Annotated in this window: 50 protein-coding genes (2 of these 50 cut by a window edge); 13 read left to right on the top strand and 37 right to left on the bottom strand. The window is 47.3% G+C overall.

Features of this window, described 5'->3' with window-relative positions:
• The 3 genes in view from F4V51_RS12325 to mnhG are tightly spaced (each overlapping or abutting the next) and all read left to right on the top strand, a layout consistent with a single transcriptional unit that may run on beyond the window.
• Window positions 1-110 carry the end of a Na+/H+ antiporter subunit E gene (locus tag F4V51_RS12325; protein ID WP_095287536.1) on the top strand. The gene continues 367 nt to the left of window position 1, outside the view, so 110 of the gene's 477 nt are visible here — the last part of the coding sequence; its start codon lies off the left edge, out of view; it ends in the stop codon at window positions 108-110.
• Complete coding sequence (locus F4V51_RS12320) at window positions 110-394, top strand: Na(+)/H(+) antiporter subunit F1 (RefSeq protein WP_095287537.1); 285 nt, start codon at window positions 110-112, stop codon at window positions 392-394. The genes F4V51_RS12325 and F4V51_RS12320 overlap by 1 nt, the downstream gene beginning before the upstream one ends.
• The gene (gene mnhG / locus F4V51_RS12315; RefSeq protein ID WP_110822468.1) at window positions 378-770 is read left to right on the top strand and encodes a monovalent cation/H(+) antiporter subunit G; all 393 of its coding nucleotides are present in this window, start codon (window positions 378-380) and stop codon (window positions 768-770) included. Before F4V51_RS12320 ends, mnhG begins: the two co-directional genes overlap by 17 nt.
• 114 nt (window positions 771-884) lie before the next feature.
• On the opposite strand, the gene F4V51_RS12310 is transcribed toward mnhG, so the two are convergent.
• The 4 genes from F4V51_RS12310 to F4V51_RS12295 all read right to left on the bottom strand — a co-directional run bounded on the left by F4V51_RS12310 (window position 885) and on the right by F4V51_RS12295 (window position 6,445).
• Complete coding sequence (locus F4V51_RS12310) at window positions 885-1,904, bottom strand: alpha/beta hydrolase family protein (RefSeq protein ID WP_153978173.1); 1,020 nt, start codon at window positions 1,902-1,904, stop codon at window positions 885-887.
• 297 nt (window positions 1,905-2,201) lie between these two features.
• Window positions 2,202-4,400: an MMPL family transporter gene (locus tag F4V51_RS12305; protein ID WP_153978172.1), complete on the bottom strand. Its 2,199-nt coding sequence runs from the start codon at window positions 4,398-4,400 to the stop codon at window positions 2,202-2,204.
• 256 nt (window positions 4,401-4,656) lie between these two features.
• Window positions 4,657-5,277, bottom strand: a complete 621-nt coding sequence (locus F4V51_RS12300; RefSeq protein ID WP_153980674.1) for a flavin reductase family protein — start codon at window positions 5,275-5,277, stop codon at window positions 4,657-4,659.
• A 166-nt stretch (window positions 5,278-5,443) separates the two neighbouring features.
• A complete protein-coding gene (locus tag F4V51_RS12295; RefSeq protein ID WP_236146752.1) occupies window positions 5,444-6,445 on the bottom strand; it encodes an iron-hydroxamate ABC transporter substrate-binding protein in 1,002 nt (333 codons plus the stop codon).
• A gap of 249 nt (window positions 6,446-6,694) precedes the next feature.
• Here F4V51_RS12295 and F4V51_RS12290 point away from each other — a divergent pair, with 249 nt between their 5' ends.
• Complete coding sequence (locus F4V51_RS12290; protein WP_153978170.1) at window positions 6,695-7,288, top strand: hypothetical protein; 594 nt, start codon at window positions 6,695-6,697, stop codon at window positions 7,286-7,288.
• Window positions 7,289-7,354: 66 nt separating this feature from the next.
• Here the strand turns inward: F4V51_RS12290 and F4V51_RS12285 are convergent, their stop codons facing one another.
• Entirely contained in the window at window positions 7,355-8,581 is a 1,227-nt protein-coding gene (locus tag F4V51_RS12285) for a multidrug effflux MFS transporter (RefSeq protein WP_153978169.1), read from the bottom strand.
• Between the two features lie 42 nt (window positions 8,582-8,623).
• Window positions 8,624-9,370: a GTP pyrophosphokinase gene (locus F4V51_RS12280; RefSeq protein ID WP_095287774.1), complete on the bottom strand. Its 747-nt coding sequence runs from the start codon at window positions 9,368-9,370 to the stop codon at window positions 8,624-8,626.
• Between the two features lie 243 nt (window positions 9,371-9,613).
• Here F4V51_RS12280 and F4V51_RS12275 point away from each other — a divergent pair, with 243 nt between their 5' ends.
• Window positions 9,614-10,486 carry an alpha/beta hydrolase family protein gene (locus tag F4V51_RS12275; protein WP_236146751.1) on the top strand — a complete coding sequence of 291 codons (873 nt, stop codon included), beginning with the start codon at window positions 9,614-9,616 and terminating at the stop codon, window positions 10,484-10,486.
• Between the two features lie 92 nt (window positions 10,487-10,578).
• The gene (locus F4V51_RS12270; RefSeq protein ID WP_153978168.1) at window positions 10,579-11,295 is read left to right on the top strand and encodes a YoaK family protein; all 717 of its coding nucleotides are present in this window, start codon (window positions 10,579-10,581) and stop codon (window positions 11,293-11,295) included.
• A gap of 91 nt (window positions 11,296-11,386) precedes the next feature.
• On the opposite strand, the gene F4V51_RS12265 is transcribed toward F4V51_RS12270, so the two are convergent.
• On the bottom strand, window positions 11,387-12,298 hold the full coding sequence (locus F4V51_RS12265) for a LysR family transcriptional regulator (protein ID WP_153978167.1): 912 nt from the start codon (window positions 12,296-12,298) through the stop codon (window positions 11,387-11,389).
• 138 nt (window positions 12,299-12,436) lie between these two features.
• On the opposite strand from F4V51_RS12265, the gene F4V51_RS12260 reads away from it, so the two are divergent.
• The 3 genes from F4V51_RS12260 to F4V51_RS12250 all read left to right on the top strand — a co-directional run bounded on the left by F4V51_RS12260 (window position 12,437) and on the right by F4V51_RS12250 (window position 15,816).
• Window positions 12,437-13,126: an O-methyltransferase gene (locus tag F4V51_RS12260; RefSeq protein WP_153978166.1), complete on the top strand. Its 690-nt coding sequence runs from the start codon at window positions 12,437-12,439 to the stop codon at window positions 13,124-13,126.
• A gap of 76 nt (window positions 13,127-13,202) precedes the next feature.
• Window positions 13,203-14,531, top strand: coding sequence for an MFS transporter (locus F4V51_RS12255; RefSeq protein ID WP_153978165.1), 1,329 nt, complete (start codon window positions 13,203-13,205; stop codon window positions 14,529-14,531).
• A 163-nt stretch (window positions 14,532-14,694) separates the two neighbouring features.
• Window positions 14,695-15,816: an AbrB family transcriptional regulator gene (locus F4V51_RS12250; RefSeq protein ID WP_236146749.1), complete on the top strand. Its 1,122-nt coding sequence runs from the start codon at window positions 14,695-14,697 to the stop codon at window positions 15,814-15,816.
• Window positions 15,817-15,927: 111 nt separating this feature from the next.
• Here F4V51_RS12250 and F4V51_RS12245 read toward each other — a convergent pair whose 3' ends face one another.
• The 15 genes from F4V51_RS12245 to F4V51_RS12175 form a co-directional block, all read right to left on the bottom strand.
• Window positions 15,928-16,131, bottom strand: coding sequence for a hypothetical protein (locus tag F4V51_RS12245; protein ID WP_153978164.1), 204 nt, complete (start codon window positions 16,129-16,131; stop codon window positions 15,928-15,930).
• A 76-nt stretch (window positions 16,132-16,207) separates the two neighbouring features.
• The gene (locus F4V51_RS12240) at window positions 16,208-16,468 is read right to left on the bottom strand and encodes a YkgJ family cysteine cluster protein (RefSeq protein WP_095287548.1); all 261 of its coding nucleotides are present in this window, start codon (window positions 16,466-16,468) and stop codon (window positions 16,208-16,210) included.
• Between the two features lie 42 nt (window positions 16,469-16,510).
• On the bottom strand, window positions 16,511-17,362 hold the full coding sequence (locus tag F4V51_RS12235) for a chemotaxis protein (protein WP_153978163.1): 852 nt from the start codon (window positions 17,360-17,362) through the stop codon (window positions 16,511-16,513).
• 227 nt (window positions 17,363-17,589) lie between these two features.
• Window positions 17,590-19,605, bottom strand: a complete 2,016-nt coding sequence (gene treP, locus F4V51_RS12230) for a PTS system trehalose-specific EIIBC component (RefSeq protein ID WP_153978162.1) — start codon at window positions 19,603-19,605, stop codon at window positions 17,590-17,592.
• Between the two features lie 29 nt (window positions 19,606-19,634).
• Complete coding sequence (treC, locus tag F4V51_RS12225) at window positions 19,635-21,356, bottom strand: alpha,alpha-phosphotrehalase (protein WP_153978161.1); 1,722 nt, start codon at window positions 21,354-21,356, stop codon at window positions 19,635-19,637.
• A gap of 316 nt (window positions 21,357-21,672) precedes the next feature.
• Complete coding sequence (gene dctA / locus F4V51_RS12220) at window positions 21,673-23,025, bottom strand: C4-dicarboxylate transporter DctA (RefSeq protein WP_153978160.1); 1,353 nt, start codon at window positions 23,023-23,025, stop codon at window positions 21,673-21,675.
• Window positions 23,026-23,313: 288 nt separating this feature from the next.
• A complete protein-coding gene (locus F4V51_RS12215) occupies window positions 23,314-24,006 on the bottom strand; it encodes a metal-dependent hydrolase (protein WP_153978159.1) in 693 nt (230 codons plus the stop codon).
• Window positions 24,007-24,135: 129 nt separating this feature from the next.
• On the bottom strand, window positions 24,136-25,863 hold the full coding sequence (locus F4V51_RS12210) for a glycoside hydrolase family 13 protein (protein ID WP_323131809.1): 1,728 nt from the start codon (window positions 25,861-25,863) through the stop codon (window positions 24,136-24,138).
• Between the two features lie 154 nt (window positions 25,864-26,017).
• The gene (locus tag F4V51_RS12205) at window positions 26,018-26,479 is read right to left on the bottom strand and encodes a VanZ family protein (protein ID WP_153978158.1); all 462 of its coding nucleotides are present in this window, start codon (window positions 26,477-26,479) and stop codon (window positions 26,018-26,020) included.
• Between the two features lie 41 nt (window positions 26,480-26,520).
• Window positions 26,521-27,387: an AraC family transcriptional regulator gene (locus tag F4V51_RS12200; RefSeq protein WP_153978157.1), complete on the bottom strand. Its 867-nt coding sequence runs from the start codon at window positions 27,385-27,387 to the stop codon at window positions 26,521-26,523.
• 178 nt (window positions 27,388-27,565) lie between these two features.
• Complete coding sequence (locus F4V51_RS12195) at window positions 27,566-29,998, bottom strand: glycogen/starch/alpha-glucan phosphorylase (RefSeq protein WP_153978156.1); 2,433 nt, start codon at window positions 29,996-29,998, stop codon at window positions 27,566-27,568.
• 263 nt (window positions 29,999-30,261) lie between these two features.
• Window positions 30,262-31,365: a glucose-1-phosphate adenylyltransferase subunit GlgD gene (gene glgD, locus F4V51_RS12190; protein WP_153978155.1), complete on the bottom strand. Its 1,104-nt coding sequence runs from the start codon at window positions 31,363-31,365 to the stop codon at window positions 30,262-30,264.
• A gap of 26 nt (window positions 31,366-31,391) precedes the next feature.
• Complete coding sequence (locus F4V51_RS12185; protein ID WP_153980670.1) at window positions 31,392-32,561, bottom strand: glucose-1-phosphate adenylyltransferase; 1,170 nt, start codon at window positions 32,559-32,561, stop codon at window positions 31,392-31,394.
• A 556-nt stretch (window positions 32,562-33,117) separates the two neighbouring features.
• A complete protein-coding gene (locus tag F4V51_RS12180) occupies window positions 33,118-34,269 on the bottom strand; it encodes an iron-containing alcohol dehydrogenase (RefSeq protein ID WP_153978154.1) in 1,152 nt (383 codons plus the stop codon).
• A 284-nt stretch (window positions 34,270-34,553) separates the two neighbouring features.
• Window positions 34,554-36,248 (bottom strand): M3 family oligoendopeptidase, encoded by a 1,695-nt coding sequence (locus F4V51_RS12175; protein ID WP_127536110.1) that lies wholly within the window; start codon window positions 36,246-36,248, stop codon window positions 34,554-34,556.
• 705 nt (window positions 36,249-36,953) lie between these two features.
• Here F4V51_RS12175 and F4V51_RS12170 point away from each other — a divergent pair.
• Complete coding sequence (locus F4V51_RS12170) at window positions 36,954-37,694, top strand: hypothetical protein (protein WP_153978153.1); 741 nt, start codon at window positions 36,954-36,956, stop codon at window positions 37,692-37,694.
• Window positions 37,695-37,830: 136 nt separating this feature from the next.
• Entirely contained in the window at window positions 37,831-38,043 is a 213-nt protein-coding gene (locus F4V51_RS12165; RefSeq protein ID WP_095358458.1) for a cation:proton antiporter regulatory subunit, read from the top strand.
• Window positions 38,044-38,147: 104 nt separating this feature from the next.
• Here F4V51_RS12165 and F4V51_RS12160 read toward each other — a convergent pair whose 3' ends face one another.
• Window positions 38,148-40,889 (bottom strand): PAS domain-containing hybrid sensor histidine kinase/response regulator, encoded by a 2,742-nt coding sequence (locus F4V51_RS12160; protein WP_153978152.1) that lies wholly within the window; start codon window positions 40,887-40,889, stop codon window positions 38,148-38,150.
• 284 nt (window positions 40,890-41,173) lie between these two features.
• Between F4V51_RS12160 and F4V51_RS12155 the strand changes: the two genes are divergently transcribed.
• Window positions 41,174-42,004, top strand: a complete 831-nt coding sequence (locus F4V51_RS12155) for a protein-glutamine gamma-glutamyltransferase (RefSeq protein WP_153978151.1) — start codon at window positions 41,174-41,176, stop codon at window positions 42,002-42,004.
• A gap of 171 nt (window positions 42,005-42,175) precedes the next feature.
• Here the strand turns inward: F4V51_RS12155 and infC are convergent, their stop codons facing one another.
• From infC to F4V51_RS12120, 7 genes are all read right to left on the bottom strand, one after another.
• Window positions 42,176-42,667: a translation initiation factor IF-3 gene (gene infC / locus F4V51_RS12150; protein ID WP_153978150.1), complete on the bottom strand. Its 492-nt coding sequence runs from the start codon at window positions 42,665-42,667 to the stop codon at window positions 42,176-42,178.
• A gap of 97 nt (window positions 42,668-42,764) precedes the next feature.
• Window positions 42,765-43,697 carry a manganese-dependent inorganic pyrophosphatase gene (locus F4V51_RS12145; RefSeq protein ID WP_153978149.1) on the bottom strand — a complete coding sequence of 311 codons (933 nt, stop codon included), beginning with the start codon at window positions 43,695-43,697 and terminating at the stop codon, window positions 42,765-42,767.
• A 169-nt stretch (window positions 43,698-43,866) separates the two neighbouring features.
• Window positions 43,867-44,190, bottom strand: coding sequence for a (2Fe-2S) ferredoxin domain-containing protein (locus F4V51_RS12140; RefSeq protein ID WP_153980669.1), 324 nt, complete (start codon window positions 44,188-44,190; stop codon window positions 43,867-43,869).
• Between the two features lie 108 nt (window positions 44,191-44,298).
• The gene (locus F4V51_RS12135; RefSeq protein WP_236146747.1) at window positions 44,299-45,072 is read right to left on the bottom strand and encodes a metallophosphoesterase family protein; all 774 of its coding nucleotides are present in this window, start codon (window positions 45,070-45,072) and stop codon (window positions 44,299-44,301) included.
• A 68-nt stretch (window positions 45,073-45,140) separates the two neighbouring features.
• On the bottom strand, window positions 45,141-46,148 hold the full coding sequence (locus tag F4V51_RS12130; RefSeq protein ID WP_095287568.1) for an LLM class flavin-dependent oxidoreductase: 1,008 nt from the start codon (window positions 46,146-46,148) through the stop codon (window positions 45,141-45,143).
• A gap of 255 nt (window positions 46,149-46,403) precedes the next feature.
• Complete coding sequence (locus tag F4V51_RS12125) at window positions 46,404-48,341, bottom strand: LTA synthase family protein (protein ID WP_153978148.1); 1,938 nt, start codon at window positions 48,339-48,341, stop codon at window positions 46,404-46,406.
• A gap of 219 nt (window positions 48,342-48,560) precedes the next feature.
• Entirely contained in the window at window positions 48,561-50,675 is a 2,115-nt protein-coding gene (locus tag F4V51_RS12120; RefSeq protein ID WP_162009928.1) for a putative PEP-binding protein, read from the bottom strand.
• A 251-nt stretch (window positions 50,676-50,926) separates the two neighbouring features.
• Between F4V51_RS12120 and F4V51_RS12115 the strand changes: the two genes are divergently transcribed.
• Window positions 50,927-51,304 (top strand): VOC family protein, encoded by a 378-nt coding sequence (locus F4V51_RS12115; protein ID WP_153978146.1) that lies wholly within the window; start codon window positions 50,927-50,929, stop codon window positions 51,302-51,304.
• Between the two features lie 108 nt (window positions 51,305-51,412).
• On the opposite strand, the gene F4V51_RS12110 is transcribed toward F4V51_RS12115, so the two are convergent.
• From F4V51_RS12110 to F4V51_RS12080, 7 genes are all read right to left on the bottom strand, one after another.
• Window positions 51,413-52,324 (bottom strand): GNAT family N-acetyltransferase, encoded by a 912-nt coding sequence (locus F4V51_RS12110; protein ID WP_153978145.1) that lies wholly within the window; start codon window positions 52,322-52,324, stop codon window positions 51,413-51,415.
• Window positions 52,325-52,351: 27 nt separating this feature from the next.
• Window positions 52,352-54,007, bottom strand: coding sequence for an AraC family transcriptional regulator (locus tag F4V51_RS12105; RefSeq protein ID WP_236146746.1), 1,656 nt, complete (start codon window positions 54,005-54,007; stop codon window positions 52,352-52,354).
• Between the two features lie 118 nt (window positions 54,008-54,125).
• A complete protein-coding gene (locus tag F4V51_RS12100; RefSeq protein WP_153978144.1) occupies window positions 54,126-55,133 on the bottom strand; it encodes an ABC transporter substrate-binding protein in 1,008 nt (335 codons plus the stop codon).
• Window positions 55,134-55,307: 174 nt separating this feature from the next.
• Window positions 55,308-55,685: a hypothetical protein gene (locus F4V51_RS12095; RefSeq protein ID WP_153978143.1), complete on the bottom strand. Its 378-nt coding sequence runs from the start codon at window positions 55,683-55,685 to the stop codon at window positions 55,308-55,310.
• Window positions 55,685-56,371 (bottom strand): 3'-5' exonuclease, encoded by a 687-nt coding sequence (locus tag F4V51_RS12090; RefSeq protein WP_153978142.1) that lies wholly within the window; start codon window positions 56,369-56,371, stop codon window positions 55,685-55,687. The genes F4V51_RS12095 and F4V51_RS12090 overlap by 1 nt, the downstream gene beginning before the upstream one ends.
• On the bottom strand, window positions 56,368-56,961 hold the full coding sequence (locus F4V51_RS12085) for a histidine phosphatase family protein (protein ID WP_153978141.1): 594 nt from the start codon (window positions 56,959-56,961) through the stop codon (window positions 56,368-56,370). The genes F4V51_RS12090 and F4V51_RS12085 overlap by 4 nt, the downstream gene beginning before the upstream one ends.
• Window positions 56,958-57,671, bottom strand: partial view of a class I SAM-dependent methyltransferase gene (locus tag F4V51_RS12080; RefSeq protein WP_153978140.1) — the 3' portion only. Its footprint extends 1,467 nt past the window's final position; the window shows 714 of its 2,181 coding nt (coding positions 1,468-2,181); the start codon falls outside the window, past its right edge — the gene reads right to left on this strand; it ends in the stop codon at window positions 56,958-56,960. Before F4V51_RS12080 ends, F4V51_RS12085 begins: the two co-directional genes overlap by 4 nt.

Below are 57,671 nucleotides of genomic sequence, written 5' to 3'. Positions count from 1 at the left end.
GGAACCAACGGAAGCTGTTCATTCATGCACTGGATATCAAGGATGAACAAAAAATGAGGGATGATATCAAAAATACGTTTGAAAAAGCCATTATGGAGGTGACGCGATAATGCTATCCTCAATGTTATTTATATCCCTGCTTGTACTGTCCTTGGCCATCCTGGGTTGCTTGTACCGTGTGCTGCGCGGTCCTTCCATGGCTGACCGGATTACGGCCCTGGATACCATCGGCATTAACGTCATCGCCATTGTAGCTGTGCTGTCCATGATGCTTCACACGCAAGCCTATCTGGATATCATTCTGCTGATTGGTATTCTTGCTTTTCTCAGTACAGTCGCATTCGCACGTTACATTGAACGGGGGGCGGTATTCAAAAATGAAGGAGATCGTTAATGGAACCGCCGAAATTGCTATCGGTCTGATTGTTCTGTGCGGAGCTTTACTGAGTGCACTTAGCGCCTTTGGACTCATACGATTACCAGACGTTTACCTGCGTGCGCATGCTGCGACTAAAAGTACAACACTCGGTGTGTTTTGCGTACTCATCGGAACATTTTTCTTCTTCTGGTACTTCGACAACTACATTAGTGCGCGCGTACTTCTTGGCATTGTGTTTGTCTTTATTACCGCTCCGGTTGCCGGGCATCTAAATGCACGCGCAGCCTATCGGACAGACGTTCCACTCTGGGAACAGAGCGTACAGGATGAGCTTGAACCGCTGCTCAAAGGTAAAAAAGTCAACCATGAAGCCAAGGATATGATGGAATAATGAAATGATGAAGACCACTTCAATTCCTATTAAAAAAATCAAAAACAACCCCGCAGCAACCGCACAAGGTCGTGTTGTTACGGGGTTGTTTTCGGCTTCAGTGACGCGGCTAAATTATAAAAACCTGTCCAGCCAATCATACGCCTTGGCACCGCTGATTTCGTGCCCGCCTGAAAAGAAGTCGGCACCCAGGACATCCAGCGCACCCTCTTGCGCATAGATCTTCTCCAATCTGGTGAATGCTTCTCTGGCCGCGGCCTGCGGAAATACCCGGTCGTCTGTTCCTGCTTCAATGAATAATGGTCTTGGCACGATCAGACCGATGATATCCGGCAGCTCCGCTTCCCGCAAGATACCTGGAATGTAATTATCAAGACAGTGATTTCGGTCCAAAATACTTGCTTGAAAGGTACTGGCATATCCGCTGATTATCGCCGCCCGGAATCTTACATCCAGCGCAGCCGTAAAGGCAGCAACGAGCCCTCCACCCGAAATGCCCATGATTCCAATCCTATCTGCATCAACTTCGGGGCGGGTAGACAAATAATCGAGTACCCTCATCGTCTCGTAGACACGATGTCCGGCCAGTGTCTGTCCGGCCATGAGCAGATGAGCTGCAATCTTCGTGCAGGAGCTGATTCCTGGCGCTTCATCCTTGTCCTCATCTAGTCTTCGATCACCGAATCCGAGCAATTCTGGTGCGGCAACCATGTACCCTCGCTGGACCAGGGATACGGCAAAATCCTTATGCAATCCCGGCGCGGCGGCTCGCGGTGAGCCGTCAGGCTCCATGCCGCATATCTCCCGGCTCCCATAACCATGTCCATGACAGGCAATCATGGCAGGCACAGGTGTATTTGTGTTACTTACCTCATTAGGAATCAATACGTATATTGGCATGCGCAAGCCTGCATAGGTCGTAATTTCCACGCGTTCCCTCACGTAACCCTCGCAGGCAATACGCTCCAGCACGACAGCATTCAACTCTGCATCATCAGCCGGGAAACCACCAAGTCGTGCACGTATTGCCGAACGCAGCTGTCCACTCCATTGTTCCAAAGGCTTTCCTGCCTGATATGCATAACGTCCGCGCTCAGTCGTTTGTTGTACCAGATAAGATTCAATCGCAGTCATGAATGGTATACCTCCTGGTTCATTCGCTGCACCAATCCATATGAATTAGAACATACTAGATGAACTAATGGATCAACATCCGTACTATTTTCCAGTACATTATAGTTCAAGCCCATGGCCCATGAATTGAATATTCATGCCGCATTACCCCGAAACCCTGCTATTCTTATAAAAAAAGAGACATTCCCCTAGCCTGCAATGCAGACTTCAGGAATCTCCCTTTATCATAAAGTAGCTACCTTATAGAAACTAGGAACATTTTGCATGCCGGGGAATCAGATCCATGTTGACCAAGCGTTATGTTTTTTGTCCTGGGAGCCACCAATTCCATCTTCCCATCAGCTTCATTAGTGCTGGCACGAGCAGCAAACGAATAACTGTGACATCAATGAACACCGCAGCAGTAATGCCAACGCCAAGCTGCTTCACTCCTTCCACATCTCCAAAGGCAAAAGGTATTGTCACAGCAAGCAGAATAGCAGCAGCCGATGTAATCAGACGACCTGTTGAAGCAAGTCCCTGCATGACCGCCTGGTCACTATCTCCTGTCAGACGATACAGCTCCTGTATCCGGCTGAGCATAAATACGCCATAGTCCATCGAAATACCGAAGACAAGTCCAGCGATAAACACTGGAATCATGATAGCAATCGCCGAGGGCTCCATTCCCAGATGACCCTGATTGAAGACCAGCACCAACACTCCAAAAGAAGCTGTCAGGCTGAGTATATTCATCAGTATTGCTTTGATTGGAATCAGCAGCGAACGAAATGCCATCAGCAGTACCATGTAATTAGATACAATTACGAAAACCAGCACCTTGGGCAGCTGTCCCAAAATTTCCTGCATAATCTCAACTTGGGAAGCAGCTTCTCCGCCATAACGAATAGGTATCCCCTGAGCACCTTGTTGCGCGTCCCGTTCCTTCATCATGTTCAGCCAGTCTGCAGCCTGTTCCGATCCGGCTGCTCCCTTAATGGTCACCACCAATCGAATAGCATCCTCCGATACATATGAGGAGAGAAGCGAATCGTGCAAGATCAGCTCGCTACTCGCTCCTCCAATCGGCGAGGTTCTGTTTTGTCCTGACCTGTACTTCTGATCCGTTCCCCAGACGGATTCAATCTGAAGAACATTCTCATCCTTTTGCAATTCCCTTACCTTTCGAAGTGCCATGTTCCAGTGTGATGCGGTTAACCTCTCTCCCGTTCCTCCGATGAGGATGTCAACCGAAGCGATGTCCTTTTGAGCGAAAACCTGCTGCATCCTCTCAGCAGCTTGTCTGGATTCTATGGTTGCTGGTAGTGAGGTTGCGTCCGGAATCGCCATCTCCAACTGCCTAACCGGAAGCACACAGAACAGCAGAATACCTGTACCCAACAAGGTCATCCGTATCGGTCGTTTCATCACTGTGCCAAACCATCGAAACCATATGGAGGGCTTACGCAGCGGCGTACGGTTTGAAAATTGCTTTTTTCGTTTAAAGATCCGCTGGGCATAGAGGGTAAGAATGGCTGGCAGCAAGGTCACATTGATTAACACGGATATCATCAGCACCGTCATGGCACCAAGCGAGACACTCAAAAACATGGGAAGTCTGATCCAGACGAGGGACAACAGACCAAGCAGCACACAAGCAGCAGAAAATAAAACAGCCCTTCCGGCTGTACGCAGTGTCCTCTGGATAATCTCATACGAACCATGTCCATGATCATGCGGAGACAACTGCATCTCATCCCTGAATCTGCTTAGAATGATCAGTGCAAAATCGATGCTTAACGCCATTCCCACCATCGGTATGACATTAATAACGAAATTCGAAAGTTCCACGTAATGCCCCATGAGAGAGGTCATACCCATGGCTGTGACCACACCGACGATACCCATAAATACAGCAGCAAGGGCTGCATATAAACCTCGAAAAGCAAAAAACAGAATAACCAGGGCAATGGGTAAGCCAACGATTTCCGCACGCTCCAGATCCCAAAAGCTCAATTGATTCACATCCTGCTGAACGACAGGTTTGCCGGTTAAACGAATCTTTCCTTGGTCACCTGCTGTATTCAGGGAACGAAGCTGCTGGGTGGGAGCATTCATCCGGTGCGCCGGTACATCAAAATCCAGGAGTGCATATGCCGTGCCATCCCGCATCATTGCGCTTCTTCCAGCCTCAAGCGGAGAGATTATGGTTGTAATATGGGGCAGCGTGGCTACCTCCTGTAAATGTCGGTTGACCCAATTCCGAAATTCTGCTGGAGAAGTGCCTGTCTGTTTTTCATAAACGACAATAATCGGATCATCCGGAATTCCGAAGTCTTCCTTGAGAATACGTTCAATATGCTGTGCATCTCCATGAATCCGTTTCAACCCATGATCCTGAAGAACACCGGGCAGATTCCATGCCCATACGGCGGATACCCCGATAATAAAAACCCAGCTGATCATGATGAACCGTGGATATCGGCCTATGAGGTAAGCAAGGCTGCGATAAACCATATCCAAGCTCCTCTTCTATCAGATTGGCATTTCATTCTTCATTTATGATGGCTAGCAGGGCCTAGAATACAATCAAGTAACACACTAGAATAGTACAAGTCTATTCAACCAAGAAGGAGTTTATGTTCAGCAAACAAGGAAAGACGGACAAGACCTGCACGTTCGCACAGGTTGTCCGTCTTGATTAATCGATTTAGGTAATTAACATGAGAATCTCATATGAAAAGATGAAAAGTAAATGACCAATCGGATGACCTTATACAGGCCGAACTATCGTAAATCGCTCACCAAGTTTAGCGTAATCATTGCCCGCAAGCCGGCTTACAGGCTTAAGATGATCCATCAAAATGTAATGATGCTCGGGGTCATACACTTTTTCATTAAAGTGATACTGTACGATGCGAACGAGAAGCAGATCCGTTACAGGTTTTCCTTCGTCATTAGACACCGGAATATGCTGATACAGACGGCATTCCATGCGGATCAGTGCTTCCTGTATTCCGGGAACCGCCACAACTGAACTGGGTACCGTCGTCAGGCTGGTTCGCTCCAGCTCGCTCTCATGCGGCTCAAGCAGTGCTGCTGTCTCGTTCATATCGTTAACAATCGATTCGTCGCAGATATGTACAACCAGCTCTTGCCCTGTAATCGCATTGCGGGCGGTATCTTTCATCACTCCATCCTTACGGTTAATGGAAATGGACAACAACGGCGGATCGGAGCTAACGACATTAAAGAAACTGAACGGAGCTGCATTCACGACGCTGCCGTCCTCTGAAATGGTTGTGACAAAAGCAATCGGTCGCGGAACTACCGAACCACTCATCAATTTATAGTTATCCCTGCTCGTCAGATCATTTGGATTCAATGTATACATCATCGACCTATCCCCTTTCTTAATCGGGAACGAATGGTTCCCATACGGACACTGTTACTTCGTAAGTATATATCGGGTCATACTAAAAAAACAAAAAACTCCCTGATGCCCATGGACACCAGAGAGTTGTAAGCTGATATGCAGCACATATCATGTGCCATTTCATTTATTTAACAATGCTCTTCTGAATATCTTCCAGAATTTGCGTGTTGGCTTGCACTCCGCTATACAACCAGCTGCTTGTGCTCTCAAACTCGTATACTTCTCCGTTTTTCACAGCAGGAATACTTTGCCAGACTGCATCTTTCAATGCTTCTGCCCCTGTCCCCTTATCACTGTTAACCAGGAAGAGATAGTCAGCATTCATATCTGCGATTCTTTCCAAGGAAACCTCGGACCAGTTCCCTGTTGCTTTTGCCGATATTTCCTTCACAACTTCAGGCTGCTGCAGTCCGAGTTCATTGTACATGACTTCACCACTGGAGACATTGTTACTAACCACATAAAACTTGTTGTTGAAGAGCCAGAGTGCCGCTGCAGTTTTCGTACCACCTGTTGCAGCAGTCACCTTTTCCTTAATTTCTTTTGCTTTTGCATCATAATCGTCAAGCGCTTTTTGAGCTTCATCTGATTTGTTCAACAGCTCGCCTATTTTCAATAGGGCCTGACGCCAATCCTTGTTCACATCATCACCAAGTACATAAGTTGGGGCAATTTTGTTGTATTGTTCGTACTTCTCCCCTTCTACTGTACTCTCGGAACCCATAATGATCAGATCCGGTGAGAAGCTGGCAACAGCTTCAAAAGGAAGTTCACTTGCAATAGTAGGGACTCCATTCAGAGTTCCTTGAAGATAATCCTGCACACTACTGCCATCACGTGCTGACCACTGAGCAGCTGGCTTAACGCCAAGTGTTACCAGATGATCTTCCAGATAGGAAGCGATAATGCGCTGTGGATTAGCTGGAATCGTCACATCATGACCCTGTGCATCTTTTACTGTGCGTTCTGTTGGAGCTTCTGTCTGTGTCTCCGTCTCCGATGTTGTATTCGTCTCTCCTGCTGCAGTTCCATTATCTGCAGATTTCGTTCCGCATGCAGCCAGCCACAATGACATGACCATAATCGTGATTAGCAGCATAAGTCCTTTTTTATTCCTCTTCAACACGTGATTATCCCCTTTCATGATGAACATCTCCACATGAGCTGGTATGGCAATTTTAAAAGAACTCTATACCCTTCGGTATATAATCCCTGTATGTACTTGTCCATTTCCATTGACAATGATAATTGTTATCAACTGAGTTGTCAATCCGGTTTTACCTTACCACGTTCATTATCTCGTGCTCCATTCACCTTTGGGCGAATGCCGCCATATGATGTTTTCAGAATACGACGACAGGAAGGATGTTCTTAGATGGATTACATCAATCATACTTATACAGGTTACGGAGAAGACCGCTCTGTACAGTTTCCTCCATTATTCCCGGGTGGCAGCCAGGGAGGGCAGCCTATCCAAGGAATTCCCGGAGGACAGGGATCATTTCCCCCATACTTTCCAGGTGGAACCACCGGGGGACAGCCGCCGTTCTTTCCAGGAGGAGGCCAAGGTACGGTTCCAGGCGTTCCCGCGCAGTTATCGCAAAGCAATCTGCCCAACCTGTTAAGCGCCTATCCGCGTCCGGTTGGGCAGCCACCAGCTGAGATGGTATTTCTATATAATCTGATCAAAAGCAGCCCCGGTCTTCTGCCATTGTTTATCCAGCAGCAACCACAGAATTTGACCCAGGCTGTGCAATTCGCCCAAACAGGCGTAACTGCGCCAAGGGATCAGAATCAGCGTGTACTGCCGAATTTCTGTTACAACCGGTGGTCCCTTGTATTCACAACCAATGACGTCTTTCTTATGTGGCCTGTCACTAATATCTTTGGTTTTGTCGTCGGTTACTTCTATCCGTTCCTGACCCCTGGCATTCTGCTTAATACACAAATCTTGTTCGCTCTTTGCTAGTACACAAAGCGCCCCACCCGAAGTATTGAGCTTCGAATGGGGCGCTTAAATTTTTTAATATAGATTTTATCGGGTCTGCTGACGGTGCCCACGCTTACCGACCATAACCAGATAGAGCAGTAAAGCCCCAAGGTCGGCACATGCGATAACGATCCCCATTGGTACTGCGGTTCCCTCTCCTCCCAATCCGACGAGCGGAGCTACGATCCCGCCAAACAGGAATGTCATGACCCCTATAAGTGCAGAGGCACTGCCAGCTGACTTCTCCTGGTTAGCCATGGCCAGCGCGAAGGAAGCTGTATTGACAAGACCCACACTGGAAACGACAAGAAATAACGTAACCAGGATGGAGATCAGATTCCCTCCCATTAGGATCGCAATGAGCAGAGATGTGCCTCCCACAGCAGCGGCAACGAGGCCCGCTATGAGCAAACGCGTTTCGGACACTTTCCCCGCCAATCTCCCGGCAATCTGGCTTGCCAAAATGATTCCGAGACCATTAACAGCGAAGCAGATACTGAACATTTGCGGAGAGACGCCGTAAATCTTTTGCAGTACAAATGGTGAACCCGATATGTACGCAAACATTCCCGCTGCTACAAATCCTTGAGTCAATGCATATCCCATGAACATTCGGTCCGATGCGATCTGCCGGAATGTGACCAGAGTCTGCTTCAACCCTCCGCTGGATCTTCGTTCGGACGGCAGGGTCTCTCCAAGTCCAAAAATCACGGCCAGTAACGTAAGCACCCCAATGAGACTCAATAAGATAAAAACACCACGCCATGAAGTATAAGCAAGCAGCTGTCCACCGATAATCGGTGCTGCGATAGGCGCTACCCCGTTAATAAGCATCAGCAGGGAGAAGAACCGGGTTAACTCCGGACCCGAATACACATCTCTTACCACTGCCCGGGATATAACAATTCCGGCTGCGCCTGCAGCCCCCTGAATAAAACGAAGCACAACAAAAGAACCCATTGTCGGACTCACCAGACATAGTATAGAAGCAATCGTATATAGCACAAGTCCTGCAATGAGCGGCGTACGACGTCCTCGTACATCACTAAGGGGACCTGCCAGCAGCTGCCCTGCAGCAAGCCCGACCATACAGGCTGTTAAGCTGAGCTGTGCATACGAAGGAGAGGAATTGAAATCCTCAGCCAGTGTAGGCAGTGCGGGCAGATACATATCCAAGGACAACGGACCGAAGGCCGACAGTGTCCCCAATATTAATGCCATACGCACACGTGATGATGATTGGTTATTTAAGGATGCTGAAGAACTATTCATAGGGATTAAACTGTTCCTTTCCTTACGATGTTTCCTGTTTACTTAGTGTTCTCCATCTCCAAGCAGCCGAAGCAGGTTGGATGGTAGTGTAAACTGCTGATTGTTAATGATAATGCGGCGCAGCTCCTCCTCATCCCGTTCATTCTCTGCATCCTTGATCTCTTGAATCTCCCGATGAAGCCTCTCCATCTGTTGATCAAGCGCATTGGCGGAATCTGCTGCACTTTTTAATTCCTTGGTCAGACGTTCAGGAACGTCCTTATTGTATTTATAAAAGATTTTATGTTCAAGGCTCGCCCAGAAATCCATGGCAATGGTACGGATCTGAATCTCAACGCAGGCACGTTCTTCACCATTGGACATATAAACAGGCACATCCACCAAAAGGTGCAAGCTTTGATAGCCATTGGGCTTCGGATTCTGGATATAGTCCTTGACCTCTAGCACACGCAGATCACTCTGATTGCACAGCATATCCTTGATCCGATAGATGTCTGAGATAAAGGAGCATGTGATACGAACGCCGGCAATGTCCTTGATGTTTTTCTTGATGCTTTCGAAGGTCAGCTCGTGATTTTTGCGAAACATCTTGTTCATGATACTTTCGGGAGACTTCAATCTGGATTTCGTATGCTCAATCGGGCTGTAATCATGCAAGGACTGAAACTCTTCCTTTAAAACTTCAATTTTGGTTTCCATCTGATCGAGAGCAAATTTATAAATCATCATGAATCTGGTAATTTCGTATTTGAATTTCTTGAATTGGTCAATCGGATGTGGAGCGTTCATCATGGTTTTCTTCCTTTCTTTTATGCACACTTGAGTAATTTACAGATATAAGAATTCAGGCGGCCTGCACCTGTCTCTGATTCATTATAAAACATATGGAGCCAATAAACGAATTTGTGTCACGTGGGCAGTTAGCATGAACGAGAGGTATGGGATCAGATTTTTGACACATGCTACATGGTATTCCATGCTCTATACCTTGTCCTATCTACATCTATTGACCATGAAAGAGGCTGATTTTTCTTGCTGTATCAAGTGACCTATTCCTCTAATGAATTCCGGGTTAAAGCGTATATGTATCTGCCCGAAGGCTGTATAATCTCTTCTTCTTGCCACAAGCATGAGACGAAGGAACATATTGAAGCATGCAGCACAGACTTATTACATGATGTGAAATTCCGGCTGCTGGCAAGTCGTTATCCTCCAACGCAAATCAATAACCATAAGCAAGAAAGGTGGCCTGTTCTTATCTATTGTCGCGGAGGCCTTGGCAACTATGGCGGCGTAAAAACGGCCTGGGTGGAGCAGTTTGCGCACAAAGGGTACATCGTGTTCGCTCCCTCCTATCGCGGGAATGAGGGCAGCGAAGGGCGAGACGAGTATGGTGGACATGATATTGAAGACGTGCGAGCCGCATACCGGCTAGTACAAGCACTTCCATATGCCGATTCCTCGCGTATTTCACTAATGGGATTCTCCCGCGGAGCCATCAACGCTGTGCATACAGCTACCTTTTTCAACGAAGGCCCCCACCATGTACATAAACTTGTGTTGTGGAGCGGAGTTGCCGATGTCGAACGGACATATCAGGAACGAACCGACCTAAGACGCACATTGAAACGGATTCTGGGCGGATCGCCCCGTGCTGTTCCCGAAGCCTATCTTGCCCGTTCTCCGCTGGCTGCCGCCTCCAAGCTTCGCTGTCCCGTATTGATCATGCACGGTACAGAAGATACTCAAGTCAACTATAGTCATGGAACCCGGATGTACCATTGGTTGAAGCGAAGAGGAATCGAAGTGACCTTTCATGCCTATGCGGGACAGAATCACTTGTTCCATGACCGTATCCATGCAGCCGCGGTAAACAACATGTTTGATTGGCTTGCTTCACCCTAGTTTTACATCATAAGTGAACGTACCGTCTTTATTTTATGAGATGATGCTGTATACTTGAAGGGTTGAGCATTTCTTGAAAGGACGGATTCACCATGCAGCAACCTCTGCAAAAGTATTCACTTCTGCTTCTATGTCTAGCGGCCGGAATGGTCGATGTCATTGGATATCTGGGACTGGGGCATGTACTTACCGCGAATATGACCGGCAATATCGTACTGCTTGGAATCGCGATAGCCCGTGCGCAGGAGTTTATCGTGCTGCGTTCCCTTATTGCTCTGGCGGGCTTCATTGCCGGCAATGCCATTGCCGCACGCATGATCGGTACCAACCATACCAAAAACGGATGGTCACCCCGTGTAACCCGTGTTTTTGTTGTCGAAAGCATCCTGCTTCTGATATTCGCGATCGTTATGGTCAGCCCTTATTCAGAACAGCTTGCCTATCTGTTAATCGCCATACTCGCTGCTGCTATGGGAATGCAGACTACAGCTGCACGGCGGATCGGTATCGCCGGGATCTCCACCACTGTGCTGACAAACAATCTTGCCGCAGTCGTCGAAGATGCCGTAAGCATTATGCAGCGTCTCCGGCACACGAGTATAGGTTCACTGATGAAGGCTTTATCCAATGACTCGTACTTGCGGGTGTTTGCCGTAATCATTTATCTGATTGGTGTCATTGTCGCGGCGCTTATGTTTCATAACATTCCTATAATTGCGGTCTGGATACCTGTTGTCGTGGTTGGAGGCGTGACTTTGCTTGCCCTATACCGGTTTAACGATCAGCAAGATGGTACAGCAGAACGTTAACATTCGAGTTTGATCTGACATGTCAATCTTCATACGAAACATTCTGGGAGGCATGGAGTATTAGTATTCATTTCAGATATTCTCCATTTGTTTATCGGTTACCATCTCCGGTTATTCGGGATGCCTCCTTCCGAATTAGCTGTACCATATGCTGCGCTGCAGGTGATAACACCTCACCAGCTCGGGTACACACGGCAATCTTATTTTTCAGATGAATTCCTCGGACATATACACGTGAAAGACGGCCCTCACGCACATCTTCCTTTACGACCAATGAGGATATAAAATTGGCTCCGTAACCGGCCTTTACCGCACTGATCGTTTCATTCAACCCGTTGAACTGCAGCGCAATCCGAGGAGCAGCCACGTTGTTCATACTGCATAGTGAGATTAGCCGCTCACGCGTTGCACTGCCTTCTTCACGCATGATGAAGGGTTCTGCTACCATCTGGGCCAAGTCCACTTCCCGATCCGCATACGGATGCGCTGGATGTACGACAAACCACATGTCATCCTCAAACAATTCATCCCAATGTACGCCTTGATGTGTTACTCCGCTCCCACCGTATACGGCAATCTCAGCCTCATATCGCAGCAGTTGATCAAAGGCCATGCGGGTGTTGGTCGTACTGACCACAAGTTCCACATCTTCGTGCGTTTGCTTGAACTTCGCAATCCACCCAGGCAGCAAAAAATTAGAAGGCAAGTACGTTGCCGTTAATCGAATGATGCCTTTTTTCCCTTCCCGCATGTCCTGCACAAAGTTCTCCACGTCCTGTTCAAGCAAAAACAGACGTTCTGCGTATTCTTTTAACTGCACACCCACATCGGTAAGCACCAGTCGTCTACCCTCTGAAACAAATAAACGAATGCCCAGCTCATGTTCAAATTTCTTCACCTGTGACGAGACCGCAGGCTGGCTAATATTCAGTTCTTCTGCGGCGCGGGTAACGCCGCCATATCTTACGATGGCATGGAACAATCGTAGTCCGTGCAAATTCATTTCCGTCACTCCTATATCTGCAATACATAATTTTAATTTATGTTTTCATAAATAATATATATTTTATTTATATATTTGTAATCATTATAGTTGAAATATGAAATTCAAACTATCGTTTTTGGAAAGGAAGAAGCCATTATGAAAAACACTGAACATTCTTCTCTTGAGCATACTTGGAGTCAGGTCGACGACTATTTGAATCAGTTGCTGATTCCCTCGGACCCTCTACTGGAACAAACGCTTCGCAGGAACACGGAAGCCGGATTGCCAGCCCATGATGTTGCTCCTAACCAAGGTAAATTCCTTCAACTGCTGCTTCAAATCCATGGATCAGCACGTGTGCTTGAAATAGGTACGCTGGGTGCCTACAGCACGATCTGGATGGCAAAAGCACTGCCTGAGCACGGAAAAGTCGTTACGCTAGAAGCTGATCCGCATCATGCGGAAATCGCACGCACCAATCTGGTGCAGGCCGGGCTGATCGACAAGGTTGATCTGAGAATTGGACCTGCATTAACAACCCTTCCTGACGTTCAAGAAGACTACAGAGAGCCTTTTGATCTGATCTTCATTGATGCAGACAAACCGAGCAATCCCGATTACCTCCGGTGGGCGCTCCGTCTGTCCCGGCCGGGAAGTCTGATTATCGGGGATAACATCGTCAGAGATGGTGAAGTGATCCATGCAGAGAGTGCAGACCCCAGAGTTCAGGGCGTACGTCAGTTCCTGAAGCTGATCGCCGATCACCCTCGTCTTGAAGCAACTGCACTGCAAACGGTAGGCAGCAAAGGGTATGATGGATTGGTCATCGCTCGTGTCATTGCGTAATTCTGTCTTATGACAAAATAAACAGTGGTCAATTCTTCCGCAAATCCCCCTTTCCTGTTACACTGGAATCACTGCAATGGTAACGACTGGGGGATTACAATTGAGAGTTTTACGACAGATTCATGCTGAGATTCGGGGTTGGTCCCGAAATATTCAACTCTTTTTTCTGGCAAGCATCCTGTATCAGATCGGAAATGGCATGTTCTCGGTTTTGTACAATCTGTACATTCAGGGTCTAGGCTACAATGATACAATGAACGGCCAGATCGTAAGTATTCAATCGTTAGCCACAGCGATCATGTTTGTACCTATCGGACTTGGTGGTGATCGTTTCAGCCGAAAAAGACTGCTAATCGCAGGGGCTTTATTCAGCGGAATCTTTCTTATCGGCCGGTCGTTTTATTATTCGGCGAGCGGCCTGATCTGGTTCGCTGTATTTTCAGGACTATTCGCAGGCGTATTTCAGGTCCTAGCCATTCCTTTTCTCGCCGAAAATGTGAAGAAGAGTCAGCGGTTGAAGATGTTCAGCTACTACTCCTCCCTTGTGCTTGCCTCGCAGGTGCTTGGAAGTCTAGGCGGCGGGGTGTTTGCCGACCTTCTGCACACACTGGGAATCGCCAAGGTTACTGGACTGCAAACCGTATTGTTCATTGGGGGAGCAGCAACTTTGGCCGCATTTATTCCGATGCTGTTTGTATCCGATGATAAAACTCCCGCACAGACTGTCACTACTAATGCTGTTCCTGCGGTGGTTGCCTCTGAGGATAAAAATCTGTCTGCTACCGAACAGCCTGGGAAATTACCGGACAAAAAGAATGACTCCCGACTGATTGGTCAGTTTGTTATTACTCAATTACTGATTGGGTTCGGCTCCGGGCTGGTTGTGCCTTACCTGAATTTGTATTTTACCAACCGCTTTTCCGTTTCGCTAAGTGCGATGAGCTTACTTATTTCGCTTGGACAAATTATGACGATCGTCTCCATGCTCATCGGGCCGACGCTTGCCGCCAAAGTCGGAAGTGTCCGAGCTGTAGTCCTATTTCAGGTGTTTTCCCTTCCATTTTTGTTGTTGACCGGTTTCACTAACGTACTTTTCATTGCTTCGGTCAGCTTTTTGTTCAGACAAGCTTTGATGAATGCAGCGAATCCGATTCAATCTGCCATTCTGGTAGACAGAGTTTCCGACAAGCGTCGCGGAATTGCCAATTCCCTGATGCAAACTGCATTTATGATTGGGTGGGCAACGATGGGGCCTGTCCAATCCTACCTCGTAACCACATACGGCACGTACTGGGGATACGCCATTACGTTTAGTATTACGGGCGGTTTATACGTGATTTCCTCGCTGATGTACTATATGATGTTTAAAGAACCCAAACCTTCAGCACGTGTTCGGTTAAACTAATCAAGCTGTAGCAAGTTCGCTTAACATGTCGTAGTCCGTCCATAAATAGTGAACTTTCAGAGGACGTATTTTATCATCAGGAGTGATCACACATGGTTCATACTCTTAATTCAGACTCATACTTACTATCGATACAACCTGATCCAGCAGAAAGACCAAGCGGATGGAACTGATGCTTAAGCTCAGTCCCTCCGCCTTTTTCCGGTTCATTCTTAGTCTCTGCGTCTTGGTACTCGGCGGACTTCTGTTCACAGCCATCCACACCCCGATTCCCTGGCTGCTCGGCCCCATGGTATTTATGCTGCTTGGGTCACAGGTCGTTAAACTGCCGCTCCTGTGGCCTACGTCCATCCGGGATTATGGGATTCTGATTGTCGGTTATTCTATCGGGTTGTCTCTGACAGCAGATGCATTGCAGGGCATTCTCCACCAGCTTCCCATGATGCTGCTCATGACCCTGCTGTTGATTGGATTATGTACGCTAACCGCGTACATCGCATCCAAGCTGACTGATTTTGATTTCCCTTCTCTCCTGGTAGGGAGCATACCCGGCGGGTTGTCCCAAATGGTATCGCTTGCGGAAGAAATGAAGTCCATTAATCTGACGCTGGTCACCTTCCTGCAAGTGACTCGGTTGATCTTGATTGTATTCTGTGTGCCTTTCCTGGTGTTCAGTCCATGGATTGGCGGTGCAGCGGGCGCTGCAGCTGATCCTCAAGCGGCTCAGGCTGCGTCATGGATGAATCTTTTTCCAGAGATCCTTCTCTATGGTCCGCTCTGTGTAGCTGGTGCCTGGGCTGCTCGTAAGCTTCGTTTTCCTACAGCGTTTATGCTTGGGCCAATGATTGTTATGTGTGTCATTCATCTGACTACAACCATGCAAACATCACCCTTGCCTTCCTCCTTGCTGAATATTTCGCAGCTGATGATTGGCAGTCATGTGGGTCTCATGCTCAGGCCTCAGCATCTGCAGCGCAAAACACAAACCATTACCCTCGCTGTGCTCAGCAGTTTTCTCCTCATTGCGGGCTCGCTGGGGTTAAGTTATGTACTCATGCAGCTGTTCTCTCTTTCAGCCGCTACCTCCCTGCTCAGCATGGCGCCAGGTGGAATGGATCAGATGAGTATCATGGCTCATGAAGTCAATGCCAACCTGTCCGTGGTGTCTGGATATCAGCTGTTCCGGATCCTTTTTATTTTCTTCATTGTATCCTCCGTGTTAAAGCTGCTTCTCACACACATGCTGAAGAAAAAAGAAGAGCGTGCTCATTCCTCCAGATCCTGAGGGACAAGCACACCAAAAAAAGAGTATCCCTTGGTTGTTATCCATGGATACTCTTTGGTTTGATTTTACACGTTGAACTTGTTTCGTACAGGGTTCATTCTTCTTAGACACTTATGAGTACATACGATTATACATCCAGCTGACCACACCTACTGCAACCACTGCAGAAGTAATAACAAAAACATAATATCCCGTTTTACTTTTCGATCCAGAAGTTTGCTTATCATAGAAGTCCGAGTTTCGTCGATAGAATCCCATCCACAGTTCAGCGATCATATTCGCTGTCATGACCAGAAATTGTTTGACCAGATGCATTAATCCCATGCTCCTCTCTACTCATATAACTTCCATAATAAGTATAATTACCCTTTTTCAATAAAACAACTTCACGTTAGAATCCGGGTTTCGTTTCTTCTTCCAATCGTTTCAAAATATGAAAAGCCTCCTGATCCGAATCTCCACACATATCGACCGAAGCCTGTAATCCACTGCAAACAGCCGGACGATCCGGATGACCAAAGATGCTGCATCGATTATCGGCTGTCAGTTGTACGCACCGTACACCTGCCGGTTTACCATCTTCCATGCCTGGTATCGGTGAAGAGATGGATATGGCGATACAACATGCGGCACAGCCTGTCCTGCATTCCAAAGTAACTCCCCCTTCCAACAGTTGTATCCTAATACATAGATATCATTCACGATTCACCCAAGTCCAGGTACGTGCCAGTCCTTGGGCAATCCTGCGGTTCATGGCACGATTGACGAAGTATCCCCCATGACTGAGCGGATTCCAGCTCCCAATCAAACCACCTGAGTTAATTTCTATATCTTCCTTGACCGCGGCTTCATAAGCCGGATCGATAGGTCGTAATGGATATCCAAGAATATCGTCCCGATCATAAAAATTAACCCATTCCCCCTCCAGCCCGGGAAAGTACTGCTGTGCAGCCATGGAGGATGGTACCTGAATCGGACTGCTAAAGTCATGATAACGTAGACTCCAGAGTGGCAGCGTCGTTCCAAACGAATAGAAATTGGTTAATGTATCTCCCCGCTCCAATGCAGAGGTTACATCCACGATCGATGGAACGCGGCTCGATGGAAACTGGAGATCATAAAAAAAATTACTGGCAATGACAGCACCCAGGCTATGAGCAATCACGCAGAGCGGAGTTTCGGGACCGTTGCGCTGTGCGAGTACATTCATGGCTCGGTTGAGGGTCCTGTGTACAGCGTCATAATTATGGCCTTGATGCTCAACTGGCTGATAGGCGACAGCATCCGCCAGATAGTGGATCACAAATCTGCGCAGCACCTGATAATTCAACTGCTGAGAGCTTACCAGCTGTTGGAACAGCGCCTCTTCCCTCTCTTCAAAGACATCCGCCCAGAAGACCGGCTCAATGTCCAAATATTTCTCCGCTGCTCCACGCATGACCATCACTTGGTCAAATTCCTTATGCAAACGTGAAATCAATTTATCCGCATAATCATCCTTTTGCATACCCAGTCCATGTATAACCATCACTGCTACACGCGTCATGGCTCTCCTCCTATCGTTCTTCGCACTAGGAACTCTCCTCAGAACCATATGAATAATTCATCCGTAACATGCATACACGCGGTGATCAACGATAGTCTATTTTAAATTTTAGTTATACATAGTGTATCATGACCCCAAAGAAAAACGAACCAGTTCCAGGCTCGCAGACCTGTACTGGTTCGTTTTGAATAGAAGAAAGCAAATATTTTAAAAGCTCAGGTGGGTAATTATCCCTTCAAATGAACGGTTAGTATACCATTGCGATTCGATGAAACGTCACCAGTAGTGACTTCTACCCGATCAACCATATCCTGACCATCCGGAATAATGATTGGTGTAATGAGCGGATGTCCAGCAGCTTCAATGACATTACGATCAAATTCGAGCAGCGTCTGTCCGGCTCTAACATGTTCACCAGCTTCGACGTGCATGTTGAAGCCCTCGCCTTTCAGTGATACCGTGTTGATCCCAACATGGATCAAAATTTGCAAGCCGCTTGCATGTTCCAGAATGACCGCATGTTTGCTCTTGATAACATGTGCAACCTGGGCATCAAACGGGGCAACCACTCGATTGCCTGAAGGTTCAATGGCTACCCCTTCACCCATCTGTTTCTCGGCAAAAGCCGGATCCGGTACCTGGTCCAGCGGAACCGCTGTTCCTGTTAATGGGGCCATGACTTCCAGCGTGTTCACCGGTTCGTCTCCCACTTGTGCATTTGTGCGTGTCCGTTCGGCTGCGGCTGCTTCCTCACCCGAAACCGCTGTATTGCTCGCAGAGACTGCGGTTGTTTTGCTTCCGGTTACTGCTTCAGCGTTAGTGCTGCGATCTTGCTTTCTCAACTTCGCTCTGCCGAAAATCACCGTCAGAACGAATGGAACGATGAGCACAATCGCCATGCCAATGAAGAACACTCCCCATTTGTTCGGGAAGATGGACAGGAATCCGGGAACTCCACCTACACCGATGGAGGTCGCCTGGACATTATTCATGGTCAACAGAACGCCACCAATGGCTGAACCTACCATACCGAAGATAAACGGATAACGATAACGGATGTTTACCCCGAAGATGGCAGGCTCCGTAACACCGAGGAAAGCTGATACGGATGAAGTAGCCGCAAGCCCGCGCATCTTCTGTTCGCGTAGAACCAGCATCATCGCAAGTGCTGCAGAGCCTTGGGCGATATTGGACAGCGCCAGCATCGGCCACAAGAATGTACCTCCCTGACTACCAATCAATTGTACATCGACCGCCAGGAACGTATGGTGCATACCGGTAATAACCAGCAATGCATACAGACCACCATAGATTAGACCTCCAAGGGCCGCATAGGATTCATAAATATAAATCAGGCCAGATGTAATCGCATTCGCAATGGCGAATGTAACGGGACCAATGATGGTAAATGCAAGGAATCCGGTAACAAGTAACGTTATAGGGGCAACGACTAGCAGCTTGACGGAGTCATGCACCCTTTTGTTCAGGAAAATCTCAATTTTGGCCAGCAGGTAAGCTGAAACCAATACCGGCAGAACCTGGCCTTGATAACCAATCTTCTCAATGTGCCAGCCGAAGAGATTCCAGGTCGGCACGGTACCTTCATTTACTGCATTCGCATAGCTGTAAGCACTCAGCAGATCAGGGTGCACCAGGATCAGCCCAAGCACAATCCCCAGCAGCGGGCTTCCGCCGAATCTTTTTACTGCTGCCCATCCAATTAAGGCAGGAAGGAAGGTAAAGGCAGTGCTTGCAATGGTATTAATGATGGACGCCAGGTCCTTCCATGCCGGGTAGACATCAACCAGCGATTGTTCATCAAAAAATATGCCCGGTCCTGTCAAAATATTGTTGATTCCGAGCAGGAGACCTGCCGTAATAATGGCAGGCAGGATCGGAATAAAAATGTCTGACAGCGTTTTGATTGCGCGTTGGATCGGATTTTGCTTTTTGCCGGCAGCTGCCTTCACATCGTCCTTGGACGCACGGTCACCGCCGGTAATCTGGATCATCTCATCGTATACCTTATCGACAAGTCCAGGTCCGATAACAACCTGGAATTGTCCTTGCGATGAAAATTGCCCTTTGACCAGGTCATTCTGATCCAGACCTTCAGTATCCACTTTACTCTCATCATACAAGGCGAACCGGAGTCGTGTGACACAGTGCGTCGCAGCTTCGATGTTTTCTTTTCCACCGACTGCCCGTACGATCTCCTCAACCTGTTTTCTATCGATTGCCATGTTGTCACTTCCTATTTAGATAATGTAATTTAGTCCTGTTGTGGTACAAGCCACATATAAGAAGCGTACGGACTAAGTGAGATCACTTGATCCAGAGCAGGTGCCACGTCTGTGTTGCCAATAAGCAGTTCAGCCATTTTACCGGATACATGATCATTCCAGACCGCTGCTGGGAGTGAGAAGGATACTTCTCTCTCGCTGAAGTTGGACACAACGATCAATGTTGCATTGCCATTTGTCCGGGCATAAGCGAATACTTCGGGATGTGCATCATCCAGGCGCTCATACAGACCGTCTGTCAGTACGGGGATCTGTTTGCGCAGCGCAATGAGCTTGCGATAGTGATAGTAGATCGAATTCGGATCAGCCAATTGTTCAGCTACATTTGTCGAAGGGTAACGTTCATCTACTTTGATCCAAGGTGTACCTGTTGTGAATCCGGCGTTCTTGCTGTCATCCCATTGCATCGGCGTTCGGGAGTTGTCTCGGGAGCGCTCTTTCACGATGGCAAAGGCTTCTTCCGCTGACTTTCCGCGTTCTTCCTGAAGCAAACGATACATATTCGTGGATTCAATGTCACGGAATTCGCTTACGTCATTCCAGACGGGATTCGGCATTCCGATCTCTTCACCTTGATAGACATAAGGCGTACCCTGCATGCCGTGGATGGTTGTTGCCAGCATTTTGGCACTCTCGGCACGGTAGTCCCCATCATCCGCGAAACGGGACAACGCTCTCGGCTGATCATGGTTGTTAAGGAAGAGTGCATTCCAGCCGCCACCTGCCTGCATTCCTGTCTGCCACTCACTGAACAAACGTTTCATCGCTTCAAAATCATAAGGCATCAATTCCCACTTCTGCCCATTCGGGTAATCCACCTTCAGGTGATGGAAATTGAACGTCATTGAAAATTCACGGGAAGCCGGATTCGAGTAGCGGATGCAATGTTCCAGTGTTGTGGAAGACATCTCTCCAACCGTTACCATGTTGTAAGGACCAAATACTTCTTCATACATCTCGGTGATATATTCATGAACACGTGGTCCGTCCGTATAGAACTTACGTCCATCGCCTGGGCCTTCGCTGCCGTCATCATTCGGAAAACGCTGATCCTTGGAGATTAGGTTAATGACGTCCATCCGGAAACCATCTACACCCTTTTCTGCCCAAAACTTGATCATGTCCCTTACCGCCTTGCGAACCTGTTCGTTTTCCCAGTTCAGATCGGCCTGGGTTTTGTCAAACAAAGTCAGGAAGTACTGCCCTGTCTGCTCGTCGTACTGCCAAGCCGGTCCACCGAATTTGGACTGCCAGTTGTTCGGTACGCCGCCGTCCGGAGCCGGATCTTTCCAAATGTAATAATTCCGGTACGGATTATCCTTGGATGAACGCGCTTGCTTGAACCATTCATGTTCCGTGGACGAATGGTTCACCACAATATCAATCATCAGTTTCATATCACGAGCCTTCAGGCCCTTCAATAATTCATCAAAATCTTCCATCGTACCAAAGTCCGGATTAATCTCGTAATAGTCCGCTACGTCGTAACCATTATCATTCTGCGGAGATACATATACCGGCTGCAGCCACACAATATCAATTCCGAGGTGCTGCAAATAATCGAGCTTCTCGGTCAGCCCCCGAATATCCCCGGTACCTGAACCCGTGGTGTCGTTGAAGCTCTTGGGATATACCTGATACACCGTGGAGGTTCTCCACCACGATGAGGAAGTTGTATCGTTTGAACTCATGTTAACGCCTCCAATAAGTTGTATTGCACATGATCAAGATCTCAGTTAACTACATTTCTATATTACATAAGTAAACATGTATATACAAGTTGAAACTGCATTATACCTAGAATATTCCTCTTCTACACATTCCCCATTAATAATCGCTCTGTAACATAAAATTGCAGGTTTGCGTTTGGCAACTCCCTGATACATGTATTGGTGAACGCAAATAAACGTCTGCTTCCACAGTGACTGCACTGCAAAAACAGACGCCTTTATGGTTGGTAGGTTCCCCTTGTAAGGTAGATACGCGTGATTCAAGACTCTGGCCTTTCTAAAGCATTTCGGGCGATACAGCTCTTTTCCCTTGTTCAGACCTACTTACTGACATGGATGATAGCGAGGCCAGTTCTTCACGTTCCAGTTCGGCGGCGCTGATCTCACCCGAAAGAACGGCGCGCATGCGCTTCTGATCCAGCAGGCCTTCCCATTTCGCTACGACGAATGCGGCCACGCAATTGCCCATCAGATTTGTGAAGACACGCATCGTATCCATGAAACGATCTGCTCCGAGCAGCAGCGCTACTGCTGCAACCGGGAACGCATTGAGAGCAGCGGCAGTGGCCGATAATGCAAGAAAGGCAGAACCGGGAACACCAGCCATCCCCTTAGAGCTTAGCATCAGCACAAGAAGAATCGTGATCTCTTGTCCAAGCGTCAGGTCGATGCCTACAGCTTGAGCCAGAAATACAGTTGCAAGGGATAGATAGATTGAAGCACCATCCAGATTGAACGAGTACCCTGTTGGAACAACGAGACCAACAACGGCTCGGTCACAACCGGCTTTCGTCAGCTTATCCATCATACGCGGCATTACCACTTCGGATGAACCTGTTCCAATCGCCAGCATGACTTCAGAACGGGTATATTTTACAAATTGTAAAAAGTTAAGACCGGTGATCCACCAAGCCGCAAGTGCAAGCATCACCAGGAACAACAAGGCCGCTCCATAGCAGGCAATAATAAGCATCCCGAATGAGGAGAGCGTCGAGGCTCCATACGCTCCAACCGTGTAGGCCATGGCACCAAACGCTCCTATTGGAGCAAGTTTCATAATGTATCCAATAATCCGGAACAGAATTCCCAGTATATTCTCAATCAATGTGAGCACATTTTCCTTTGCTTTGTTCTCGGTTGCCGCCAGTGCCACTCCAAACAGACAGGCTACAAGCAGTACTTGCAACAATGCATTTTGTGCGAAAGCATCCACAACACTGGTCGGAATGATGTTCATGATAAAATCAACCACATGCGGCAGCTCGGATCCGTTCGTTTTGGCTTCAATGCCGCTCGCATCAAGTGTTGAAGGATCAACATTCATGCTTGCTCCGGGACGGAGCAGGTTGGCTGTACCGAGACCAAGGACGAGAGCAATGGTCGTTGCAATTTCAAACCATATAATCGCTTTGAGTCCAATTCGCCCGACCGACTTCAAATCACCAATTTTAGCAATACCTGTAACGATCACCATGAAAATAAGAGGTGCAATAATCATTTTAATTAATTTGATGAAGCCTGTTCCAAGCGGTTGCAGTAAACTGCCCAAATCAGGCCACAAAATACCTACACCTATCCCGATGATCACCGCCACAATAATTTGGAAAAACAATGATTTCATAAATGACATGAACGTTCCCCCTATTTTCCGTTCCATTCAGAACGTTGTTTACGTGTAGTTTTTTATAACATCCCCAACCAGCCTGCAACAATGAAAATTCAATATTTTTGTGATATGTACCAACTTCAAGCCCACTTTTTGAACCTGAAACCGAAAAAAAGCGAATATCACGTCAGTTATCATAACGTGATATTCGCCTTTGGCCGTATATTTAAATTTCATAAAATAGTGTTCATGTACAAAAAACAATTACGGAATGGGACAATACGTGCTAACCATAATAATCATTCCATTCAATTAAAGCGTGATGGATTCGCCTGGTGCAAGGACCTGACCTTTCAGTCCTTTGGCAGCAAGTTGCTGTACAAAGTTCTCAGAATCCTGACGGATCAACGGGAATGTATCATAGTGCACAGGAATGGTCAGTTCTGCATTAAACCACTCCGCAGCTTGCAGTGCGTCTTCTGGGCCCATTGTGAAATGCCCGCCAATCGGCAGAAAAGCGACGTCGATCTGATGACGGTCACCAATCATTTTCATATCGCTGAACAAGCTTGTATCTCCGGCATGCAGAATGGTTTTACCACCTATTTTAATGATGAATCCTGCAGGCATTCCTGCATACATGATTCGCTGTTCCTCTTCAAGCACAATCCCCGAAGAATGGAACGCCTGAATCATTTTGGCCTGAGCAAAATCCAGATCTACTGTTCCGCCCATATTCATGCCAATGGTGTCCAGCCCTTTCCAGGACATGTATGTAGCCAGCTCCACGATGGCGACGACCTTGGCATTATTTGCCTTGGCAATCGGTTCGGCGTCGAGAATATGATCCATATGTGCATGCGTCAGCAAAACGGCATCGGTTTTGATGTCTTCCGGCTTCGTCACGGCCAGTTCATTGCCACGCAGGAACGGATCGATAATTAAAGACTTCTCCTCCGTACCCAATTGTACGCTGGAGTGTCCATGGTACGTTATTTTCAACATCTTAAGTCCTCCTGACGATTGGATGTGAGCAGCCTCATTTCTCAAGTTCCGCTGCGTTCACATCCATCTTAATTGCATTTACCTACTTTATTATAAATCATACCGTTTGCGGGAAGCAAAATGTCGCCTTCAGGATTGCAAACGGTAGACTCTGGCTTCATACGGTTGCAGCAGAATGGTACCTTCATCCGTTGAATACCGTCTTTTCACATTGCTGATGACCAGCTTCGCACGTTCCTCTGTCCAGCCTTCTGGCCATTGCATCTCCGGTTCATGCCCTCGAAAATTAAGAATGATAAGCATCTTCTCGTCATCCAGCGTACGTGTGTAGGCATAGATGTCCGGATCATCTGGCAAGAGCAGTTCATACTCACCGTAGATCAGCACTTTGCTCTTCTTCCGGAGGGCAATCAGCTTGCGATAATAATGCAATACGGATCCCGGATCGTTTTCAGCAGAAGCCACATTGATCTCTGTGTAGTTATCGTTGACCTGAATCCATGGCTCGCCTTCCGTAAACCCTGCATGCTTCGTGTCATCCCATTGCATGGGTGTACGTGCGTTATCCCTGCTTTTCAGCCAGATCGCCTTCATAATGTCATTTTTGTCCCGCCCTTGGGCGATATAATGCCTGTAATAATTCATCGTTTCAATGTCTCGATACTGCTCGATATTCGGAAATGCAACATTCGTCATGCCGATCTCCTCACCCTGATAGATGTAAGGCGTTCCTTCAAGGGTAAGCATCCAGGTAGCCAGCATCTGAGCAGACCGAACCCTGTAACGGCCATCGTCGCCGAAACGGGAAACCGGACGCGGCTGATCATGATTGCCCATATAGTTGGCATTCCAGCCTCTACCGTGCAGGACTGTCTGCCAGCGGCTCATGATTTCTTTCAGTTCGGTCAGCTTCCACTCCTTGTAATTCCACTTCCCTATCCCGGAAGATTTGGCGTCTACAAACATATGCTCAAACTGAAACACCATGTTCAGCTCGTTGCGATCTGTTCCCACGTAAGCAAGGGCCTGCTCCGGGCCAAGACCTGATGTTTCTCCGACGGTCATGGGACCATACGGCTTCAGAATCATGTCGTTTAGCTTGTTCAATATGGAATGGACTTGTTCCAGGTTGGAGAACAGCTGGTATGCTGGGACAACCGGCAGATTGTCAGGATTGTGTGCACTGGGCAGTCCTTCAGCCTTGGCAATATGGGCTACCGCATCAAAACGGAACCCGTCCACCCCTTTTTGCAGCCACCAATGCACCATTTCGTACATCTCCTCGGCCATTTGTGCATTGTTCCAATTTAGGTCAGGCTGATGCTCAGAGTACAAATGCAGATAGTATTCGTTCGTTTCGGGATCATGCTTCCACACCGACCCGCCGAAATAGGATTCCCAGTTATTCGGTACTTGACCGTTCTTACCTGATCGCCATATGTAATAATCCCGTTTGGGATTGATCTTGGAGGAGCGGGATTCAGCAAACCAAGCATGCTCATCCGATGTGTGATTCAGTACCAGATCCATCATGATTTTAAGTCCTCTGCTGTGAGCCGCTGCAAGCAACCGGTCAAAATCCTCCATCGTACCGAATTTGCGCATAATGGCATAGTAATCACTGATATCATAACCGTTATCATGTCCGGGAGATTCATAAATGGGACAGATCCAGATGACGTCGATCCCCAGATCCGTCAAATAATCAAGCTTTTCATAAATGCCCCGCAAGTCACCGTGACCATCACCATCCGAATCCTTGAAACTGATGGGATAGATCTGATATACAACACTCTCTTTCCACCACACGATGTGGATCACCCCGTTTCCGCTCTTCACTAATTTTTGTCCGCACATTCGCATTATTCCGATATCTGTCATGAACATAGGTCATTTAGGTACAGAACAACCCGTTAATATGTTTTATCCGAAATGCCGACTGTATAAACACAAACGTGTCCCGAAGCACACAAAAAAAGACCAAAATGAATCCCGCCTGAGTGGCAGATTTCTATTCCGATCTCCTTGTCGATATGAATTGTATGAACAGACGAAATGCAATATAACCGATCCAGGCACCAAGGGTATTGAGGATGATGTCATCTACGTCAAACGAACCCACACTCAAAACCAGCTGCGCCAATTCAACGGCAAGCAGCAGCCAAATAACGGTCCATGTAAATTTCAACCCCGTTCGGCATGAACGGAACAACCAGGGAATCCATATGCCCAGTGGAATAAACAATACAATATTACCGAACAGATTTTTCACCCAAGCCTCCGTACTGTATCTTTCCCTCTCTAGTAACAAGGGTCCGATTGTCTCGAGCGGAACAAGATTGTATTGATAACGCTCCCCTGTGACCCTTCCATGGATAAATAACAAATTCCCCATAATCCATAGGTAGGCTATTGCAAAAACGGCAACCAGGAGCACGACCCAGGGCTTGTATATTCCCCTACCTTTTTGCATGACTGTATTCCTCCGGGAATGATAACCGCAGCGCGGCTCCCTTATTTTACCGGAATATAGATCTTCATGTCCAACTGCTCAGGGGTCGATTTCCACACATCGGTTATCTCAAAATCAGGACCTTCCCTGCGTTCATAATTGGATTGGGGCAGCCAGCTGCCATAAATCATCTTGCGGATATCCTGTCCGGAACCATCCACGGTGAATTCGGCGTACAATCCACCCGGGATCTCAAATGCTGTATAGCCTGGTTGAAGCAGTGCCTTGTCAGATGAAGTTTCCTCACCAACAAGAAATGTGAATGCACCATCATCCTCAAATTGACAGGCAACGCCATAGGCCAAATCAGGACGTGCTCGTTCAGGGATATTCATAAATTTCTGTTCTGCACCAAAATCATGATAGAATCCCGGAATTTCGTTATAGTGCTGGTCGTTATTCAAATTCGTGTGGTACGCGTAACCTATGATTTGGATGGCCTGCATGGTTACAAGGCGTGGTTTGTTCATGATAAACTCTCCTCCCAGCCGGGTACGATAGTCATTAAAGTCAATACTCTGCTGAATCTTGGCAGAAGCGGGCAGCTCATTCAGCTTGCGAAAGCGGGCTGGTGTCGTCCCCCAATGGGCAGTGAATGCCCTGGTGAAAGCTTCCTGCGAATGATATCCCCACTTCAAGGCTACATGGAGGATGCCCTCTGCCGAGTCCAGCAATTGCCGAGCTGCTTCTGTCAGTCTGCGCTTGCGCACATATTCAAGTACGGTAAACCCGGTGATCGCCTGGAATAAACGCTGAAAATGAAACGCGGAAAAACCCGCTGCTGCCGCTGCCTCCCTCATGTTAAATTCATCTTGCAAATGCTCTTCAAGATATCCGATAGCCCGTTGTATTTGCGAGTAATGATCCATAACGAGTAATTTCCCTTTCTTCATAGAAATGGAGATGATTTCCGTCTCCTTGAGTTGATTATCACTTAACGGAGGTTTATTTTTTTGATATTGCGTGCGGTATTAACTCTTTTCCAATAAAAATAACACAACAAAGTCCCCTTTCATCAAGGGGACTTCATCTTCTAACTTATTTACCTCAGCCTTTCCAGTGTCCCGAAACCGGATGAATGCCCCAGATATCGGTAGCATATTCGCTAATGGTACGGTCACTGGAGAAGATACCGGATTGAGCCGTATTCAGAATCGCTTTATGTGACCAGCCGGGCACATCACGATAAGCCTTATCAATGGCCGCGTGGGCATCGGCATAGGCAGCAAAGTCACGCAGTACAAAATACTCATCTCCATGTGCCAGCAATGAATCATAGATATCCCAGAATTCGCCTTCCCGACAACAGAACGGTCCTGGATGAACCAGCTGTTCCACCACTTCGCGAATGCGCTCATCCTGCTGCACAATTTCGTTAGGACGATAGTTGCCTGAACGATAATAATCCATCACTTCATCCGCTCGCAGACCGAAGATAAACATATTCTCTTCTCCAACCTGCTCTGCCATCTCCACATTAGCCCCATCCATCGTACCAATGGTTAATGCGCCGTTCATCATAAACTTCATATTGCCCGTACCCGAAGCTTCCTTCCCTGCAGTGGAGATCTGTTCACTGACGTCTGCGGCCGGGATGATTTTTTCTGCCAGAGAGACGGAATAATTTTCGAGGAAAAATACCTTCAGCCGGTCATTTACCGCCTTATCCTTGTTCACGGTATCCGCAACGGTGTTGATCAGCTTGATGATTTTTTTCGCAAAATAATAACTCGGTGCAGCCTTCGCTCCAAAGATGAAGGTACGTGGAACGATATCGAATGACGAGTCATTTTTAAGACGGTTATACAGGTGCATGACGTGTAAAATGTTGAGAAGCTGGCGCTTGTAGCCATGCAGCCTTTTCACCTGTACATCAAAAATGGAATCCGGATTAACTGCCGTTCCGGTATGATCCAGAATGTATGCCGCGAGCCGTTCCTTATTTTCGTGTTTGATGGACCTGAACTGCTGCTGGAATGAAGCGTCGCCAGCAAATTCGGCGAGTTCATTCAATCTGCCTGGCTCTGTGATCCATTCACTACCGATCGTATCGGTAATCAGACTGGACAGTTTGGGATTTGCATGCATTAACCAGCGACGATGCGTTATCCCGTTCGTTTTGTTGTTAAAACGCTCCGGATACAAGGCATAGAACGGCGCCATCTCCCGCTCCTTCAGGATTTCGGTATGCAATGCAGCGACACCATTAATGCTGTGACTGCCGACAATCGCCAGATGTGCCATGCGAACCTGATCGTTCGCAATGATAGCCAAATGCTGAATCCGCTCCTGTTCTCCTGGATAACGATCCAGAAGCATGCCGCAGAATCGCTTGTTAATCTCTTCAATGATCATATAAATACGTGGCAGCAGCTTGCTGATCATGGACACCGGCCATTTCTCCAGCGCCTCACTAAGCGTTGTATGATTGGTATACGAGACGGTGCGCGTTGTAATATCCCATGCTTCATCCCAACCATAACCTTTCACATCAATGAGAATCCGCATCAGTTCCGGAATGACCAGCGTTGGGTGGGTATCATTGATGTGGAATGCCACCTTGTCTGGTAACCGGTCATATGATAGTTCCAGCTTGTTAAATGTACGCAATGCACTCTGCACGCCAGCAGAGCACATGAAGTATTGCTGTTTCAAACGAAGCAGCTTGCCCTCGTACTGGGAATCGTCGGGGTATAGAAACTCGGAGATCGATTCCACGGACCGGCTGTAATCCAGGTAACCGTAATAGTTCGAAGGGGTATCCATCGAGGTTTCCCTCTTCGGCTCTGCACTCCACAGGCGAAGTGTGTTCACATGCGGCTGACCGTATCCAAGAACCGGAGTATCGTAGGGTACCGCAACGACGGATTCCGCATCCTTGGTGACAAAATGATAATGTCCGTCCTGCTCATAGGCCTCTACCCGGCCCCAGAACTGAACCTCGACCTTTTTGTCCGGGCGTCTAACTTCCCATTCATTGCCCTTATCGAGCCAGTTGTCCGGAAGTTCGACCTGATTGCCACCGATGATTTTTTGCTCAAACAATCCGTATTTATACCGGATACCACAGCCATGGCCAGCATAGCCGAGGGATGCGAGCGAGTCCAGAAAGCACGCCGCCAAACGGCCCAATCCGCCATTCCCCAGCCCGGCATCCGATTCCTGTTCCTCAATGTCCTCCAACGAGAAGCCCAGCTCGGCGAGACTGTCGCGTACGAGTTCCAGTTCGTTCACGTTCAACAAATTGTTGCCCAGCAGACGTCCAATCAGGAATTCCAGCGAGAAGTAATATACCTGTTTATCCTGGCGCTGCTTGAATCCCTGATTCGACGCTGCCCAGTCCTGACCCGCATACTCGCGAATCATGCTGCCCAGTACGTGATAGACGTCTTCGTTCGTGGCTTCTTCAAGTGGTTTGCCCAATTTGCTGACCAGATTCCGTCCAAAAATACTCTTGAATGTTTCTTTGTTGTCAAACAAAAGCAGGTTCCTCCCGGTGAAATTCTGTATATTGTGAAAAAATAATGATTACACTGGCCACTACGCTGGCAGAACAACCTTCCGATCACTGTTACCCCCGGATTTCTATGATCTAGTTTCTCAAGTGTAGAAATCCGGGGATAAAGGTGAACGCTACGCTTCTCCAGGTTTTTTCTGCCCTCTTCGTTCACGTGCAATTTTCATTTCACCAAATATACAGAATTTATATTTTATTTATAGATGATATCGGTTAACAGCACGTATTAGATAATAGTACTCTTCGCCAAGATATACGGGTTCGACGGGTCCCCGATGAGCGTCTGTCCACCAGTCAGTTTCACGTCTTTGTCCAGAATGACATTCTCCAGTACCGCATCTTCACCGATGTAACATTTCTGCATGATAATTGAGCCTTTAATTCTGGCTCCCTTCGCTACCTGCACACCCCTGAACAAAATGCTGTTCTCCACTTCTCCGCCGACAATACATCCATTGGCAAGCAGGGAATGTTTGACCTCGGCCGAGTCGAGGTATTTCGCAGGTGCCTCGTATTTAATCTTGGTCTGCACGGGTTCTTCTCTGAAAAGTTGTTCATAAAGCCCCGTATTCAGCAGCTCCATACTGTTGCGATAATAACTGTCAATGGAATTAATCACGGCATGGTAGCCTTCATAAGCATATGCGGCAATATTTAAACCATCCGGATTTTTCTGAATAACATCACGGAAGAAATGGCTCTCGCCATGATCAATGCAGCGCTGAACCTGACGCAGGAACAACTCCTTTTTCATGATGAAAATTTCTGTATATATATTCGGGTGATCGGCGCTTTGGTGAATGTCCACCACATTACCGTTCCCGTCATGTTCAACTTTGACACAGGCATCGTGCTCAGGCAGCAGTTGGTCTACTCTTTTGCAAATCAGCGTCACGTCTGCTCCCTTATTCACATGATATTGATAGGCATCCTGCAGATCTACTTTGGTCACATGCCGACTGCCGGCATGAACCACATATTCACCCGAACCGCGGTGAAAGAAATCTAGATTGTTGTGAAAATGCTGCAAATCCCCCTGTGACGTGTCCGTTGGATCATTCCAGTCCGGCGGCAAGATGAACATGCCCCCATGCTTGCGATCCAGATCCCAGGGTTTGCCGTCACTCAGGTGATCCATTAACGAACGGTACTTGCGGCGGACAAATACCCCAATACTCTCTATGCCCGCATTCATCATATTGGATAATACAAAGTCGATTAGACGGTAACGCCCGGCGTAAGGAACCGCGGCTCCGCAGCGAAAGTACGTCAATTCCTTCAATTCCTCAAGTTCATGATCAAGGTTAATAACACCGATTAATGGTTTCATCGCATGCACCGTCCTTTGAGCTCAGATTAGACTTTAGTTGTCATTCCCTGTTGAAGCTGACGTTCCAATTCTTCATGGTCCACAAGCAATACGTCACTTTCATCCTCAGGCGCAGGGGATAGGTAGGTTCCATCCGGAATGACCAGGCCTTCCGCAATGATCACTCTGTGAATGTGCACATTCTTCCCGATCTTCACCCGTGGCATGACCACAGAATCTATGACGGAACTGTGCTCTCCAACCTCAACCCCGTAGAACAGTATGGAGTGGTTAACCTCTCCATGTACGATGCTGCCTTCACTTATAATGCAATTTCGCACCTTCGCCGCAGGTGAAATATACTGTGCAGGCTGATTCGGATTACGGGTGTAAATGCGCCAATTGGGATCATTCAGGTTGAGCGGTGTTTCCTCATCCAGCAGATCCATGTTGGACTCCCACAGACTGCGGATGGTTCCTACGTCTTTCCAATAGCCTTCAAACGGATACGCGTATAAGGATTTTTCATTTTCAAGCAATAAGGGAATGATGTCTTTGCCAAAGTCGTATGAGGTGGATGCCTCTTGTTCGTCCTGAATCAGGAAACGCTTCAGTACATCCCACTTGAAGAGATAAATACCCATGGAAGCAAGTGTGCTTTTGGGTTCTGGAGGCTTTTCTTCGAATTCGTAGATGCGGTAATCATCGTGGGTGTTAAGCAGCCCGAATCGGCTGGCTTCTTCGAGCGGAACGTCAATGACCGATATGGTGCAATCCGCGTCCTTTTCCTTGTGATACCTGAGCATTTTTTCATAATCCATTTTGTAAATGTGGTCCCCTGAAAGAATGAGTACATGCTCTGGATCGAATTGTTCAATGAAATTCAGGTTCCGGTAAATCGCATCGGCTGTGCCTCGGTACCAGTTACTCCCGTCTTCACGCTCATGCGGTGGAAGAACGTATACCCCGCCATTTTTGCGGTCCAGATCCCAATCGCTGCCGATGCCGATGTATGAGTGCAGTACGAGAGGTTCGTATTGTGTCAGTACACCAACGGTGTCGATGCCTGAATTGGAGCAGTTGCTTAGAGGAAAATCAATAATCCGGTATGTCCCGCCAAAATATACAGCAGGCTTCGCCAGTGATTTGGTCAACCCTTTTAACCTTTTGCCTTGCCCACCTGCGAGCAGCATCGCTACAACTTCTTTTTTTGCCATCATTACAGCCTCCTCCACGCGCATTCTTTCTGGTACATTTCAGAGCCCATAATCCAATATTCTGTTTGTTTGGACGCCGTTGTCATGATTAGGAGCACGCTGTACAGACAAACCATATCCTTTGATATCGCAATCTCGCCCGAGACTGTAGCGGAACGTCATTCATTGTGATGTCTGAGTAGGATGATCATTACAGAGTAGCCTTGACTTGCCGTGCAGAGGTGATTGGTGGAATTGAAATTAAGATGTACCCCGTGAGAAATGCAATCCATTATCCCTAATTAACATTAAACACGAAACCGGCTGAGGAATCTTGCTGGGAAACGTAAGACAAAAGTTCAGGCTGTCATCACTCCTTTTTGATGCTGCAGTGATTAGATTATTGTATTCGCTGTAGGGATTCAAAATCCTTTTGCTTTTGTACGATTGATTAAAATGGAAAAATAAGTAACTTTCCACCTTGGGGCATGACAAAAAGCCAGGACTGTACCCGGCTCTTCGCCTGCTCATTTATCGTTTGTGAAAAAAATACTGTTCCTCGTGTTGATACTCGTATCTATATAATTTTGCGGAAAAGCTCCATCACTTCTTCTCTCGAAGGCTGATATGGATTGCCGGGGGCACAGGCATCTTTCATCGCATTATCTGCAAGCAGCTCAAGATCGGGATCCGTTACGCCCAGTTCGGACAATTTCTCGGGAATACCCACTTCCCTGGAGAGCTGGCGAATAGCGTCAATGACATACATGGAGCACTCTTCATCACTCTTATCCTTCACATTCATGCCGATGGCTTTGGCGATATGCCGGAATTTGCCGGGAACATGCTTCGCATTCATCTCCTCCACATAAGGGAGCAGCATGGCGTTACATACGCCGTGCGGCAGATCGTACACCCCTCCAAGTTGATGTGCCATGGCATGCACATAACCGAGACCCGCATTATTAAAAGCCATTCCTCCCAGGAAGCAGGCATAGGTCATGTGCTCCCTGGCTTCAAGGTCGCTCCCGTCTCTGACCGCTCGCGGCAAATATTCAAAGATCAGTTCAACCGCTGCTGCAGCGGTCGCACTGGTCACTGTGAATCCGCCAGGCGTCACCATCGCTTCCACTGCATGGGTCAGAGCATCCATGCCTGTTGCGGCTGTCAGACTGGCTGGTTTGCTGAGCATCAATTCCGGATCGTTCACTGACAGAGAGACCAGACTGTTTCGATCCACCATTACCATTTTTACCTTGCGTTCCTCATCCGTAATCACGTAATTAATGGTCACCTCACTCGATGTACCGGCAGTTGTATTGATCGCTACAAGCGGTACAGACTTATGATGCGATTGATGCAATCCTTCGTAGTCCCGAATATGTCCACCATTGGTAGCGACAATGCCGATGGCTTTCGCTGCGTCCTGAGGCGAACCTCCGCCGATCGATATAATGGCATCACAGTCATGTTCCTGATACACTTGGAGACCTTTATGCACATTTTGACACGTAGGATTGGGCTGTACGTCATCATATACCACGTAGTCTAGCCCTGATTTTCTTAATATAGACAGTACTTGCTCAGCTACACCGGAAGAGATCAGCTGCCGATCGCTGACAACCAGTGCTTTACGAATATCCATGTCCTGAATCATCTTGCCTGCTTCCTGTAAACATCCTCTGCCCATCAAGTTCACGGGCGGAACATAATAAGCATGTGTTGCCATCTGAACCAGCCTCCTGTAACCCCTGATTTACTGTCTTCATTGTACCTGAATCCGTTTTCAGATATAGTGAAATAAATCACATTCAGTGCAGAAATGTTACACTTCCCTTTTCTACAGATGCCGAGTCTCCTCTCCATCTTTATTTTACAAGGTTAGCTGCGTACAAAAAAAGGCCTGAAACCAGAGGTTTCAAAGCCGCTTTTTATGAATGTTGTCATCCTGTCATTTACCATCAACATGGTGTGAAACGATTAGTATCTGTTATCTTTTCGCAGAAAACCTGCTTACAGCGCTTTATCGTCTACCCCATCCAGCCATGCTTCAATATCACCGATTACAGAAGAGACACAGCCATCCTCAAACGGAGAATTCAGACCAGCCAGTTCAACCAATCCTGTGAAGGAGAGGCTTCCTCCCGCTTTGCACAGGGTCAGATAGTCGGCCCATGCAGACTTCATATCCTCGTTACTGCGTTTCCAGAACTGGAAGGCACAGATCTGAGCCAGCGTGTAGTCGATATAATAGAACGGCGAGGAGAAAATGTGCCCCTGCTTGTGCCAGAATCCACCTTGCTCCAGATAGGCATTATCCTTGTAGTTGATGTGTGGCAGGTACGTTTTCTCAATGTTGCGCCATGCCTGTTTGCGCTCAGTCGGTGTTGCATCCGGGTTGGCATAGACGAAGTGCTGGAATTCATCCACGGCAACGCCGTAAGGAATAAAGAGCAAACCGGAGGACAGGTGATCAAACTTGTATTTGTCCGTATCTTCCTTGAAGAACAATTCCATCCACGGCCATGTGAAAAATTCCATGCTCATGGAATGAATCTCTGCCGACTCGTACGTCGGCCAGTTGTATTCCGGCACCTCAAAGTGACGGCTCTCATACACCTGGAACGCGTGTCCGGCTTCGTGTGTCAGGACATCGATATCTCCGGAAGTACCGTTAAAGTTCGAGAAAATAAACGGTACTTTATAATCATTCAGGAAGGTGCAGTAACCACCGCCCTGCTTGCCTTTTTTACTAACCAAATCCATCAGTTCGTTCTCCGTCATCATCTGGAAGAACGTATCCGTCTCAGGGGACAGCTCAGCGTACATTTTTTTACCATTCTCAATAATCCAGTCCGGATCCCCTTTAGGAGTCGGGTTACCTGTCTTGAAGCTGAAGCCCTGGTCATAAAAATAGAGCGTATCTACATCGATCCGGCTGCGCTGACGCTCTCTGAGCTTCGTAGCCACAGGCACAATATAATCACGAACCTGCGCTCTGAAATTGGCAACCATCTCCGCGTTATAATCAGTACGATTCATGCGATCATAACCAAGTTCCACATAGGATGGATATCCTAATTTTTTGGCAATTTGCGTGCGTACTTTTACAAGCTCATCGTAAATGCGGTCAAATTCCGCTTCGTGCTCAGCCATGAATGTATATCTTGCTTCGGAAGCGCGTTCCCGCATGGAACGATCTGTAGAGAGTTCAAACGGATGCAGCTGTGGCAGGGTACGTTCTTCGCCTTCAAACGGAATTTTTGCAGAAGCAATCAATTGATTATATTCTGTGGACAGCTTGTTCTCTTTTTGAAGATCCTCGATAATTTCCGGGCTGAAGGTTTTCAGGGACTGTTCTGCCAGCTGGAACAGCTGAGTTCCCCATTTTTGCTCCAGTTCCGCACGGAATTTCGAATTCACCAGTGCCCGGTAATAATCGGTGATGTACTCTTGAATGATCGGGGAGCTTTCATCCAGAAATTCGTTTTCTGCTTTGTAGAACGTATCATTCGTGTCAATCGAATGACGGATATAGACCAGCTGCGCCATAGTCTCAAAATCACTGCGCAATGCGTTAATCTGATCCATAAATCCGCTCTGCTCATCCACCGTAGCCGCAGCTTCGAAACCTTTCAACAGCTCACGGAAAGAAGTTTTGATTTTTTCCAGATCGGGACGTGTATACGTATATTCACTAAATTTCATTTATGTACACCCTTTCCTGTTAGGCATTTCGGGAAATATCCCGAGTTGGACTAATCCCTATTATACAAAAGAGCAGCCTAAAAATCCCATCTTTACGAAAAATATTTGTCCATCGGTCAAATTGTGCGACACCTTTCGTTATATAGATTACGCGCTTATGTAAGGTACAAACTGATATGTAAGTGATGTATTGTACAGAACATCAGGATAACATCTTGCCAAAACAAATAAACCTGCCTCGCAAACGCGCGAAGCAAGCTTATGGCTTGTCTCATGTCCATGTCATCCATGTCTTTTATGGTTTAGCTATTGTCTTTGTCAAGAATCTGAAAGAACCAGCCCATTCCGATCATTCCCACAACCATTACTGCAATTAGAATAATGATGTATGTCATGAATGTACCCCTCCCTGCATCCGATTGATCAACATACTACTTACAGTTTACACGGTGAAACGCCTTTTGAATTGTCCCAACATTGACAAAAATACGACATCTTTAATTTTAACATAAACTAGTATTGCACAACGATTCGATCTGCATCCCATTCGTCATATCGAAATGGTGATCAAGTCAGGATGACTTACCAGAAGTTTCATCTGACATATTTCCGGTGTATACTATAAATCTATTAATTAAGTAATGGTTTGAATGCAGCTTATTGCATGGACTTATGCAAATCGCTTACGTAGAAAGGTTGAAATCAATGTCGTCGACTCGTATTCCCTTACGCCATCTATTTCTTACATTTATGCTTGGCCTCATGCTGATCATTCTATCCGCTTGTGCCGATGGAGAAGCCCATCTGACCGTCAATATGGATGGTTCAACCGACCTGGATATCCATCTCGGTGTAACCGAATCCGCGCTCGGTAAGATTGGACAGGACAATCTGATGCCCCTGCTCGAAGAAGCCCTGAAGAAAAACAACTTTCAGGCCGAGGTCGTAGACGAAGGAGAACGGAAGCAGCTCTCGGCAACAACCCACTATGAGAAAAGCAATACCGCCGCTAGTTTCGATCTGTCCAAGCTTCCAAAAGGCATCCAGGTCGAGCAGTCCACGGAGCCAGGCTTCTTCACTTCCAGATTCCATGTTACTGCCACCGCTGACCTGATGGAATCCATGCCGGATGGAGAGATTAAGGATCAGATCAACAAGGTGCCAAGCTTTCTTAAGAACCTGCTGCTCAAAGATGTGAACTTCGACTTTAAACTGAGTTTGCCAATCAAAGCGCAAGATTCCAACGCGGACCTGGTTGAAGATCAGGGGAAGACACTGACCTGGCACATTTCTCCCCTCAATTCGAATACACTGGACTTGACGGTACAGGTACCAAACATTCGTAACATTATTATTACCGCAGTCATCGCTTTAATTGCCGTCGCTGCACTGCTTATCTGGTTTTTTGTTCGTCGCAGACGGACAAGACGCCGCCGCAAGGGATAACTTCACCCGTTTAATGTGAATACTGGAGTATAATTGGATGTTTGACTTGCCAAACCGTGTTATGGATAGTAGAATACATCCGTACTGTGTGAACGGTTAAATTCATTATGGCATAGCTAAAGAGGTGACAGGTTTCATGAATATCCGGGAATGCCCACTGCCTGGTATCGGAGTTAAGTACCAGTTTGATACAAAAAGCGGCAACCAACTGGTTATTATTAAACACGAAGATGGACGCCGCGAATTGTTCTCTGTTGATCCAAGTGATCACGAAGAACTTACATTGATTGCGGAACTGGAAGATGATGAATGCGTAACCCTCTCCGGGTTGATCGGAGGATGGTCCTGATCCTGTTTGGTCATGGACTTTGGTTGTAGACCTCAAAAAACCTGCCCCTTTAATTGGGAGCAGGTTTTTTGAGGTTTCATCTTACTCTTTCATGTATCCAGCATTTACCGATGAGCCCGGATATAAGGTACCCAGGTGCGCAGAACACGGGTAATTTCGGATGAGCTGAACGGCTTGCTAATAAAATCCTGCATTCCGCAATCCAGGCATGCTTCACGATCACTCTCACCCGCAAATGCCGTTATTGCAGCGATGACCGGAATCTCGGGATGGCTTTGTCTTATTTTGCAGGTGGCTTCAATCCCGTCCATGATGGGCATTTTGATATCCATGAAGACGATATCGTAAGATTCCCTTTCGAGTGCGCGTACCGCTTCCTCTCCGTTCTCAACGATATCACAGACGCCGCCCAGCTTACGCAGCAGCTCCTCCATAAGATGGCTGTTCACCGCCTGATCCTCCGCAATCAGGATGCGAATATTTGCTGCGAGCAGGGATTGATCATCTTCAACCCAAGTATGGTCTGAAGCTTCCATTCCCTCACCAGACTCGTCCTGCCATTTCTCAAGCAGCAGGGTAAAATGAAACTCGGCTCCCTTGCCCATTTCACTATGCACCCCAATCGCACCATCCATTAATTCAACCAGCTTCTTGCTGATCGCAAGTCCAAGACCGGTACCACCATATTTGCGGTTAATGGCCGGGTCAAGCTGGGAGAAGGACTGGAACAATTGATGCTGTTTGTCCATGGCGATGCCGATTCCCGTATCCTTTACGACAAAAGAGAGCTGGAGTTTGTTCGGATCACCATCTTCGGGGACATTCACACTCACACGAATTTGAATGCTGCCTTTCTCCGTAAATTTAACCGCGTTGCCCACAAGATTGATTAGAATCTGACGAATTCGGGTTTCGTCCCCTCTGACACGCTCAGGGACCTGGTCAGACATCTCACAATACAATTCTATATTTTTCTCCGCTGCTTTCAGGGCAAACAGTTCAACCACACTCGCCAGCATGTCCTGGATATCCACCGCGTCGCGTGACAGATCCATCTTACCAGCCTCAATTTTACTGAAATCAAGTATCTCGTTGAGAATGTGAAGCAGTGACTCCCCACTATCGATGATGATCTCAGCGAATCCGGATTGCTCTTCATCAAGCTCTGTTTCTTTTAAAAGATGGGCCATGCCCATAATCCCATTCAGCGGAGTGCGCAGCTCATGGCTCATAATCGCGAGAAATTCGGATTTGGCACGGTCCGCCTGTTCAGCCAGCTCCTTGGCACGAATGATATCATTCACCGAAGTCATATCCCGGAACACCAGCACTCCTCCGCGGGTATTTCCTTGATCCATAATCGGTTTGAGCTGAAATTCCGCGAGGAAGCTTGAACCATCCTGCCTCCAGAAAACAGATTCCGATCTAGGCAGACTGCGACCTTCCCGTACTGCCTTTACAATCGGTGATTCATTGACCGGGTAAGGGATTGCTTCGTTTTGCATCTGCAGAATAATCTGCTCGAAATGTACCCCATTCATCTCGGTTGGACAGAAACCCATCATCTCAGCTGCAGCCGGGTTGGCAAATATCAATGTTCCGTTTGGATCAAGTCCAATCACACCTTCAGACATCGCATTCAGAATCAGGGCACGTTCGTAGCTTAGATTCTCGATTTCTTCTACATATCTCTTGGACTCCGTGATATCACTTGTAATGCCGTACACACCGACAACTCGATCCTCAAGAATAATAGGAACGTTGATCACTCTGGTTTCAATTCGGCGTCCGTCCTGGTGAATGAGCCCGATCTCATAACTCTGAGCTTCACCTTTGACGGATTCTTCAAAATGGTATCGGGTCTTGGCCAGATCCACGGGATCTATGAGATGATCAAAAGATTGGCTGAGCAGCTCAGCCTTGGAATGTCCCGTCAGGTGCTCTTGACTGACATTCGCCTTCAGCAAATTCCCATCCAAATCAAGCGAAGCCACGCCTAACGGGTTACAGTCAAAGAGTGATTGATACTCCTGTAGACTCTGCTCCTGCTTTTTGCTCGCCGTAATATCCCGGGTCACTGCAATCATCTCCTGCAGATTTCCTTGCTTGTCATAGATGTAGTGAGTGATCGTATCAGCCCACACTACAGAACCATCCTTATGCAGCAGACGGTAGTTAATACGGTCTGGTGCCAGACCCTGCATCTGTCCTGCAACATAGGCTTCCACGAATGGAATATCGTTCGGGTGAATGCAGAACAGTCCGGATTGACCCACGATTTCTTCAGGCTTGTACCCCAGCATCCCGAGACTGGCGGGTGACACATACTTGAAGGTACGTTCCTGATCAGCGTGATGTATGGCAATAAGATCGAGAGAAGATTCCGTAAGGATACGAGAGATTCGGGTACTTTCTTCCAACTGTCTGCGCTGTTCAATCAAGTGCTGCTCCGCATCCTTTTGTCTCGTTATATCGGCTGCCTGTACAAGCAAATAAAGAGGGTTGTTGTTCTCCTCATCCCTAACAATGCAGGCCCGTATGCTCGACCACAGAAGAGAACCGTCCTTACGCTTTAACCGGACTTCCGTCTCATACATCTGGCTTACCCCATTCGTCATATCCCAGAAGTTGGACCTGAATCTCTCCATCTCCTGATCTATATCATGGATCAAATGTTCAATCGGTGAGTCGATTAGCTCATCTTCACTGAATCCCAGCATTTCACAAAACGCAGGATTTAGCTGAAGCCAACGTCCGTTCACATGCGAAGCAACAGCAATGCCGATTGGTGCATATTTGTATAGTTGCTCAAACAGAGAGCGGCTCTCTGTAATTGGATTCGACACCGCTTATCCTCCTTTTTTCAAATTATTCTCTAATCCATTTTATTCGTAATTAACAGCCTGTGCTGTACATAACTTCATCTATAGAGTAGTACCCCAAATAGGATGTTGATTAAACGATATCGACTGAAATCTTTTGCATGAATCGACATTTTATGTGTGCTTTCACACAAGGATTGTTCAAACCGAGAACAATTCTGGGTACCAATCGTCATATAGATGAAAAGATACACGTAAGGTTCCGTTCACACAAGCCCGAACACCCAACGAAACGGAGGTTGTCATCTATGATCATCGTTGCGAATCAACCGCTTGATTTGGTACCATCTCAGTGGTCTGCTTTTGAATGGCATTGGTTGCAGCTGCTTCAGAACAGACCGACCCTATATTCGTATCAGACCCTGGATCATCTGCAATTTGAATGGAAGCTTCGCGCCTCTCTGGTTCATGCAGCTGAGGGATTGAATGCCAGCGGAGTCAGCTTTGCTTCATTTGAGAAATCAAGATGTAATCCCGCCTACTGGAATCTCAACGATGAGGGAGGATTTGAACTCAAACCGAATGTAACTCCGGCTGAAGGCATTCGGGATATTTGGAGGAATGGCTCCCTGTATGCATTTGAATGCGCAACTGCAACAGTCATTGTGCTGTATGGAGGAGTACTCGAAAGTATTCGCGAGGAGGCCTTCAATTCACTCTTTCGCGACTTACTGCTCTTCGATTGGCACTATGACAGCGATCTTCGCTTAACCGAGAAAAACGGCAGCCATAACGCACTTCCCGGCGATGTACTTTATTTCAAAAACCCGGATGTCTCTTCCGAAACGCCAGAGTGGCAAGGGGAAAATACGATTATGCTCCGTGAAGATCTGTATTATGGTCATGGTATCGGTATAGCCTCCGGGGGACAGATTATTCGCACTTTGAATCAATTCCGCACTCCCGGAAGCCAAGTTTCAGCGTACTTGATGGATAATGTAATTTATCCCGATTTTTATTATCTGTCCCGATTTGCCGAAAATAGTGATCTGAATGCACCTGCAGGAACGACGCCTGTATTGCCTGGACAATTATATGTACGGATTGGCGGCAGTCGGTATCTCCGAACAGGAAGCTGAACGTTTGGTTAACGAGGATTCTCAGAATAGAAAAACGTCTGACCACAACATAAATAAAGCCCAATGGAAAAGGAGATTCACTGCCTTTTCATTGGGCTTCTTCGCGTAAACTTATTGGGAAACCTCACGGCTTTCCATTTTTACGCATGCCAGGCATAAATCAACCTGTTATTATGTGTTTGGGTCCAACTGCACAACAACCTGCTTACCACTTACCTGAATACCTGTTGTTTTCGTTCCATATTCAGCCAGCGACTTGCTTAGCTGCTCTGCCCACTCCTTACCTGCGGCGCCTTCTTTGCTTCCGTGTACCTGTATGACCAGCTTAACCGAGTCACCTTTTTTCAAGATACGCTCCGCCTGAGCTTGTTTCGTATCCCGGTCATGGTCTTCCATCTGCAAATTGAGACGAATCTCCTTAACCTTGCGTTTGTCCGGCGATTTACCGGATTTTTTCTTCTCCTGCTGAGCTTCCTCTTTGGCTGCTCCGGCACGGATGAGTTTGCAGGGTGGCGGGCTTGTCATCAGGGACAGGCATACCAGATCCACTTTATGCTGCTTGGCAAGTGTCAAAGCTTCTTTTGTGGACATAATGCCGAGATCTTCACCGTTCAGTCCGGTCAGTTCAATCTCGGATGCTTTGATCTTTTCGTTCTTGATCATGATGTATCCTCCTTTACGGCAAAAGCCTGTCCTGACCTATGACAGATCAGAGCAGGCTTGGATCAGACTAATGCTATGTTCGTGCCGGATGGTTCAATTACAGGTTATTGAATGCTTCGGTCAGAACAGGGACGATTTGCGATTTGCGAGACACGACGCCTTTCAGCAATGCCTTACTATCGGAAAGTGTCACATTGTATGCTTGTTCAACTGCTTTGGTAGACTTACCATAAGCCAGTGCAACGGAATCATTATTTAGAATGTCCGTTACGACGAATAGGAACAGATCCAGCCCTTTACTTGAAATAATCGCTTCAATCGCTGCTTCAAGTTCCGGTTGTTTTACAAGCACATCGTTAACGTCAACGGCGTTTACTTGTGCAATTTCCACTTTGGCTTGTCCCATGGCAAACTCTTTGGCATCCAGGGAGATCAGTTCTGCAATGGTTTTCTGGCTCAGATCGGCACCGGCTTTCAACATATCCAAACCATAGCTGTCAGCATCCACACCTGCAATGGCAGCCAGCTCACGTGCTGCTGCTACATCCTGCTCTGTGCAAGTTGGGGATTTGAACAACAGGGAATCCGAAATGATCGCGGACAACATCAGTCCTGCAATCGGTGCGCTAATTTCAACGCCGTTTTCTTTGTACAATTTATTCAAAATGGTTGCTGTGCAGCCTACTGGTTCTGCACGGAAATACAGAGGCTGGCTTGTTTCGAAGTTAGCAATGCGGTGATGGTCAATAACCTCTGCTACAGTCACTTCTTCAATATCGCTTACACTTTGCTGACGCTCATTGTGATCGACCAGAATAACCTTGTTTACTTCGTTCGCAGCCGTTTTGATCAGGCGAGGAGCTTCTACCTTGAAATGATCCAGTGCAAACTGAGTTTCACCGTTCACTTCACCAAGACGCACAGCTTCAACGTCCTGTCCCAGTTTAGTTTTGAGATCCGCATACGCAATTGCAGAACAGATCGTATCCGTGTCTGGATTTTTGTGACCAAAGATTAACGCTTTTTCCATATTTATAGCCCTCCGTCAATTGTGATTAGAATAATCATGTCATAATTCAAATCATACCTTACTGATTATAGCGTCAATAAGACTTAATTCCAAACCCTTAACAGCGAATTGATTGAAATTCGTTCTCAAGGTCTGCTTCATCACTGTAAAAGGAAGAAAGCCTGCAGTACTATTTGGAGGACGGTTGAGCCACGTTCGCAATCAGGTGACTCTCCAGCTTCTCCCCTTCACAGAGTGCCTGTACCAATGCACGGCCGGATTCCGGGGTCATTTTGCCATACCAGTCTCCCTGCGGATACACGATCGTCACGCAAGCATCGTCACACTGCCCGTTACAGCGTGTTCGTGTTGTATGAATAAATCCACCGGCCTGCTGCTTCTGAATTTCATCCCGTACAGCCTGAGTGACTTCCTCTCCTTCGTTCCGCATGCAAGTACCACCGTTGCAGAGCAGGATGTGGTGCTGAAGTTGATCCAGATTATAAATAGCCAAAACTCGGTTCATTCCCCTCGACTTCTATGATATGTATTGATTGATAATCAGGTATCTTTCATTAAAAATATAAAGTAGCACACGGAACCTGGATACGCAATGCAAATATTAATCTGCCAAGCCTTCTCCAGTCTCTCCCCTTTTCACATGAAACGTCTGTAAACGGCCATCCTCACCGATCTCAAGCAGGTTCAATTGCTCACCGTACGCGCATCCGCCATCTATGCCGATCTTGTCACCACTAGGGTCAAACCAGATATCTGCACGATCATGCAGGTGCTTCACTGGTGTGTGTCCAAATACCACCGTATCCGGGATGGATGTGGGCCTGGAGTAAAAGTCCTCCCGAATCCAAATAAAGTCCCGTTCAGGCTGGCTGCGCCAATCCTCTACATCCGGATTGATTCCTGCATGCACAAAGATATAACCGGGTACTTCATGAACAAGGGGGAGTTCACTCAGAAAACGGAGATGATGTTCGTATTGGCTGCGAATCCATTGCTTGGCTTCCGTGTAGGCAGTCCAATCGATCTCTTGCTCATCAAAATCAATCTCCACATAACTGCCCAGTGTCTGCAATCCGCCATTGCGAATCCAGTGCAGATCATACTCCTCCACGTCATTCATCAGAGCTTTGACCATCATCGCATCATGATTTCCCTTGATCACCACTACACCATGCTTCTCCCTAAGTTCCATGATCTGCTCAACCACCTGCCGGCTTTTCGGTCCCCGGTCCACATAATCTCCAAGGAGAATCAGTTCATCCTGATTGAGGTCAACATGTACTTGACGAAGCAGCGCATTGAATTCATCATAACAGCCATGAATATCACTTATGATACATCTGCGAATGTGAATTCCTCCTCTCTGCTTACACAAGAATACAATTGAAGCCCCGCATAGCGGGACTCCAACCCCTTAGAATATAAATTCCAGTTCAACCGGCTCTAATCCTTCTTGAGACCAAAAGCTTCAGCAATCAGGCCAAAAGAGCGTAGGCGTGCATCAAACGAATGAATGGCTGATGCAATAATGACCTCGTCTGCTTCATGACGTTCTGCCATGGCCGTAATTTTGTCCTTCACTTGATCCGGTGTACCAATAATGGAGAAGGAGCGGCGCTGGCGAATCTGTTCCATTTCCATCGCAGTATAAGGATAATTATGAACTGTTTCCAGCGAAGGAAATGAACTCTGCTCTAATCCTCTGCCCAGACGCAAAAAGAACAGCTCATTACTACGGGCCAGCTCTGCTGCTTCCTCCTCCGTCTCTGCACAGAAGGCCGCTACGGCAATCATGGAATGAGGTTTGTCATTCAGAATCGATGGTTTGAAATGTCTACGATAGTATTTCATCGCTTCTTCCCCGCCAGGTGTTCCGAAAAACTGTGCAAATGCATAGGACGTTCCCTGTGCTGCCGCAATCCGGGCACCTTCCGAACTGGAGCCCAGCAGCCATACTTCAGGCACCGTTGGTACAGACGGGCCGGCTACCAGGGATGCAAAACGGTGATCCTCTGGCAGCTGCTCGTGGAAATAACCGCCCAGGTCAGCAATTTGCTGCGGGAAAAATTGTACATTGGAAGCCTTGCCCTCATTCAGAGCCCGGCTCGCAATCGGCATGCCTCCTGGTGCTCTGCCAATGCCGAGGTCAATACGTCCAGGGTGCAGTGCCTCCAGCAGACGGAAGTTCTCCGCGACTTTGTAGGCGCTGTAATGCGGCAGCATTACCCCACCGGAACCAACCCGAATCCGATCGGTATGAGCTGCAACATGAGCAATCATAACCTCCGGACTGGAGAAGGACAATGCTCCGCCGCCATGATGCTCTGACATCCAGAATCTGGAGTACCCCAGTTCATCGGCATGCTTCGCTAACGTCACAGTCTCCTGCAGTGTGTCCTGTACGCTGCGTCCTTCATTGATATGTCCATGTTCGAGTACACTAAGTTTCATCTATATTCATTCCTCTCGTCGAATGGGCTGCTGGCCATATTTTTCGAATGCCAAAATTCACATCTACTTCATTGTAACATTATTAATTACAGTTTCAAAATCTCTTTATTCGTATCTGTGGAATTGCAATTAGATACATGTTCCTCTTGCTTCCTTAATATACACGGTCCCATCTACAGTGAATAAAAAAGTGCCACCAGCAGCCGCTGGTGGCACTTCCTATTTGAATCAAAGCTTTATAGCTTTATGGTCTGATTATGGTGCTCGTTTGGGCAGCAGCTTCACATACTCGTCAGACAGCCTCATGAGGCTGAGCACATGCTCGTAATCGGAACGATACGGCTCCAGATCGGTAACCGGTTCATATGTTTTAAGCGAATATGCTGTTCCGTCATCAAAACCTGCACCTGGTATAAACATAATGTCATTGTTGACAAACGAGCCTGTCGGCAAGTAATACCGTATACCGAATGCATTGTGGTCCATATTCAGCAGGTCATGCCCAAATGCAGTGAACTGTTCTTCTTTTAACGAAACACCCATTAGGTTCATGACTGTAGGCAGAATATCGAGCTGACCACCAGGCTGTTCAATCAATTGACCCTTAACCTGGTTAGGCGTGTGAATCAAAAGTGGGATATTAAAACGGCTCACCTTACCATCATACGGAACATTCAGGTTCGCTTGAATCTGTTCGGTAATCTCATCATTTGCGGGCAAGCCGAAGTGATCCCCATAGATAACGAGTGTTGTATTCTCCCATAACCCGTTCGATTTCAACTCTTCAATGAGCTGACCAACGGCATAATCGGTGTAATTAATAGCCTGCAAATAATCGTGAAGCAATGTGTTCGTGATCGTTGCAGGAATGGTAATGCGCGCCCGATCCGCTGGAATCGTGAACGGTGAGTGGCTCGATGCGGTAATGAACTGGGCATAGAACGGCTGATTTGCCGCTTGATGCGCAGCCATTTTTTCCACACCTACACGATATAACTCCTCATCCGAAGGACCAAAATCGTTAAAGCGGTCATTCTTAAAGCTCGGCTTATCGAAATATCGATCAAAACCGAGGGCCGGATACATCTTGTTCCGATTCCAGAAGGTTACGTCATTTACGTGAAAAGTCTCCGACTGGTAGCCTTCGTTACGAAGCAGCTTCGGTAGGCTTGGCAGCTCGCGGTCGCTATATCCGGCTGACATCGGAACAACCCCGGTTGGATAGATGGACGTATTGGACATAAACTCGGCATCCGAAGTATTTCCCTGACCGATCTGTTGGAAAAAATGAGAGAAATAATAGCTTTCTTTGGCTAAATCGTTCAGTACCGGTGTCAATACCTGACCATCCAGGGAAGCGTTAATCGGGAAATTCTGAAAGGATTCCAATTGCAATACGATCAAATTGCTGCCTTTGGCTTCACCAAAATATTTGGCTTTGATTGCCGACCCCTGGTTAGTTTTGTCCTGATATGGATATTGGCTCACCAGCTGATTAATCTTGTCGATGGTTTCATTAATATTGCCATTCGCAATAGCTTCGTTTTCTTTGCTGGTCAATATGGCCGAGGACACCTGATAATTCAGAAATCCGAGATTCTCAGCCCGCACCAGTTCGTTATCAATGGTTTCACCTTTGACAATAAAACTGCCTGACAGCACGATACAGAATGCAGCGGTAAGAGCTACCCCCAGCTTGCCCCAGTATCTTCTGCGCATTTTTCCGAAATGCAGCCCGCTGTCCCGGTAACTTCCGTTTCTGACACCCGACCGCCGACGACGCATCATGAGCCAAACTGGCAGTGCAAGCACAATGTCAACAAAAAACAAAAAATGGGAAGGCCGTATCAGTGGTCCAATACTTCCCCGTACCTGTGCAACCTGCCCAATCTCGCTAAGCGCCGTATATGTGGGTACGGAGCTGAAATGCACGTTATACAGCGTTGCTGCAAACAACACGAGGGAAAAGAGCAGGTTAAACCCGCCGTACACAACCCGCTTCCAGCGTTTCGGCACAATGAGATCTAGGATGCAGACGACAGTCAGAGCTCCTAATGCATCCGTCACCAGACCGATCCCGGACAGCCCTTGGAAAAAGAAATACCGCAAAAGCGACAGCTTCAGCAGCATAAGGATAAACAAGACGGCAAATAAAATCCGTGAGGAGGTCCGTTCGTTTTTGGAATTAAACATGGTCGCTTTTCAACCCTTATCTGAAATTTTACGTTCGTTTTACAAAACGCATATTTCAGTATAACAGTTTTGCTATTTGTATTCCATGAACGGACCGGAATTCCTGTAACCAGCATGTTGCGGCATCCAGTCCCCGTTGAGATTAGGACAAGAACACCTAATATAATTTTATAATTTACCTACAGGAAGACGTTCATTGGCTTGTGTCAATCTTCTAGGTTAAGCTGTAGTTGATATATCATCATCCTGTACGTTACTGTTCTGCATCCGTGCAATGACTACGGCCTGGGCCGCAGCAATTCTGGCGAAAGCCACCTGTTCAGGTGGACAGCTTACGTAATCCAATCCCATACGCTGGCTGTAGGTAAAGGTACTCAGGTCAACTTGTTCTTCCGCGCAGAGTCCTACTCTCAAATGAGGTTTACGGAGCCGAGCCTGAACGACAGCGCGTTCCAGTAGTTGTTCTCCCCCATCCAGATGCAGAATCTCTGCTCCAAATGACAGGAAATCAGCCTGCCTGGCTGTATGTGCCACGGTCAGTGCCATTTGAGCCCCTTCAATCAGCGAGCCTACCCTGTAATGGCAGTGACGTCTCTCCTCCCCCAGGATCTGTTCAGCCACTTGATCAATCAGTTCTCTGATTACTTGCAGCTCACTACCTGGTCCTCTTGACGTTATGAGAATCTCGGGGCGAACCCACAATCCCTGGCGGATGCATTTGAGTGCTGCACGAAAGACGGCTTCTGCCTGCATTTCATAAATTTCTGGGAAAACGGTTCCAAGATGACATCCATACTGCCTGCTGATCGGATGCTGCTCATGCAGCCGCTCTACAAGCTGGACCATGCGACTCAGCTCCTCCTGATTCACATCATGTCCTCCTGCATGCCCTGCCTGTAATCCTTCTTGGCGTTCCACCAACTGTTCCACATCCGGGAGAAGTTTATATAATGGAGGATCGAATAGTCTAATCGTTACCGGAAATCCGTTCATTTCCTCAAAAATCTGCTCCACATCGGACTGCAGCATGGGCAGCAGCCGTTCAAGACCTCGTTTGCGCTCAACGTCCGTTTCGGCCAGCACCATCTTTTGTACATAAGGCATCCGCGACGAAGACAGTAACATCTGATCGGTTCGGCAGATGCCAATTCCGTCGGCTCCAAGCGTACGGGCCATGGCAGCATCACGAGGATGACTTGCATTGGCGAGTACCGTTATATTTTTCACATCATCGGCCCATTCAAGCAATTGCTGAAGTTCAGATGTGGGAATTACGTTAGAAGACTCGACACGCAGCAGTGCCTCTTCCCTGGTTATCAGACCTTCATTTGCAAAATCCACTATGGTCCTGATCACAGCTTCAGGAGTTAAACGTGCATCTCGTGCTTGTAAAAGGTAAAGCTTCCCCGACTCAATGACAAATTTAATTTCCTGAACAGCGGTGTTCACTCTCTCCAGCTCACGGCTCGCTTGCAACAGCTGGCCAATCAGCTCTGGTTCCACATGCCTGATCTGTTCCAGTTCCTCCAGGTCATACCCTGAGCCTGCAAACGACATGTATTCGCCATAGATCCCTTGGGCCCCAGTCAGTGGATGACGTGAGTAGATTGTACCGCTTCCGCAGCGTTCTCCACACTCTCCATTCACCATCACCTGAATCAAAACAGGCCTACCATAGGCGATCGAATTGGAGCTCAAGGTTTGGTTATGCAATCCTGAATCAGAAAGGGAGAATGCCGTGATGATCCTGTGCAGTTGAAGCTGCACATCCTGAGGGAAGGCAGGATGTCCCTGTTCTTCAATGACGCCTTTATATTGCGCTATAGCGTACTCCAGTCTCGTTTCATCCAAACTCGTGATATCGCCCAATCGTTCATCGAAAACCTCAAGCGGGATCCCATGAACCAACCAGCCATAATTCTGCAGCAGCACCCGGTAGCAGTTGAGTGCATACGGGCGATTGTTGATTCGCCGGGCAAATCCCTCTACTGTAATGTCATTAAGTCCTACGCTTAGCAGCACCAAGGCGTTCGCATTCCGTGGAAGCACGTCACTGGATTGCACAGCTAGCAAAAGCGGAGCCTCCGGATCACCAAAGGCTGTGCCTGTATGCTGTTCCAGCTGACGGACTGCCTTGGCCAGATCTTCGGAACCTTCGGCAATAGTTGTTTCTGAGCAGCTAAGGAACTCGTGACAGTATTCCGTTGTAATGGTGAATCCTGCCGGAACAGGCCACCCCGCCTGGCATAACTCCGCAAGCGCGGCTCCTTTACTGCCCAATAGTCCCTTCATCTCTGCCGTGCCTTCTTCCAACAGAACTACCCGTGTCGTCATTACAGCGCTCCCATCCGCCATTCCATGGCTATGCTTAGAGGTATTCAGTTGTTGCGAATCACCCTCTAATTAATGGTATGATGCAAACGCGCAGTCAAGGACATCTGTGTATGCATTTTGTACTCGGAATGTAAACGTTGATCAAAAGGGATTTATGGTATTATAAAAATGACTCATACAAATGAACTTAAGAATGGTGAATCCTATCAATTCAAGGTTGGAACAATACGATAACTGGGGAGTGAGTATCATTGTTTAGCAAAGTTGGTCAAATCATGTTGTATGTCAACGATCAGGACAAGGCCCTTCAATTTTGGACAGAAAAAGCAGGCTTTCACGTGGTCTCCGAAGTCAACGGCGAGGGTATGCGCTGGATTGAAATTGCGCCTGAAGAAGGTGCTGAGACAACCATTATCCTTCACGACAAGGAATTCGTATCCAAAATGTCCCCCGAGTTGAATCTGGGTACACCTTCGCTCATGTTTTTCACCAAAGATCTCGACGGGCTCTATGCGGACTTGGCCAGCAAGCAGGTTACGTTAGGTGAACTGGTTACGATTCCGGGCGGAAGAGTATTCAACTTTGCAGATGATGAAAACAACTACTTCGCTGTCATGGAAAGAGCTTAGATTCCTTGGAATCTGGCTCTGTGCTCCACTCTTAGGCGAGCGCTCTGATTTCCCTTCGTATTTACACAAAAAAGGCGTCTGACTATGAGTCAGCCGCCTTTATATCTGTTATTCATATATATGTTCTAATGGATAGAGCTCCAGCACATGCTCCGTTTCGAAGCCAGCTTTACGGTATAACGATCGTGCACCAGAATTCACTTCATCTACACATAAGCGGATTTCACTCACTTGGCTCTCCTGATTCAGCTCATACAGCACCTTGTTTAGTAAAAGCGAACCCAGTCCCTCCCTAGAGTAATCCAGATTCACCGCAATATATTCAATACTGCCCTCACCAAATTCAGGATCAGCCTCGGCATAGACATATCCGCGAATCTCCTCTTCCGAGCCAGGAAGAACGTATAAATGATGATGCTCCTTGCCTGAGCGCTGAATGAGTGTTTCACCATCGTAATACGTTCCGGTAAAGGTGGAATCATGTAACTGGATAAAAGATGAATACTGTTCTGGAGTAATAGTCTGAATCCTGTTATTTTCACCCTGATCCAGGCTTACTTCATTCAATGATCGATTATGCAAAATAACCTGCCTGCTCCCAAGCTTAGCTCCCTTGTCCTTCATGAACGCGATGCCATTCGCATGATGTTCATTATAAAACCCGTACACTTTTCGGATATGTATCCGGTTTTCAGTTAACTTGTTTATTCCCTGCTGCCACAAACGGATTGCAAGTTCTTGCCACTGCTCAGGAGCGCACTGAATAAATGGACCCCACAACTCTACAGTCCCTGTATCCGTATCTGTATCCATCCCAAGCACTCCTGTCAGCTGCCCATCCTCATACAGGGTACTAATCCACAGGTCCGGTTGATCCCCGAAAGCATCCATCATTGCCTGCTCAATTTCAAGCGCATCCTTGCCGCAATACCCAATATGATGCTCCTGGTGCTGATTCAACTCCGCAATAAACTTAGCGACCACTGACTTATCCATATTCTGAGTAATATTACGTTCCATGACTTCTCTCCTTCCAGAGGTGGTTGTTTAGGCCAACACACGCAGGATATCATCGATTTTCTTCCCATGAGAGATAACCCCGTAATTCATCCATGTTAGAAAGTCCACTTCGTAAACACATCCGTTTCTCACCGCGGAAAGCTGTTGCCATTCCTTGCTGTCCAGCAGCTTCCGTTCCTCTCCGATTGTTGACGAATCCAGACAGTCAAATGTAATAAATAAATGATCCGCATGCAATAGCTTCAATTGTTCAGCGCTTATGCTGACTCTACGTTCTTTCAATGCCCATTGCTGCACCAGAGGATGTGGCGTTAACCCCAAATCCTGATACATCACAGGTCCCACATAACCCTGCTGTGCACCATACAACACAATTTCTGAGGCAGTGATCCGCAAGAAGGCTACTGTCTTTCCTTGCGCAGATCGTGTTAGTTGAGCGTTGGCCTCACGAGCTTTTTCTTCATATAAACCTACGACATCCCTAACCCGATCTCCTTTTCCCAATACATCCGCTGTTGATCTTAATATGGAGCGCCAGTCCTCACCCTTATGATTCACATAAAACGTAGGCGCCACCTGTTCAAAACGGGCCAGATTCCACCGCTCATAGCCATCACTCAGCATAATAAAGTCCGGCTTATGGTTCTCTTGAAACATGGCATCCTGATGGGTCACATCGAATTCAGGAACATCATCCATCCCCAAGTAGTGCTGTTTGCCCCACAAATGGTGAGCGTATTGAAGCACAGGCTCCACGCCTAGCGCTAAAACAAAATCTTCGAGGTACGGTGCAAATACTCGCACGTCCTGACGATAATGACGTCTGTATACTCCTGGTGAGATGCCAGCATATTGCTTAAACCGACGACTGAAATAATACTCGTTGCTGAATCCGACACTTTGGGCAATATCGTGCAGGCGATCATCTGTCTGCTGTAATAGTTGTTTGGAACGTTCCAAGCGGATCGAATTTACATAATCCAGAGGAAGCTTGCCGGTCATCTCCTTGAATTGTCGCGTATAGCTGGACCTGGTAAGCTGGGTACCCGCTGCCAGATCATCCACCGTCATGGGCTCGTTATAATGATCACGGATATAGCGAATGGATTGTTGTAAGCGAGTTCGATGATCCATGGAAGCATGGCTCGAATCATTCTGCAAAAGCAGCATCCGGAACCATTCCTGGAAACGAAGCTGCCAGTCCCATTGTTTCAGCCAATCCTCGGTCGCCTGCTGCTGTAACAGTTGATTCAATATATCCAGACAGGAGCTCCAAGGGGTGTAGGACAACTCAATAGGCGATGAGGATTCGGAGATGGTTTGCGATTGCGGAAAAGCAGGACCTGTCTCTTCGAGTGGAGTGTTGGATCCAATCCTGCTTGTCTCACCAGCGATCAGATCAAGCTTATAATAATGCAGCTTGGATTCTGACCCATCTCCAGTTTGCAGAGGTAAGACGGGTATATCAGAAGGGAAAAACAGAATCGTCCCTTTTTTTAACTTGAAGATGACATCTTGCGCCAGCAGTTCTCCCTGTCCTTGGGTGACTACAACGATCGAATGGCCCTTCGACGATGTGAATTCTAAACCATTGTAAGCCAAGACAGAGTTTTGAACGTATTGAATATGCTGAAGTGAACACAGCCAGGGCATGGGGAGTATCTGTTCTATGGTATGAGACATTTGTCATCCGCCTTAATTGAGAATTGTTATCATTAGGAATAGTCTAAACCAAAAAAGAAAGCTCTTCAACCCTGGTTGAGGAGCTTTCTTTTTTTACTTTACTATCTATGGCTGTTCATTACGGCGTCATTTGTTCCAGAAGATCATCCATTTTCATCGAGTTTGCTGTAATTGCACCTGATTGCCAGTGAGATCTCTCCATCTTGTATACTTTATTACTTTTCACGGCCGGCAAAGAATTCCACAGCTTGCTATCCAATACCTTGATAGCTTCCTGATTCTCCGGAGAGGACCAATCTCCATCCGAAGGGAATATGATGATCCGATCTGCATCGATTTGCGGGATCGCTTCCTCGGACAGAACCTCCTGGAAAGCTTCCATGCTCCCAGCCAGGGTATGGGGTGTCAGCCCAAGCTCTGAATATATGAACCCGGTATAGCGGTTTTTTACTCCAAACAGCACCAAGCTGTTATCATCCACATTCAAGCGGACAACCGCCACGGTCTCGTCTCCTACGCTTTCTGCCAGCTTGGCTTTGGTATCCTTGATTTTCTCTTCGTAAGCCGCAGCCACTTCCACACCTTTTTCCTGTTCCCCTACAATATCGGCAATCTTAGCCAGAATCTGCTCGGAATCCTGCAGGATGCTTTCAGGTAAACGATATGTCGGTGCCACTTTGGAATACATCTCATATTTTTCCCTGTCTACTCCACCATCCACAATGATGAGATCCGGATCGTATTCCAATAGTGCTTCAATGCTGCCCGTAGTGTCAAATTGAGGCACATCCAGACTCAGATAGTCCTGTACGCCCCACATCGGATTATACCACTGCACGACAGGTGTGATATCCAGAGCCTTGAGATAATCCTCCACGTAAATCCCGGCAATGCGCTGCGGATGAACCGGAATCGTTACATCTCCGAATTCATCCTGTACCACACGTGTTTCTGCTTCTTGGCTCGACTCGGATGAATTGCCACTGCCAGCAGTTGCGTTCTCCGTTACTGGCGATTGAGCCTGTTCCTCCGTTGCTCCTGAATTCGAACTGCATCCCGCGATGAATACGGCCATGACCAGCACTGTAATTCCCCAACCTTTAATCCCTTTAATCAAATTTGCCATGCTATTCTCCACCCCTATGTAATTAGCTGTATTAAAGAGAATGTTCATCTACAATGATTATCATTCTCAATTAATGTCTAAGGTGAATTGTAACTTATGCCTTACCGCACTTACAATACACATTTGAATCCATTTTTTTATACAAACGAAAGATACAGGCCACCCTTGCCCCTGCTATTGCAGAGGCAGTTTTCCGTTATGGTAACTCTCAAGCAATTGACTTACGAAGGTATGCTCACTCTCACCCTGCAGCATTGCAGCCCCAATAAGGCCAATATCATCACTCACATAACCGGCCAATTCGGGATCACCTGTATGGTGCAGCGTCTGTTTGAATGCCTGTTCCCTCGAAGCACGAAGCAGTTCGTCTTCCGCGATAGAATCAGCATCTTGTACCCACCTCTGGTATGCCGACATCCATTCATCTGCAAAAGCCGAATCATCGCGCTTGTCCAGGTAGCTGTCGATATCCAGCCCTTGAAACATCTCATTAGTAATGAGCCTGCCTTCATTAAGTTCCTTAAGAAGCTTCTCTGCCTCTCTTCTATTCATTAGGTACTCCCTCCATCTTCTGTGATGCTGCTGTACATTTCAGGTATTTCGAATCTTCGTATGCTGCGAGTCGGATCGGCTGTAAAATGATCCAGCCCTCTCTCCTCATATTCCTGCAGAAGATGATCAAGTATCCGAGCGATTACGTCGCAATCCGCCAAAGCATCATGCCTTCGAATGCCCTCTGTATCGATATTATAATGCCGAATCAGATAATCCGTAGATATGACTTCACACACCTCAGGATGAATATAGGTAAACATCGCTTTTGTATCCAGCACCTTATTGCTAAACATCTTCACGCCAAATTGCTCGCAGTGACGCTTCAGTATGGGCAGATCATATTCATATCCAGCATGGGATACGAGAAGTCTCTCCCCGATAAAGGTAGAAAATGAATGATAGGCTTCAACAAACGCAGGAGCAGTCTTCATATCCGCATTTGATATGCCCGTTAACTCTGCTACAGCATCCGGTATCGGCTTGCTAGCACGTGACAGCGTGGAGAATGTTGAATGGCCAACCTCTCCACGTTTGTATTCCATCGCTCCGAATTGGGTTACGCTCTCCCGATCCGGAAGAATGCCTGTTCCCTCCAGATCAAATATGCAGTACAGATGCTCATGCAGCTTAGGGACGTGCAGATCGTCGATTACATAATGATCAGGGTTAAATGTGATTTTCATAAGTTCTCCCCCCCTTGCCACAGACGGGTGACCTGTACCAATTCATGCTCCATGTTAAACTCCAGCTTATAGATATCCGGCATCGTCGTACTTTTCCAGAACTCATATCCGTAGGACGAGTCGTAATATTGGAAGATCAGGGTCATCACATCTCCATGTGTCCCGATCGCTACTTTTTGTCCTGCGTGGTTGTTCAGGATCCGATGAATTACGGCTACGGCCCGAGAAGCTGCCTGTTCACCTGATTCCCCGCCAGCGTATGCAAAGGAAGGATCCTGGTACAATCGTAATTTGGATTCAAGAAAATTGGCATGTTTAACACGTTCATCGGATAATTGGCGTTCGCGCAGATCTTCCTCCATCAACACAGGGGCGCTCGACCTGTCAGCCAGTTCCTGAATGGTATCAACCGCCCGCCGGTATGGACTGGAATAATACCATTGAATCTGCTCCTGACTGAGAACTTCTGCAACAATCGCTGCATCTCGGCACCCACGCTCTGTGAGTCCTCGCTCTCGTTCCTGTCCTTCCACATAGGCGGATTCAGCATGCCGCACAAAATACAAGATGGTTCTGGACTCTCTACTCATCCGTCAGCCAGTCCTTTCTTCTTCTCAATCACAAGCAGGCAGGTACTGTCTGGCAAGGGTGCAGGCTGTCCGTCTTCCTTCATGAACACAATGCGTCCCTCAAGTGCCTCGGTATATCCTTCCTGAAGAAAATGCTCCAGCTTAATAATCTCTGCCTGCTCACCAAGCGCCTCACGAATACAGTTCTCGTAAGCCGATGGCGTAAAGATGCCGAACTGTTCCTGAATTTCATGAACGTATGCCTCTTCACCCCACGTATACGTATACAGGAATTCCATGGCATCATTAATGTTAAGAACCACCTCATTCTCAGCAATACGTTCAAACGCAATCTTCCGGCCCTGAAAGTCCTGAGCATATCGTTCCAGCCACTGCATACCATCAGGTTCCAAAAACCGAATCCGTCTTGTCTGCTCTTGAGGCTCTGTCATAATGCCATCCCGGATTAAGATTCTTCCACCCGGCGACAGAACATGAAACGAACTTTGAAGTGCTGCGACAACCGTATCCGTGTTAAATCTCCGTCCATCCCGCTCTATATAGGAGTACAATTCATGCAAAATAGAAGAGAAGATTACCGTATCCACCGTGCCTGGCTGCACGTATTGATCCAGCCTCAGGGCGTCCCCCTTCATGACCTGCCAGCGGTGACCTTCTCGCTGTTTCTTGCGCTCCAGCGCTTCGATGACATTGGCAGAAATATCAATGCC

Source organism: Paenibacillus xylanilyticus (assembly GCF_009664365.1).
Taxonomy (GTDB): domain Bacteria; phylum Bacillota; class Bacilli; order Paenibacillales; family Paenibacillaceae; genus Paenibacillus; species Paenibacillus xylanilyticus_A.
This window is presented reverse-complemented; position numbering and strand designations above follow the sequence as displayed.

What these genes read in the sequence shown, in the direction of transcription:
- F4V51_RS12320 (WP_095287537.1), top strand. Translation starts at nt 110, where the DNA reads ATGCTATCCTCAATGTTATTTATATCCCTGCTTGTACTGTCCTTGGCC.
- mnhG (WP_110822468.1), top strand. Translation starts at nt 378, where the DNA reads ATGAAGGAGATCGTTAATGGAACCGCCGAAATTGCTATCGGTCTGATT.
- F4V51_RS12310 (WP_153978173.1), bottom strand. Translation starts at nt 1,904, where the DNA reads ATGACTGCGATTGAATCTTATCTGGTACAACAAACGACTGAGCGCGGA.
- F4V51_RS12305 (WP_153978172.1), bottom strand. Translation starts at nt 4,400, where the DNA reads ATGGTTTATCGCAGCCTTGCTTACCTCATAGGCCGATATCCACGGTTC.
- F4V51_RS12300 (WP_153980674.1), bottom strand. Translation starts at nt 5,277, where the DNA reads ATGTATACATTGAATCCAAATGATCTGACGAGCAGGGATAACTATAAA.
- F4V51_RS12290 (WP_153978170.1), top strand. Translation starts at nt 6,695, where the DNA reads ATGGATTACATCAATCATACTTATACAGGTTACGGAGAAGACCGCTCT.
- F4V51_RS12285 (WP_153978169.1), bottom strand. Translation starts at nt 8,581, where the DNA reads ATGAATAGTTCTTCAGCATCCTTAAATAACCAATCATCATCACGTGTG.
- F4V51_RS12280 (WP_095287774.1), bottom strand. Translation starts at nt 9,370, where the DNA reads ATGAACGCTCCACATCCGATTGACCAATTCAAGAAATTCAAATACGAA.
- F4V51_RS12270 (WP_153978168.1), top strand. Translation starts at nt 10,579, where the DNA reads ATGCAGCAACCTCTGCAAAAGTATTCACTTCTGCTTCTATGTCTAGCG.
- F4V51_RS12265 (WP_153978167.1), bottom strand. Translation starts at nt 12,298, where the DNA reads ATGAATTTGCACGGACTACGATTGTTCCATGCCATCGTAAGATATGGC.
- F4V51_RS12260 (WP_153978166.1), top strand. Translation starts at nt 12,437, where the DNA reads ATGAAAAACACTGAACATTCTTCTCTTGAGCATACTTGGAGTCAGGTC.
- F4V51_RS12255 (WP_153978165.1), top strand. Translation starts at nt 13,203, where the DNA reads ATGGTAACGACTGGGGGATTACAATTGAGAGTTTTACGACAGATTCAT.
- F4V51_RS12250 (WP_236146749.1), top strand. Translation starts at nt 14,695, where the DNA reads ATGGAACTGATGCTTAAGCTCAGTCCCTCCGCCTTTTTCCGGTTCATT.
- F4V51_RS12245 (WP_153978164.1), bottom strand. Translation starts at nt 16,131, where the DNA reads ATGCATCTGGTCAAACAATTTCTGGTCATGACAGCGAATATGATCGCT.
- F4V51_RS12235 (WP_153978163.1), bottom strand. Translation starts at nt 17,362, where the DNA reads ATGACGCGTGTAGCAGTGATGGTTATACATGGACTGGGTATGCAAAAG.
- treP (WP_153978162.1), bottom strand. Translation starts at nt 19,605, where the DNA reads ATGGCAATCGATAGAAAACAGGTTGAGGAGATCGTACGGGCAGTCGGT.
- treC (WP_153978161.1), bottom strand. Translation starts at nt 21,356, where the DNA reads ATGAGTTCAAACGATACAACTTCCTCATCGTGGTGGAGAACCTCCACG.
- dctA (WP_153978160.1), bottom strand. Translation starts at nt 23,025, where the DNA reads ATGTCATTTATGAAATCATTGTTTTTCCAAATTATTGTGGCGGTGATC.
- F4V51_RS12215 (WP_153978159.1), bottom strand. Translation starts at nt 24,006, where the DNA reads ATGTTGAAAATAACGTACCATGGACACTCCAGCGTACAATTGGGTACG.
- F4V51_RS12210 (WP_323131809.1), bottom strand. Translation starts at nt 25,863, where the DNA reads ATGTGCGGACAAAAATTAGTGAAGAGCGGAAACGGGGTGATCCACATC.
- F4V51_RS12205 (WP_153978158.1), bottom strand. Translation starts at nt 26,479, where the DNA reads ATGCAAAAAGGTAGGGGAATATACAAGCCCTGGGTCGTGCTCCTGGTT.
- F4V51_RS12200 (WP_153978157.1), bottom strand. Translation starts at nt 27,387, where the DNA reads ATGGATCATTACTCGCAAATACAACGGGCTATCGGATATCTTGAAGAG.
- glgD (WP_153978155.1), bottom strand. Translation starts at nt 31,365, where the DNA reads ATGAAACCATTAATCGGTGTTATTAACCTTGATCATGAACTTGAGGAA.
- F4V51_RS12185 (WP_153980670.1), bottom strand. Translation starts at nt 32,561, where the DNA reads ATGGCAAAAAAAGAAGTTGTAGCGATGCTGCTCGCAGGTGGGCAAGGC.
- F4V51_RS12180 (WP_153978154.1), bottom strand. Translation starts at nt 34,269, where the DNA reads ATGGCAACACATGCTTATTATGTTCCGCCCGTGAACTTGATGGGCAGA.
- F4V51_RS12175 (WP_127536110.1), bottom strand. Translation starts at nt 36,248, where the DNA reads ATGAAATTTAGTGAATATACGTATACACGTCCCGATCTGGAAAAAATC.
- F4V51_RS12170 (WP_153978153.1), top strand. Translation starts at nt 36,954, where the DNA reads ATGTCGTCGACTCGTATTCCCTTACGCCATCTATTTCTTACATTTATG.
- F4V51_RS12165 (WP_095358458.1), top strand. Translation starts at nt 37,831, where the DNA reads ATGAATATCCGGGAATGCCCACTGCCTGGTATCGGAGTTAAGTACCAG.
- F4V51_RS12155 (WP_153978151.1), top strand. Translation starts at nt 41,174, where the DNA reads ATGATCATCGTTGCGAATCAACCGCTTGATTTGGTACCATCTCAGTGG.
- infC (WP_153978150.1), bottom strand. Translation starts at nt 42,667, where the DNA reads ATGATCAAGAACGAAAAGATCAAAGCATCCGAGATTGAACTGACCGGA.
- F4V51_RS12145 (WP_153978149.1), bottom strand. Translation starts at nt 43,697, where the DNA reads ATGGAAAAAGCGTTAATCTTTGGTCACAAAAATCCAGACACGGATACG.
- F4V51_RS12130 (WP_095287568.1), bottom strand. Translation starts at nt 46,148, where the DNA reads ATGAAACTTAGTGTACTCGAACATGGACATATCAATGAAGGACGCAGC.
- F4V51_RS12125 (WP_153978148.1), bottom strand. Translation starts at nt 48,341, where the DNA reads ATGTTTAATTCCAAAAACGAACGGACCTCCTCACGGATTTTATTTGCC.
- F4V51_RS12120 (WP_162009928.1), bottom strand. Translation starts at nt 50,675, where the DNA reads ATGACGACACGGGTAGTTCTGTTGGAAGAAGGCACGGCAGAGATGAAG.
- F4V51_RS12110 (WP_153978145.1), bottom strand. Translation starts at nt 52,324, where the DNA reads ATGGAACGTAATATTACTCAGAATATGGATAAGTCAGTGGTCGCTAAG.
- F4V51_RS12105 (WP_236146746.1), bottom strand. Translation starts at nt 54,007, where the DNA reads ATGTCTCATACCATAGAACAGATACTCCCCATGCCCTGGCTGTGTTCA.
- F4V51_RS12100 (WP_153978144.1), bottom strand. Translation starts at nt 55,133, where the DNA reads ATGGCAAATTTGATTAAAGGGATTAAAGGTTGGGGAATTACAGTGCTG.
- F4V51_RS12095 (WP_153978143.1), bottom strand. Translation starts at nt 55,685, where the DNA reads ATGAATAGAAGAGAGGCAGAGAAGCTTCTTAAGGAACTTAATGAAGGC.
- F4V51_RS12090 (WP_153978142.1), bottom strand. Translation starts at nt 56,371, where the DNA reads ATGAAAATCACATTTAACCCTGATCATTATGTAATCGACGATCTGCAC.
- F4V51_RS12085 (WP_153978141.1), bottom strand. Translation starts at nt 56,961, where the DNA reads ATGAGTAGAGAGTCCAGAACCATCTTGTATTTTGTGCGGCATGCTGAA.